Genomic DNA, 57,163 nt, shown 5'->3' with positions numbered 1-57,163 from the left:
ACGCCGTTCAGATACTTGTCACTCAACATGCCCTGGGCCAACGGCGAGAAGATGATCGAGCCAATACCTTCTTCGTCCAGTGTATCGAGCAGACCGTCTTCCTCGATCCACCGGTTGATCATGGAATAGCTCGGTTGATGGATCAGACAGGGCGTGCCCAGTTCGCGGAGGATTTTTGCTGCCTCGCGGGTGCGTTGGGCGTTGTAGGAGGAGATGCCGACGTAAAGTGCCTTACCCTGGCGCACAGCCGTATCCAGTGCACCCATGGTTTCTTCCAAGGGCGTGTTGGGATCGAAACGGTGGGAGTAGAAGATATCAACGTAGTCGAGGCCCATCCGCTGGAGGCTCTGGTCCAGGCTGGCCAACACGTACTTGCGGCTACCCCATTCGCCGTAGGGGCCGGGCCACATGAGATAACCTGCCTTGGATGAGATTACCATTTCGTCCCGGTGACCCGCGAAGTCGGTCTGCAGCATATCGCCAAAATTGGATTCAGCCGAACCGGGGGGCGGGCCGTAGTTGTTGGCGAGATCGAAATGGGTGATGCCCAGATCAAAGGCCGTACGGCAGATCTCTAGAGCATTGTCGCGTGGTGCGTTGTCACCGAAGTTGTGCCACAAGCCGAGCGAGATCGCTGGAAGCTGAAGGCCGCTTCTGCCGCAACGATTGTAGATCATCTTTTCGTAGCGGTTTTCGGCAGGAAGATAGCTCATGGTTGTTTTCTCCTATGAGCGTCTCAGGGAAAGACGCGCGTTTCTGTCGTACCTGTTTCGACCCGAAGGGTTCGACCCGGCTGTTTCGAACCGACGGCTTTGCTCGGTGTCCTGTAGCGCTTGGCCTCGAGTTTTTTCTCAGTGGCTGCGAAACCCGCGAATGAGCCCGTTGTTCCAAAAGTTAGGTGGCGATTCACGTTCTTGATCATCTCGTTCAATAACGATCACATTCTTGAGCAGAAGCCAATCACGGCCGCATGCCGAATTTGCGCCGGTTCCGGCGTCGTACCTATCGATGCGCTGTTCGAGATTGTTCATACGGCCGACGTTTGTGCGCCAGCATATCTGACTGCTTTTTCGCTCAATTTCTTGAACGGCTGTTCCAATAACATAATCGAAGCGGGACATCCCTTCAGAAATCCGTGAAGGCTCACTACACTAGTGATCGGAAGGGGTCATGAAGTGGTGGCCAAGACCGGTGTCGTATTTCAGTCCATCGGCGGTCAGCGTTGCGACCGCCATAGGGTCGTTGTTGTGTATCAGGCCCTTGCGGGCCAGTGCCGCCCATACTGCAGCGTTTGTCAGACCACTTGCGTCCCGCGTCGAAATGGTAAACTCGCCCACATGTAAATGATTGCCGTGCGCGTGGGGCAGCTGCAACAGCGCCGCTTCACCCGTCGCCTCGTCTAGCCGGGCCATGCCTGGATCCCGCGCCAGAATTTGTGCCAGCGCCAGCGTACGCAGCTGAAGCTTGTTGAGTTTGAGAGGGTTCTTTTTCGGTGGCATTGCAGATCTGTCCAGGCAGGGAGGGTATTCAGGATAGAGCAAGCGTGATTTGACAAAGCTCCCGGGCGTGGGAGCCAATATAGCGTCGGCGGTAGTTTGAAAACGCGATCTTTTATGCGGACATTGTAACGGTTGCCGGCAGTAATGCAAAAGGGACTTAGGGCCTTTTCCGCCATCAGGAAACCGCCAGCACAAGGAACGAACATTGGACCAGATCATCTTTCATGCCTATCCCCAATCACCGGTTTCAGAAAAGGTCCGCGTCGGATTTGGGATCAAGAATCTGACATGGAGTTCAGTGGAAGTCCCTCGCATTCCCCCGAAACCACTGTTGATGCCGCTAACAGGCGGGTACCGGCGCGCCCCCGTGATGCAGATCGGCGCGGACGTCTACTGCGATAGTCAAGGCATTCTGCGAGAACTGGAACGCCGCTTTCCCGAACCGACCTTCTATCCCGGCGGCTCGGACGGTATGGTCTGGGGCGTCAGCCGCTGGACTGACGGCACGCTGTTCGATGAGACGGTGAAGCTTGTGCTGGGGGCGGCGGCCGACGAATTGCCGGAAGCCTTTGCCAAGGACCGGGGACGGCTTTACCTGGGGCCCAATGCGGACCTCAAAGCAGTTCAGGCCGATCTGGCCCATGTCATTTCACAGATCCGGCCACAGATTGGCTGGATGGATCAGCGCTTGAGCGGTGGACGCAAGTTTATGCTCGGCGACCATCCTGGTCTCCCTGACGCCGTCGCATACTACCTCATCTGGTTCATTCGTGGCCGCTGGGCCAAGGGACCTGAATTCCTGAGCCAGTTTCCCTCCGTCGAAGCCTGGGAGCAGCGCGTTTCGGCGTTGGGTCATGGCACGCAAAGCGATATGACAGGAGAAGAGGCCCTTGAAATTGCCGCTGCCGCTGAAACTTCGACCCCCGAGGAAATCGATCCCCTTGATCCGCTCGGCTTGAAAGCCGGTGACCGAGTGAGTGTAGTGCCTGATGTTGATGGCGGTGAGACCGGTGTCGAGGGGCCGGTGCATCTTTTGGATCGGGAGCGGATCGCGATCCTGCACGAAGATCCTGAGGTTGGCCGGATCTGTATCCACTTTCCGCGCGTCGGATATCGTGTGACGGCGATTTGATTCCCGGCACGATGTTTGGCAAAGCTTGTTGTGTAGAGGCCGAAAACCACTATTTGATTAAGTCTCCAAACAGCTTTGAACATGGTCGGACATGAAACCCTTTATTCCTCAGCGCTTTGAATTTCTTGTCTTCGGTTTTCTGCTTTCGGGATTCATGTCCTGCCTGGTCACCTGCATCGCCAGTCTGCTGACGATTGGCGTCGTTCCCGGTCTTTTTACCATCTGGATGGAAAGCTGGGCGTCGTCCTGGATCGTGGCCTTTCCGGCTGTGCTGGTGGTTGCGCCCCTGGTCAGACGCATCGTGCATCGTTTGGTCGTGACCGGATGACATCGCCGAGCCTGATCAAAAACCTCCTTGTCTGCGGCTTTGCGACGCTGAGCTGGTTTCCTCTGGCTCACGCGGATCCTGCGGACCTGCTGCGCGATCACCCTCTGGCAGGGACGCTTTGGCATGTGGGCGAGGGGCGTTTGGCTGAACCTATGGAGTTCTTTGATGCGGCATCGAAAGCCAAATGGGTCCTGCTTGGAGAGAAGCACGACAATGCGGAGCATCACCGGATTCAAGCCGAAGTGGTCGCGGCGCTGGGCCGGCGGGGGCGCCGGACAGCGGTCGTTTGGGAAATGACCGAGCCTGAGCATGACCCGGCCCTGAAAGCAGCAACGCTGGAAAACCTGGGCGATCTGGGCACTGCCGTTCAATGGGAGCAAAGGGGCTGGCCAAGCTGGCTGGAATATCAGCCGATTGCCGAGCAGGCCTTGACCTTCAAGATGACGATGGCCGCCGGCGATGCGCCGCGGGCTATCCGGAAAAAGCTCGGGAAGGGCGGTCCGCTGGACCTCGCAACCGCTGCTGATATCGGCTGGTCGAGGGATTATGACGCTGACCAGCGCCGGCGCCTTACCGATCTTTTGGCCGACTCCCATTGTGGTCTGCTGCCGGAGAAAATCCTGCCGGCGATGGTGAATATTCAACGCCTCCGCGATGCCTGGATCGCCCGTGTCATGCGGAATGAAGGCGCAGATGATGGCGCAATTCTGATTGCCGGCGCGCAGCATGTGCGTGAAGACCGCGGTGTACCCTGGCATTTAGCGCCGCTGGGTGATGACGCTATCACTCTTGCGGCGGTGGAAGTGAGGCGGGATGTTGAGGATCCAACCGCGTATCCTTCGTTCGACGCGTTGCGTTTTGATTATGTCTGGTTCACACCGCGGGTCGACGAAAAGGATCCCTGTGAGGCTTTTTCGGGCACTAAGAATTAGCGGCCTGGCAAGATATCCAGTCGCTTGTTTTCTTGATTAAGTTAGACTGAGAAGCCGTGAATCAGGTGGCATGGCTGTCAAATCGTCGAATTATTCTATGCAACCAAGAGTATCTGTCCCAAGTTACGGATCACAAAGATTTTACCTGTTCAAACAATAACTAAGGCATTTTTGAGGCAACGAACGTTTAACTGGGATCATAACTTAAAGCTAGCGCCTCTGGTTGGTATGATCTTTAAACTCTAGAAAGGAATTCACAAATATGTAGAGTGCATTCCTTGAACCGTTCCTTCTCGCTATGGGAGTTTTCCACTCGATGCAAAAATTCGACACCGCAATTCAATCCGCTGAAGCAGAAGTCCGCGAAGCCCAGGCAAAGGTTGCTGCATTGTCGAGTCAGATCGAGGGCGCAGGATCACGCCTCAAGGATGGCCAGGATATCGACATCGATATTGAGAACGCGACTCTTGACGATGTCCATGCCCACAATGAATCGATGAACGCGAACATCGCGGATCTGATTATGGGGCTGGACGAAGTGACGGCCGGCTTTTCCAGAGACTTCGACGAGATGCGCGAGCGCTCGGGCATGGAGACCTTTATTGGAATTTTCTCCAGCGCCAAGTCGGATTCCATGCGCGAGGAACGGATCCGCAACTCCTCGGTCGACGACAAGCTGCAGGACCTGATTTCCAAGTCGGATGTGATCATCAAGATGCTGAGCGACCAGCTCGGTGTGCTGAACGAGCACAAAGACAAGGTCAACGCCAACTTGAGCGAGACCCTGAACGATCGGGAAGCGGTGGTCGCCGAGCTGGAAGCGGAGCGGGCCGAGATCCTGGCCATGGACCCCCAGATCATCGATCTGGAAAACCGCATCTCGATGGAACAGGACGCAGCCGCTCGCACCGCCCTGGAAACCGAGCTCGCCGAACTCAACACCCGCTACAACGAGCTGGTGCAGGGCGAACAGGTCAAATTGGCACGCTCCCAGACGCTGGAGCGATACATCGAAAAAGGCAAGTCCTGGGTCGATTCCCTGCAGAACCAGGCGGCCACTCAAATGGTGCTGATCAATAAGCTGCAGACAGATACCAAACAGCGGGTCGTGCTTTACGACGCCCTGACCAAATCGTTGAAGACGGCCCAGCAACAGGACGTTGCTCACCGCATCAACGAAATTGGCGTGGCGACCGACGAAAAGGCTCAGGCAGCCATGGCGGCCATTGGCTCCGCGACCCAGAGCCGCATGACCGAGATGATGGAAAAACACGAAGATCATATGGTCTTCGCGCGCAAGGTTCTCGAGGAGAAGGCCAAGTCCGACGAGCGCTTCGTCCGCCGTTTCGCCAAAATTGTCGAGAAGCACGATAAGAATCTCTATGGCGAGGAGAGCATCTGAAGCGGCAGACTGGGGACTTAGACGCTGTGACGGACTCCGGACAGGAAACCATTGAGATTCGCGACAACGCAGCTTGCCGGCGGTATTTTGCCAAGTTCGCGCGGATCGTCGGGCATCTGCGGGCAGTGGCCACCCTGGACCGCCCAAATGACAAGTCCAGTTTTACCGCGCTGCAGATCGATGTCTTCGAAGGCTATCTGAAAGCTCTCGCGAATACCTTTGATGCCCTCTCGACCAAGTACCTGCTGACCGGGACAGAGAGCCGGGGTATGGCGCCTGCGTTGGAGATCGACCGCACCGATTCCGGCTTTCCGGTGTTCCGCGAATTGCTTCAAATGGCTAACGATCTGTCTCAGGCAAGCCGGCAACTTGACTCCTTGCCGATGAAGCAGGACCTGAAGCAGGAAATGGTGGACCATATTCTGCAAAAGCGCGAGAAGCCGCGCAGCCTGCAGTTCGCCATGAGCCAGCGTGTCTACTTCGAAACCCTGCGCCACAAAACCCTCTTCCTCGCACAGAACGAGCCGCAGGTGGTCTGGCTCGGGTCAGGCGACAAGACGCCGGCCGCAGGACTCAAGCGGCGGCGGTACTTTGTGCACTGGGCGGTCTATGACAGTTCGCGCAATCTGCCGGCGCTCTATCAAATGCTGATCGAAGACAGCAGCGACCAGGCTCTGACGACAGACGAACCGCGCTTGCAGCGTCTGAAGAAACATCTATTGGCCCAGTCTCTGTCTGACTTGAAGCTGCTGACAATCGCGCGTGGGTTCGACAAGGATTTTCCAGAGTTTCATCCTAAATTCGTCCGGCGCGTCCATGTCGGTCCCATGTATTCCAACGCCTTTACCGAGCAAAGCGGCCCTCTGCGTGAGATTTTGGCTGAGGCGGCTGGCGAACCGGGGTTGGATTGGACCATGTCCTGGACCGTGGAAACGTTGCTGTCGAAACAGAGCGAACGCAAATCGTCGGGCCTTTTCGGCGAGGTCGAGACCGAGGTTTATCACCTGGATCCCTATGACGCGGAATCCCATGACGCCGGCGTGACTCATCTTGAACGCTCGATGATTCTCCCGCATCGCCCCTATCAGGTTTTGGTCGACCGGAACTTTTCCAGTCTCCGGAACATCCGAAAATACGTGGTCGCGCCCGATGGCGTCGTCATGACGGGCGCCTGAACGAAGGGCGCGCACAAAACACAGGAAAGAAAATGTCCGTCGCTAAAAATCTGATGGAGATCCGCGAACAGGATATTCGCAGCCACTACGAGCCGGCGTTTCATCTGCTCGAAGGCTTTGAACATCATCCGCGGATTGCGACGGCTCGGGTGGATTCGAGCTCTGCCGAAACGGCGCCGTCGCGTGGCGGTATTCCACAGCGCCGCGCCTTCCGCTCGACAACGCCCGGCTTGTCCACGCGCCGGACCATCCGCAAGGAAACCGTCGGTCTGATTGCCCGCATAGAAGCCGCCGACGAGGGTGACCCTCTGATGAGCACCACGCAGGCGAGCGTACTGTCGGCGCTGCGGCGGGCGCTTGCAACTTCCAATGCCGTGGCCGATCTCTATGACGAGCAGACGGCGCTTGGCGCGCTGAAGCGCGATAATCTGGAAGGCGGGCTTGAAGCCGCGAAGAAAACGGAGTTCGGTGAATTCCTGGCAGCCTCTTCGCTGATCGTCCTGCATGTCTTTGCCAATATGAGTGCGTTCCTGTTGGCGGCCCATAGCGGTGAAGCCGGGGATCACGAGATTCAGGTTGAGGATCTGAAGGAAATTCTATCTGACAATCCGGCACTGGCGCTGAAGGGCGCGCTTTGGGAGTTGGATCAGGTTGTTGCTGAAAAGGCGTCGGATGAAGCGACCCTGATCCCAACCGTGACCGCCTTCATGGAGCGATTGATGGAGGAAGTATCGATCCGGGCTCAGGCGGCTCCGCGGCTGGAGGCTTTCCTGGCCGCCAGCTTCCGGGTTGAGGCCGATGACTTCCAGATTGACGGCTTCACACCCGCCACCCGGGCGCGTTCCACCAGCCTGACCATGACCTTCAAAAAACCGCACGAGGTCGTCGGCAACCATATCGCCAAGTATCAGTCGTTGAAGCTGGCCAAGATGCTGATGGCCTATGACTTCGACCGGCGGCTGAATCCCTTCGCGGAACTGGGCGGGTTTATCTTCACCTTTATGGGTGACGGCAAGCCCGGTACCGGAAAGACAACCCTGATCCAGATGATTGCCGGGCTGTTGAACGACTATTGTCAGACGGCCGGTTATCCGTTCCGCTACGAAAACCTCTCATCGGACTCTATCGACAGCTATCAGGGTAAGTCGGGTCAAAACGCCAAGGCCTTTATCCGCGCGGTTTTGGATCCGCATGTCATCGGATTTGGCACCATCGACGATATCGATCAGATCGCGGGCAAGCGCGGGGACCGTCAGTCTTCGTCGGGCCAGCAGGAGGTGACGGCGGTGCTGATGGAGAGCTTTGCCGGTGCCAGTACGGTCGTGCGCGGCAACTGCACCTTTGGCATGTTTTCCAATTATCCAGAAAACGTCGACGACGCACTGCGTCAGCGCGCCGGCGCACGGTTCCTGGTCGACGGCCCGCAGACACGAGAAGACTATATCGACATCCTGCATCTGCTACTGGGGTCCAACCACGACATTCCTGTCGGGTCACACGACCTCTTCTCGGCTCAGGAGATTAAGTCCGCGGTCGCAGCTTCCTACGAGCAACATGGCCGGCCGCAGGAAGAACAGCTGGCGCGGGTCTTCGACAAAGCGCGTGACGCAGTCGGCGAGCTCGATACGATTGAAAAGATGGGCGCCTATCTGAAAGCCATTCAGGAGGCCGATGAACGCTTTACCGGCAGAGCGGTCAAGAATATCACCGACGCGGTCAAGGTGCGCGCGATGGATTTCGAGCTGCCGGACGAGTGGATGGAAAACCCCGAACTGTTCCTGCAGAAAGACTACGACAGCAAGCTGGCCATGATCAGGGAGCTGACCCGGCCCATCACGCCGGAGATGGTGATCCAGGAGATCAACCGCTATGCCGACAGCGAGTTCCGCTATGGCAATGCTTCCGACGAGGCGGCAGTCGATGCGCAGGTCAAGGAGATGACACGCATGGCCGAGGCGCGCCGGCGCTTCGCCGGGAAGGAGTCCTGATCTCATGCTGAGGCTGATCGAGCGTGGATTGATGTACGGCAACCTGGTGGAGGTCTCCTCGCCGACCCAGGTGAAACGTTACAATGCCGCGCTGGAAAAGCTCATTGGACGCCGGAGTGAGCTTGAGTCGTTTCACATTGATCTTTCCGGCTTTTCGCCGGAAGTTGGCGATGAGTTCGGCGACAACAATTATCTCAATCCTAATGGCTGCAATCGCCAGTTTATCCTCCTGACGCTGGCTCAGGCCACCTGCCCGCTGGTCGGTGCGAAGTTCTCGTCGAGCCGGTCAATCTTGAAGCAGTTTATCGAGGACAATCGTCCGGTGCTCTTTGCGCTGACGGCGCGCGATGCGGTGATGGGCGAACTGGTCAATTCCGTGTATCGGATCGATACCGCCGCCGACCTCCTGACGATCCGGACCATCCGCGTCGAAGCCAATACACCGCGCGCGCTGGTTTCAGATGCGGAAGCGCTCAAGAAGCGTGTGGAGGAGTTCCTGGAAAGCGACACTGACTGGTGGGACGAGGATGTTTTGGACGAGATGGTGGCGCTTGCCGGGCGGGTCGGGGATGTCACGCGGCATCCGGTCACGCCAACCGAGACCCTTTACCGCAAGGGCAATTTCTTCACGTCGCACCTGGGCGGACTCTATGTTTTCCGGGATGCGGCGCAACCGGCGCTAATCCACTGCGATCCTGCATTCGATTCTTCCTCGACGGATTTGCCGGCGATCTCGATTGATGATTCCACGGCCGTTGCAGAATTCCTGCTGGCCAACCGCCTGGTGGAATCGGTCTTTGAAGCGAGAGGTCTCGATGAGCGCGGCCTTCTGCGTCAGCGTCTTGATTTTATTCTGGTTGATCATCTGGCTTCGACTGATCAGCCCGGTGATCTCGAAAAACTGACGCGGGATGATCTGCGCTCGGCCGTGCATCGGCACCTGGACGCTCTGCCGGAGGAATTCCATCAGATCGCCGCAACCCTGCGCACGATCGATCAAGGCAGTGGGCGGTCCGAGCTGGCACCCGAGGAGCCATCTTACTTCTATCATTTGCGCTCGAAGTCTCATATCGACCGGGATTTGGTCAATCATTTGCTGGCGCATCTTACGCCCTTGGATGTCCGTCAGCTCTTTATCTGCAACAAAGACCGTTTCTATCTGAGTTACCGGCAGTGGGGCGATGCCAAACGGACCTATGTGGCCGAGTTCCTGGCCAAGGAATATGCGATCGACAAGCGCGGCGTCCGCGAATCTCTTTATGGCCCCGAGCCGGGGATGGATGCGGTCGAACAACCCGCGGAGATCCCGGAGGAAGGTGACAGCGAAACCGGCGAAGAGAACTCTTTTGCCGCGGCGGAAGGTGGATCCGTTCCTAGTTCCGGGAACGTACCGGATTCACCTGCCAAACCGGTCGCCATCCCCATGAGGAATCCCCGCCCACAATCTGGGTCCAAACCGCAGCGGCGCCCTGCCGTAAAATCCGGACCCTGGGGACCTAGAAACGGGAGCTAGAGCCAATGTGTGACGAGAGATTATTAGAGGGCAGGATTTAGTGAAGGGCAGGAATCAGTGAAGGAACGGGTTTCATGAGAGGTTGGGCCTGATGCTCGGGTTGGTCATCCGATTGGTTGTTTTATTCGCCATCCTCACGGTGATTTATCTGGCGCTCTCGCGCTACTACCGCTGGTGCAAGACACGCGAGTTGGAAACTCGCTTCGACAGCGGCGAGGTGCGATCGCGCGATAGAACCGGTTATGTCGCGCGCGGCATGGCGGAGTATGACCGCTCCCTGTCCAGGAAACTTCTGTGGGGCGTTTATCTGGTGCCGCTCGGGATCGTTGCCTTACTGATATACATTGCCGATTTTACCTGAGGAGGACCGACGACGATGCGCATAGTGAAATACGTGGCGCTGGCCCTGCTGGTTCTGCTCGTGGCGATATTCTTGAACTTTTACCTGCCGTCCAAGGACGTGGTGCGGGTTGTCGGAACCGACGTAAAGCGTATGGACGTGGTCAACCGCGAGTTCGTGGTTGAAGGCGACGGCAATACCGGGCGCAATACGCGGGATGTGCGTTTCGTCAATGCGGTCTGGGAGGACGGCTCGCCGCGCGTTTACCGGAACGAGGAAACGGATTGGGGATTCCCCTGGTACTTCAAGTTCGACAGCGGCAACGTACAGGCCAAGGCGCAGAACCTGTCGTCAACGCAGGAGAATCCCAAGTGGGTCGTGGTGACGCACTATGGTTGGCGTATTCAGATTTTCTCGATGTTCCCAAATGCCGTCGATATCGAACAGGTCGACGGACCTGACTATACACCGGTCCCCTGGTTCAACATCGTCTTTCTCCTGAGCCTCGCTCTGCTGGCGTGGGTGATCCTTGCCTTCCTGGCCAGACTGCGCGAACGCCACGTTGACCCTTTGGTCGACCAGTTCGAAGAAGAAACCGCGGCCTACCGGGACGCGGCTGAAAGCGGTGCCGAAGAAATCAAGCAGCAGGCCACAGGCGCTTATACGCGCTGGCAGCGCTGGCTGGATACCTGGCGGCCGAAGGACAAGAAACGCCATCCGCCGCGTTAAGTTCGGCAACTACTTGCCGGTCCGCCATCGCACTTTACAGTACCGGCTATAAGCGTAAACCGTTTACTGAATCCACTTAGCGCAAACAGCTTTAGTTGATGGCTGACCGCACTCTTGATCCCTCCTATCAGGAGCGATTGCGCTCCGTAACCTATCGCCCATCAGCATCCCACTTGTCGAAAACGGCGGCCTCCAACACACATCTCAGGAAATAGGGTTTGAACGCCCTGTGATCTGCTCATAAGGATTCTTCGCTTTAGGTAAATTCATGCAAACGATTGCATATAAATTTCTATCTAATTGTTAAATATGACAAAATTATTATATTTTTAGATATCATTAAGAAATCGTTTGCATGATTCAAAGATTGGGAGTTCACTTCAATCCAAAGGAAGCAGGAACTAGGGAGATCCATGAGTGCTTCGGTTACCCTAAAAGACGTGGCTCAACGCGCTGGCGTTTCGTCGGCGACTGTGTCGCGCGTCATCAATAGCCGTGGCCTGATCAGTGCTCCGACTGCGGAGAAAGTGCAGGCGGCGATCGCGGAGCTTGGCTTCCGCCCCAATGCCATCGGCCGTAACCTGAAAACCTCGCGGACCCGTACCTTCGGGGTTCTGCTTCCCTCACTCTCCAATCCGATTTTCGGTGAAGTGCTTGAAGGGGTACAGACTGCCGCGTTGGCGGCTGGTTACTCCATTGCCATCACCTGCAGCAACTACCGTGAACAGGAAGAAAAGCACGCCATCGACACGCTGCTCGCAAACCGTGTGGACGGTTTGATCCTGACTGTTGCCGATGCCGACAATTCTGCTCAGTTGGACGTCCTCGACGCGCACGGCATTCCCTACGTGCTGTTGTTCAATCAGCCGGTCAAAACCTCCCGCAGTGCGGTGAACGTGGACAATCGTGCTGCGGGCCGATTGGTGGCCGAAGAATTCATTCAATTTGGCCATACGCGCGTCGGCATGATCGCGGGACGTTTTGAAGCCTCCGACCGTTCTCGCCTGCGTTTTCAGGGCCTCTGCGATGGTATCGCCGATGCCGGCTTGGAAGCGCCTGCGCTGGTCGAAGTGGACTTCGTCGAAGGCCGCGTTGCCCGTGCTGTTCGCAACCTCTTAAACCGGACTGACGCGCCGACGGCGCTGTTCTGTTCAACAGATATGCTCGCACTTTCGGTGATCGACGTATTGCGCAGCCTCGGCGTCGGTGTGCCGGAGCAGATTTCGATTGCCGGCTTTGACGGCATTTCCTTTGGACAGCTGTCGCATCCGAGACTTGCGACTGTCGTCCAACCTTCGCACGCCATGGGACAGGCGGCTGTACAACACCTGCTCGGTCGAATGGCGGGTAGTACGGCACCTAAATTACAAGTCCTGCCGGCTGGCTATCGACCAGGTAGTTCGATTGGGCCGGCGAGAGTCTGATTGCTAAGTGGTTTGGAGGACGAAAACGGTCCTCTGTAGAAGAACCTCGTCAAACTGTTCTTTCTTACGAAAACCAACGAAACACGGGAGAGTTAAGATGAAACTGGAAACTGGATCACGCAGATTGATGATCGCAGGTGCGACAGCGGCGTTCGCCTTTACCGCACAAATCTCCACCGCCTTTGCCGCCGATGCCATCTGCTACAACTGTCCGCCGCAGTGGGCGGACTGGGCATCGCAGCTGGTATCGATCAAGGAAACCCTCGGCTACGATATTCCTCACGACAATAAAAACTCAGGACAAACTCTGTCGCAGCTGCTGGCTGAAAAAGACAGCCCGGTGGCGGACGTCGCCTACTACGGCGTGTCCTTCGGGATTGCAAGCAAGGATAAAGGGGTCGCAGCGGCCTACAAGCCGGCCAATTTCGATGAGATTCCCGATGGCTTGAAAGATCCGGACGGTCACTGGTTCACCATTCACTCCGGTACCCTGGGTCTTTTCGTGAACAAAGATGCGCTTGGCGGTGCCCCGGTGCCAACCTCGTGGGCAGACCTGCTGAAGCCTGAGTACGACGGCATGGTCGGTTACCTGGACCCCTCCAGCGCCTTTGTCGGTTACGCCGGTGCGGTGGCGATCAACCGGGCCATGGGCGGAACGCTCGATAACTTCGATCCCGGAATCGACTTCTTCAAACGGCTTCAGAAGAACAACCCGATCGTGCCCAAGCAGACGTCTTATGCACGGGTATTGTCTGGTGAAATTCCTATTCTCTTCGACTACGACTTCAATGCCTATCGCGGTAAATATAAGGACAAGGCCAACGTCGAATTCGTCATCCCGGCGGAAGGCACCGTGGTCGTACCTTACGTCATGAGCTTGGTGAAGAACGGCCCTAATCCGGAGAAGGGCAAGAAGATCCTGGACCACATCATGTCCGACAAGGGTCAGGCTGTCTGGGCGAATGCCTTCCTGCGGCCGGTGCGCGCCAGTGCGATGTCGCCGGAGGCCGAAGCCAAGTTCCTGCCTGCTGCCGACTATGCGCGTTCCAAGCCGGTCGACTACAAAAAGATGGCCGACGTACAAGACGGTTTCAAGAAGCGTTATCTGGACGAAGTGCGCTGACAACCCAATCGCTTTGCAGGGTGGCGGTGATCGGCCGCCACCCGCGAACGCAACAGACCCTTTGAAAAATGAAACATTCGGAATACCCACGGCTGATTCTGCTGATGCTGCCGGTCGCAATCGTCTTCCTGGCATTCTTTCTGCTGCCGATGGCACGATTGATTTTGATCGGGGGTAGTGGCGAAAACGGCTTCTCCGAGTATCTGAGCATCTTTCACACGCCGAGACACTTCGAGAGTCTGGTAAGCACCGTGCTGCTGTCCGCCGCGGTTACCATCGCGGCTGTAATCATATCCGCCGTCACCGGCGTATTTCTGGAGAGAAACCGCTTTCCGGGACGCGAAGTCCTCATATCTATGCTGACTTTCCCCTTGGCCTTTCCCGGCGTTGTCATCGGTTTCCTGGTGATCATGCTCGCAGGCAGGCAGGGGCTTGCCAACGAAATCTCCCAGGCGCTGACCGGCTCGCGCCTGGTCTTCGCCTATTCGATGGCCGGGCTCTTCACGGGCTATCTGTATTTTTCGATCCCACGAGTCATTCTGACCATCATGGCGGCGGCGGAAAAACTGGATCCGGCGCTGGAAGAGGCAGCCCGTTCGCTTGGTGCGTCGCGTTGGCAAGTGATCCGCGACGTCATCCTGCCGGCTCTCAAACCCGCGCTGATCGCGTCTGGCGCCATTGCCTTCGCAACGGCGATGGGCGCCTTTGGCACCGCCTTCACGCTAGCAACCAACATCGATGTGCTGCCCATGACGATCTATACGGAGTTCACGCTGAACGCCAATTTCGCGACTGCGGCTGCCTTGAGCATTGTGCTGGGAACCATCACCTGGTTGGCGCTCTACATCTCGCGCTCGATCGCGGGATCGACCGTCGCGGCGGCGGCCTAGTTTATGAAACGCAGCAGAATCTTTTATGTCAATCTCGCCTTCACGCTGTTGGTCTGCGCGTTCCTGATCGTGCCGATATTCCTCTCCATGCTGGCGGGGGTCACGGTCAATTTCTTTCAGGGCATAAAGAGCGGGCTGACACTGAGTTGGGTGATCGAAGTCTGGTCGCTCTATGCCGACACTATCTTTCTTTCGCTCTTGATCGCCGTTGCCTGTCTGATCTGCAATCTGCTGATTGGTGTGCCGGCGGCCTATGTGCTGGCCCGCAAGTCGGGCCGGGTGGCGCGCATGATCGAAGAAACACTCGTCTTGCCGATCGCGATTCCTGGGCTGGCGATTGCATTGGCACTGATCGTCACCTACGGCGGCATCCGGGAGTTTCGCTTGAGCTGGCTCTTCATTCTGGTCGGTCATGTGCTCTATACCCTGCCGTTTATGATCCGTTCTGTGCTTGCCGTGCTTTCGAGTTTCGATTTTCGCACACTGGAAGAAGGCGCGGCCAGCTTGGGCGCGGGATTCTGGAAGCGATTCCGGACTATCATCATTCCCAATTGCCGCGCAGGTATCCTTGCCGGTTCTTTGATGGTGGTGACCCTGTCAGTGGGCGAATTCAATCTGACCTGGATGCTGCATACGCCGCTGACCAAGACACTGCCGGTTGGTCTTGCGGACAGTTACGCTTCCATGCGCCTCGAGATCGGCAGCGCCTACACCCTTGTATTTCTGATTATGATCCTGCCTCTGCTGATCGCGCTTCAGCTTTACGGCAGACCCCGCGCAGCTAAGACAACCATAAGCGATCCCGAATGACCTCAGACCAAGAAGTTTCGACCTCCATTCGTCTGGAAGCCTGCGCCAAAACTTTCGACGACGGTACGCGGGCGCTGGAGCCCATCGATCTGGAAATCGCCGGCGGCGAGACTGTGGTTCTGTTGGGGCCATCAGGGTGCGGGAAGACCACGACTCTACGCATTATTGCAGGCCTGGAGGCGCCCGATCCCGGCGGACGGGTGCTCTTTGGTTCGGATGACGTGACACCGCTTCCGATCGAATCGCGCAATGTCGGTATGGTGTTCCAATCCTATGCCCTTTTTCCCAACATGACCGTGCGGGAAAACGTCGCCTATGGTCTGATGGTTCGCAATGTGCCGAAGCCCGAACGGGCGGTTCGTGTGGGTGAGATGCTCGCCATGATGCATATCGAAGAGCTTGCCGACCGACGTATCGATCAGCTGTCTGGCGGGCAACGCCAACGGGTCGCGCTTGCCCGGGCCATCGCCGTCAGGCCGCGCGTTCTGCTGCTTGACGAGCCCTTGACCGCGCTCGACGCCTCCCTGCGCGAACGCCTGCGGATCGAAATCAACGACCTGCTGCGCAGCCTTGGAATTACCGCGGTCTATGTGACTCATGATCAAGGTGAAGCGATGGCGATCGGCGACCGCATCGTGGTCATGCGCAAGGGCGTGGTGGCGCAGATCGGCAGTCCCAAGGATATCTATTACCGCCCCGCCAATGCTTTCGTCGCAGATTTCATCGGTACCTCCAACCGCTTGACCGGCCATCTTTCAAACGGAGCTCTGTCCTTTCAGGGTGGCAGTATTCCTTGGCAGAGGAGCGAAGCGGCCGAGTTGACCGTCATGTTCCGGCCGCAGGATGCGGAGATCGTCGCGCCGACGGAGGCACAGATAGCTGGCCGGATTGCCAACGTCTATTTCCTGGGCGACCGGACAAAGATCATCCTGGAGGCCATAGGCCAGGGGCCCATAGTCGTAGAGACCACCGCGCAAGCCGATTTCGTCATCGGCAGCAATGTGGGTCTGAAGATCAACCCCGACCGAATCTTTGAAATCGACGGAGAGACATGAGGACAGATTCGCAGTGATCATTGCCCAGATCACAGATACCCATATCAAGTCAGACGGTCGTCTGGCTTACCGGAAAGTTGACACGATGGCGTGCCTGAAGGCTTGCGTCGATCACTTGAACGCCCTCGCGCCAGCCCCCGATGTTGTCGTGATGAGCGGGGACATGACCGACTTCGGGACTGCCGATGAATACACGATCGCGCGTTCCCTGCTGGACCGTCTGGCCATGCCGTACTTCGTCGTGCCGGGAAATCACGATGCGCGAGACGCAATGCGCACGGCCTTTTCCGATCATAGCTATTTGCCCGCCGACGGCTTTCTCCACTATGCGGTCGAAGACTATCCTGTCCGCCTAATCGGTCTGGACAGCACCCTGCCAGGCCAGCCGTACGGCGAGATGTGCGATGCGCGGCTTACCTGGCTGGGCGAGACCCTAGACGAGGAGACGCGAAAACCGACCTTACTCTTCATGCACCACCCACCGTTCCTGACCGGCGTGGCGCATATGGATCGGCAAAACTGCCGAAACGCGAAAGCCATGGGCGCCTTGATTGAAAGACACACTCAGGTGCAGATGATCCTCTGCGGCCATGTGCATCGTCCGGCACAAACTCTCTGGCACGGTACGCTGGCCTGCATCGGTCCCAGCCCGTCCCACGCCGTTGCTCTGGATCTCAGTCCGGATGGTCCGCCGGCCTTTATTCAGGAACCACCGGCCTGCCGCATCGTGCATCTGACCGAAGACAAGCGGCTGGTTGCCGATTTGACCTACATCGGCAGCTTCGACGGACCGCATCCCTTCTTTAATGCCGATGGTTCGCTGATCGACTAACCTAAGTCGTCATGGCTGCGACGTTCCTTGGCGTAGCGCACCAGGGCGAGGAAGCGGTAGATCCCGTGCATGAACTTGCTGTAGGGCAGCGTGATAAAGAGGCCGAACACCACACCGAGGTGCACGGCCAGAAGCAAACCCATGGCCGGCGTGGCGCGCAGGATGAGGAGCAGCAGGCCGGTCAAACCAGTGAGGAACAGCATAGCAAGGAAGGCGATATCCATACCCTTGCGCGCTTCGTCCTGAAGGGCTGGATCTCTCGTCTGTTTCGAGACGAACAGGCCGATAGGACCGATGACGAGCCCGACGCCGCCGAGCGTGCCCAGGACCACCGGCAGATCGTACCAGGGATAAGGGGCTTCGAGCCCGAGCAGGTAATGATAGAGCGTGGCAAGGGACGTCGAGGCGAAGCAGAGCAGGAAGCCATAGAAGGTAAAGTGGTGATAGAGCCTGCGATTGTCGGTCGGTTTCTCGTCTTTGCCGTAGCAACCGACCCCGCCGCCATCGAGATATCTTAAACTTGAGGCATCCTTGATCGCCTGCCACAGGCTCTGCCCGCGGACGAGTGTCGACGCGGGCTCGTCAATGTCGGTCCAGAAGTTTCGCACCGCCATGAGCGAAGCGACGATCGCATAGAGAAATGCGGCGCCGAATACCGCCACCATCACGTTGTGCGGCATCAGCCGGTAGAACGCGCCTGGCCCACTATGACTGTTCCAAAGCACGCTTGGGTCGTGCCAGCCGACAAATCCGGCCAGGAAGATCGTGACGCTCAAGGCGACAAGCAGGCTGACCGCCAATCCGTTGCGTTCAAACAACGGTGCAAAGGCCCGCGGCCAGGCGTAGGCCTGATAGGACTCCGCGCGTACCACAGCCAGGGTCATTGGCACATTGACCGAAAATTCATGCGGTGGAGAAAACTGACAGTCGACGTAGCAGGCACCACAGGAATGGCAGAGATTGCCCAGGTAATTGAGATCCCCGTCAGAAAAGCTGCGGCGCATCTCCATCGCCGGAAACACGGCGCAAAGGCCTTCGCAGTAGCGGCAGGAATTGCAGACGGTCATCAGGCGTTCGGCTTCCTCCAGACTGGCGCTTGCGTGTGCAATCCGGGCGAGTGTTTGCGGTTCACTCATGCGCAAGCCTCTGCTGCCTGCGTGCCGGCGATCCGCCCGAAGACGCTGCCGATGGTCATCCCGATGCCGGCTGCATACCCGCTGCCCAGAATGTTGCCGGCCATAATTTCACCTGCGGCAAACATGTTTTCCGCAGGCTTGCCGTCCCGCATGATCATGCGCGCCTCCCGGTCCACCTTTGTGCCGAGATAGGTAAAGGTGATGCCAGGGCGCACGGGGTAGGCGTAAAAAGGTGCCGTTTCGATCCGCTGTGCCCAATGGGACTTTGGTGGGCTCAAGCCTTCAGTGCGGCAATCGTCCAGGAGCGAGGAATCGAAAGTTCCCGGCTGAACCAACGCATTGAACTCCGTGACGGTCGCTTCGAGCGCGGCTGGTTCGAGCCCAAGCTCCGTTGCGAGTGCACCAATGGTCGATGCCGAAATCGGCGGATAAAGCGACGGCATGAAGCGCTCCAGGGAAGGCGCATCGAAGACGATGTAGGCAATCTGGTCTGGTTGCTGGGCGACGAGGCGCCCCCAGATGGCGTAACGCTTAGGCCAGATCTCCTCGCCTTCATCATAAAAGCGCTGGCAGTGCCGGTTGACGACGATACCGAAAACCACGCAATCGAGCCGTGTGATGATGCCGCCGTCGAACTTTGGCGCACGGGCATCTATTGCGACCGCGTGGCACTGCGTCGGGTCGCCGACCGTTTCCACCCCGTGATCTATCAGCATTTTCAGGATCGTGCCCTTGTTGTAGGGAGTTCCGCGAATCAGGAAGTTCTCCGCGATCTCGCCCCAGCCTTCCTTCAGCCAGTCGATGTTGGCCTCGAAGCCACCGGCTGCCGTGACCAGCGACCCGGCGCACACGTTATAAATCTGCCCGGCTTTCTCGAAGGTTGCTGCAGTGAAGATGTTGCCGTTGATCTCCAGGGCGATGACCTCGGCATCGTACTCCACCTCCACGCCCAGCTCTTCCGCCGTAAGGTACAGGGCGTTCAACATGGCCCGGCCGCCTCCGAGAAAGAACGAATTCGTGCGTCCGAGACTAAGCGTGCCGCCGAGCGATGGCTGGAACCTCACGCCCTGTTCCCCGATCCAGGGCAGGACCGATTTTGACTGAGCGATCATGTGCCGGGCCAGATCGCTGTCGGTATTGCCTTCGGTAACGCGCAGCAGGTCTTCGAAGAACTCGTCCTCGCTGTAGGGCCCGGTCAGAGTGTCGGTTGCTGCGTCATGGGCGCAGCGCATGTTGCGTGTGTGCCGTGTATTGCCGCCGCGGTAGAATTTCGGCGCGGCTTCCAGAACCAGTACAGAGGCGCCGGTGCGGCGCGCAGATATGGCCGCGCAGAGGCCGGCATTGCCGCCGCCGATGATCAGCACGTCGTATCGCTTGGTATGCTTCGCCATAGAGCCCCATTTTCTCATGTCGGTTCAGGATGCCTCATGGAAATAAATTAGTTAAACGCAAAATTTTACTTTATAAATGCGCTATGCGCATAAATTTTGATTTTGGCGACCTTGAGGCCTTTCTTGCCGTGTCGGAGCTGAACTCGTTCCAGCGCGCGGCGGACCAGCTCAACATCTCACAGTCGGCGCTGTCGCGGCGTATCCAAAAGCTCGAAGAGGTGCTGGGTGTCACATTGATTGAGCGGACGACGCGCACGATGAAATTGACACTTGCGGCCAGGGGCTTCCGGATCCGGGCACAGGCGATGCTGGATGAGGCAGCCGAGGCGCTGCGGGCGCTCGGTGATGAAACCGCAGTCTACGACCGGCAAAGGAACGCGATCGTTACCGTCGCTGCGATACCGACCGCCACTCACAATATTCTGCCCAGCATCATCAAGGATTTCTCGGCGCGGGGGCACGGTGCGCGCATCAGGGTGCTCGATCTCTTCGCCAACGACGTGGCGGAGGCGGTAGCGCAGGGCGAGGCGGACTTCGGGATCAGTTTTATCGGTGCACAGGAACCGGAACTCACCTTCCGCACCCTCATGGACGACGATTTCGTTCTGGTCATGACGCGTGACGACCCTTTGTGCAGATACAGCCGAATCCGCTGGGCAGATGTCGACGAGCGACGTTTCATCGCCCCCTGGAAAGGCAGTGGCAACCGGATGTTGATTGATAACGCGTTGGCTCACAGTCGTAAGACTCTGAACTGGACCTACGAGGTCCGCCATTCATCGACCGCTCTGGGTCTTGTTGCGGCGGGTGTCGGTGTGACCGCTCTGCCGGCCTCCGCGATTCCCCAGGGTGAGCATCACCCGGTCATGTCACGGCCTCTGATAGAACCTGGAATTTCGCGCGCAATCGGGACCCTTCGCCGGACCCGTAGCCGGCTAAGTCCGGCAGCGGAACTCTTCTACGGGATACTGGTGGAACGCTGGTCAAACGACGCGGGAAACGGGGAGGCATAGCACTACAGCTGGCTATCAATTTGCTTAGCAGGATCGATTGCGCGACTAATTTCCTCTAAACTATTTTGATTGGATAATAACCTGGGTGAGATTTTTCAAGCAGATTGAAGCAGCGTTCCATCTTGGTACGAGGGGGAGTTCATAGGAATGTCGAGAACCACAATGTCAGGGAAAGCGATGCAGACCAGCGGCGGGCAGGACATCAGAGGTGTTCCGGTTTCTTATTCTGATACTGATGCGATTGAAGGCTTGGAGCGGGCTACCGAAATGGCGCTTGCTTTCCGCGGCGATGCTATTGCCGAAATCGATAGGCTGCTGGAGCGCCATCCGGACTTTGCCATGGCTTGGATCTTCAAGGCGGCCTGGCTGACGCAGGCGATGGAAACCCGTATTTACGACCAGATGGTTGCGGCTGTTCAAGAGGCGGAAAAGCATTCCGCTCACGCCAATGAGCGGGAGCGCGGGCACTTAGCGGCATTGCAGGCCTGGATTCATGGTGATTTCTTCGGCGCCGTCCAGCGATGGGAAGAGGTCCTGACGAGCTATCCCATGGATCTTTTAGCGCTCATGCTCGTGCATTACACCGATGTCTTACTAGGCGATGTGGTGGGACAACGTGATGTTGTCGCGCGGATCTTCAACATTTGGGACGAAGGCGTGCCGGGCTATGAGTTCGTGCTCGGTTTCTATGCTTTTGGACTTGAAGAAAACCGCGATTTCGGCAGAGCCGAGGAGATGGGGCGTCGGGCCCTCGCCATCCGCCCGGACAATCCTTACGCAGTTCATGCTGTTGCCCATGTCATGGAAATGCGCGGCCGACAGGTTGGCGGCATCCGGTTCATGGCCGACTATGTCGATCGCTGGGGGACCTCTAACTTCGCCAATCATCTCTGGTGGCACACGGCGCTGTTTCACCTGGACATCGAAGAGACGGACCGGGTTTTCGAGATCTACGACGCGCATCTCAGCTCCGATGATGAGCATGGCGACAAGTATGAGGAACTGGATGCTGTCGCTCTGCTGTGGCGCTTGGACCTTCTCGGTGCCGATGCTGGTGATCGCTGGTCTCATCTGGCAGACAAATGGGAGCCTGCGGCACAGAACACGCTCTATGCTTTTAATGATGTGCACGCCATGATGGCCTTCGCTGCGGATGATCGTGTGGACGCACAAAAGGCGCTTCTGATGGCGAACGAGCGCTATGTGGAAGAGGCGTCCGACGCCAATGCCGCGATGAGCCGCGAGATCGGGATTCCCTTCTGCCTCGCCATCCAGGATTACAAAAAAGAACGTTACCGGGAGTGCGTCGACCGGCTATTGCCCATTCGTTACAGGACCCATCGTCTGGGCGGGAGCTTCGCGCAACGCGATATCATCGGTTGGACCCTCCTTGAGGCAGCTCTGCGGGCGCAGCGCTTCGATCTGGCGCTCGGGCTTGCGAACGAACGGGTCGAGATGAAGCCGACCTCGGCACAGAACTGGCGCGCCGTGGCGCGGGCCTTCGAGGGTCTGGGGAACAGCGGCAAAGCCGGACGCGCTGAGGCACGTGCACAATTCCTGACCGCGGCGTAGAGGTCGATCTTACTGTCGAAATTCTCGTTCCTTTCGGTGAAGCTGGCGGGGTGGGGCTCTTTGCGATGAAGAAGAACAAAAAGGACGGGGGAGGCGGTCAAATCGGAGAGCGGTTTTTCGACAACAGGCAAAAGTACCTGATGTTCGTGAATACCTGTTCCGAGAAGCGGGAGATCGGCAGACGGATTGCGCGAGAACTGCCGCACATCCATCCGCGTCCGCCGGCGGTCAGGGTCTTTGATGCCGGCGTAGGTGATGGCACTGTTCTAGCGGCATTGATGCGCTCCATGCACCGGCGTTTCCTCACCATGCCCTTCTACGTGGTCGCTAAAGAGATTTCCATCGAAGACGTTCGTTTGGCGCTCGATGAAATGCCGGACCGGCTTTTCGAACATCCCGCGACCGTCCTGGTATTCACCAATCTCACCTATGCGGAAAGTCCCTGGCTAACGGCCAGATCTTCCGCGGCAGCCGCGAAACTTGTGTGGAAGAACGTTGCTTTGCGTGGGTCTTCCGCGGACGAGTTTCATGAGCAGATCGCCGGTCTGCAGTCCTTCCTTTCCGACAACTGGCAGGTCGAATCCGGCAAGCACGGTAACCCCGTGTACCAGCGCCCGGCCGTCCTTGTACTCTATCGGGAGGATCACCGGTTTCTGCTCGACCCGATCATTCCCAGGCCCGGTGCCGCTCGCGCCGACTTCGACCTGATCGTTGCCGCTCAACCTTACCGAGCGCGCGCTTCCGCGACATTTAAGGCGGAGAAGGTGATCGGGCCGCTGGCGCGTGCGCTCAGGCCCGGCGGCCGCCTCGTCGGCATCCACTCCTGCGGTGGCGATCCGGGTCTTGAACTCGTCAGAAAGGTCTGGCCACGGGAGAATCCCTTTCCGGTGAACCGCCGCGATCTCTTAAAGGCCGTGAGGAAGTTTTTTGGCACAGAGGCCCGGCAATACAACATGCCTGTCGGCGCCGACGGACGGGCCAAGTTTCGTTACGACCTCCATACCTTGCCAACCGACAGGCACAGCATGATCGGAACTTCCACGGTTCTTGCTGCCTGGAACGCCGCAACCTATGTGGCCCAAATCGAAGAAAAACGGCTCGAACAGGCTATCCTCGAGAATGCCTACGTCAGTGCGACTCGCGAAGTCCTGCAGAAACACGGCGGGCTCTGGTTCAATGATGAGAGCTATGTCATTGCACGAAAAGAGCTTTGAAAAATGCTAACGCGATGGGTTGGCGGGCGGCATCGCACAAATCAACTGTTCTTTCACCATCTGCACGGCTACTCAATGCAGTATTCGCGTCGGTCAATCTTCATGTGCGGAAGCTCTGCGCGCCGGTTCAATGCTCTCTCCACGTCATTGCCGAGTGGCTCGTCACTGCCTTTTCGCCATCGTGTAACAAGCTTCATCTTTAGCACGGCGTCACTGGCTTCTTGACCTTCTTGCCACAAACATTGATTGGCAGCGCGCCGGACTGCTCGGTTGGCCCTGGCTTTGTTCGCTGGAATGGTTTTACGGGCTGCATGCACACTGTTGCCGTACGTGTTTCTGCAATCTCGCTGCAACGAGAGCGTTTTCTTCTGTTGCTGGGTTAGTTTGCGTCTCATCGTTCTGTCAAATAACTGTTCTGCGTAAAAGTCCCAAAATTCGCGAGGTATACTGTGTGACCTCGATAAATGGGTCAATGTCAGAGCTTGACCTGAAGCAGCATGGTCATGCCGCGATCGCAATGGCCCTCAATGGCGCTGATGCCCTTTTACGAGCAGGTGACGCCGACGGCCACGCAACATGGAAGCGGGTCGCTACAGCAATCAATGACCTACTCAGGCAGGCGCCGCTTGAGGGCGAACAGCTGCAGCAGAACGCCTAGATAGATGTCGTAATCGGGTTTTGGAATTTGGAAATGTAGTGTCAGGGCATTAGCGACGCGTGCAGGCGCACGGTCGGCCACAAAATCACCCGTATCGACGGGCTTCTGCCCTGGTACTACACTCAAGCTATGCTGAATGTAATCAGGCTCTAACCTACAGTGCTAGATCGGCATCAAGGGACAGTCGCAATGAAAGGCAATTACGATGCAAATTATTACGGGCGACCCTGCTGTCGACCAAGCAGTTCGTGAGGCTCTAAAGGTAGTAGCGCGTGCAAAGGGCGTCAGTGAGAGCGACGCTCTTGCAATTCTTATTTCTGATGGTTTGAATGTTGCGCAGCAAACACAGATGAGCATTCAGTCGAAAGCAGAAATGCAGGCGACAAGCCGTCGGTTCCAAGCATTGTCAAACGTAATGAAGAACCGACAACAGTCAGCGATGAGTCCTGTTCGAAACATCAACTAGCGTATCCGCCAAGGCCTTTTCGAACCATCAACGTTCCCAAATCCCGTACCTCATCAAACTACGCCGTCTCGCCCCTATGCTACCCTGTGGCGAGGATGTTGAGTCTTTTTGCACACGCGTTCCTTCGAAGCGGCGCTTCTAATCTGCTGTGCACCTGGAGCGTTTTTACCGAGATGACAAGTTGCGTTACGCTCAATTGCGTGTGTGGCAGGGGGGAGGAAGGGATCGGTTCCTGTAGGAGCAGGATGAACTCTTGGTCATCGTATAGCCCTCTACCGGGTTCCAGCCCTAGAACTGACTCTCGTACTGGGCGCATCCCAGCATCATGTCGACTGTCTTACCGTCGCTCGCCAACGGCAAATAGATTCGTTCCACACGGTCGATACGCTTCTCGGTCTCCACAAACGGCGGTCCGGTCCGACGATCGGGCTCGCCTGTTGCTGCGATGCGATCCATCGTCTCGAGTACCACTGCGAGCGTATCTCCCTCCATCAACTCCTGGAGCGTCTTCCCGGTGCAGTCGCCGCGCATCGCCGCGACGATGGCGGTACCGACCAACCGATAGCGGTACTGGCGCGGCGGTCCTTCGACATCGATCAGCCAGATGTTCGCCAGTAGGCGGGGGATCTCCACCGGGTCGATGTGCTGACGGCCGGGCAAAAGGTCAGGTGCCGGCCTGCATAACAGCCAATAGTCGTAGGCTCCTTTGACAGTCGCGCCGAGTTTAGCCTCGATGGACGATGGAAAACGTCGCTCAGTCATAGGGCGAGTCCGCGCCGCGTCATATCAGTCGGGATTCCCAAGGCGCCCTCCATCTGGGGCAAAAAGTTTGCCCGATGCCCGATCCGGGCGCAATCGGCGATTCCACGGCGTATCGGAAAATACGCGATTGCGTGGGTGTTGCGGAAGTACCCTGCTCAAACAGGTGCCGGAAGGGGGCGATGTGTTGTCAACAGAACGTCAGGCTCCGATTGTGGAACGGATCGTCAATGGTGTCGTCACAACCGCTTCCGCAATTCCGAAGATCGTCATTCCAATTGGAAGAACGGTGATCGTGCCGCAATGACGTTGTTGGGGTTTTGGTCGGATCTCTTGATGGTATTCACACGCCAAGCGCTATCCCGTCATGACCAGGATCGGCAGCGCCGGTAAGTCTGTTTTCGTCAATGCGAATCCCGTGAACGGCACCGATACCGAACGTAAGCGCCGAGCGAATAACTTCGTATCCATCGTTGCGCAGAGGATCGACGAGATAGTCTGGGATCCGGTTGGTGATATCGATGGCATTCGAGGTCGAGGAAAATCTTGGCGCCGACACCGCATGCAGCATGGGCATGTCGAAATCCATCACATTGAGAAGGGCCTGCAAGACACCCATGGCGATCTGGGTGCCGCCGGGCGCTCCGAGCACGATCGCGGGTTTGCCATTGCGAAATGCGATGGATGGACAGACCGAACTGAACCGGCTTTTGCCCGGAGCGATCGAGCCGGCAGAACCGGGACGGGGATCAAAGACCGCCATGCAACCATTGTACATGAATCCCAAACCGTCGCTGATCACACCTGACGGCATGCCCAGTGAATGGGTCATGGTCACGCACGTCCCATCTTCATCGACAACCGCCACATGGGTCGTGTCCTTTGGTTCCGGCTGCCCGAGCCGGTCAACACGAAGGTGCTCGCCGGATTTGATCCGCTCGGCGATGGTCGCCGCATAATCCTTGGCAGTCAGGTGTGCGGGGATTGACACAAAGGCTGGATCTCCGACATAGGCGTCCTTATCGGCCGTCGCGGCCTTCATGGCTTCACACACGGTTCGAATATAGTCCGTTGAATTATGGCCCACTGCGGCAAGGTCGAAATGCTCAAGAATATTGAGCATCTCGATCAGCATGATGCCCCCGCCCGGCGGGTGATTGGTGGCGATATCAAAGTTCCGATAGGTTCCCCGCAGAGGATCAATGCGCGTTGTCTTGTAGTCGGCAAGGTCAGCGCGGGTGACCAATCCGCCATGACGCTTCATGTCGTCTTCGATCTGTTCGGCGATATCACCCTTGTAAAACAATTCCGCTCCGTCGCGGGCAATGCGCGACAGAGTACGCGCCAGATCGGGGTTGTGAATGTGATCCCCAATCTTCTTCACCGATCCGTCGGGTCGGAAATAGATGTCCTGTCCGGTATTGCTGAATCGCAGTCGGTCGAGAACGTCGACACGGCCGAGATCTGCCCCATGGGTGTGCCAGAAATGCACATGGGGCCGGATTGCGAATCCGCTTTCGGCCTGACGTACAGCCGGTGCACAGATATCGGCCCAGTCCCAGGTGCCGAACTCGGAGGCCATTTCGGAATAGGCCAGCAGCGACCCTGGGGTTGTGACGGCCTGATATCCGAGGTCGTTGACATTGTCCCGAAGCACAAAGCCGAAGCCGTCCCGGGTTTCTGCTTCCAGGCGGTTGAGCCACATGTCTGGAGTTGCCGCGAGCGGCGTTTTTCCGTGGAAATCGACGCAAGTGTGGACACCCAGTTTCGGACTGTAGATCTGACAGGATCCAAAGCCCGCTATTCCGCACATTTGCGGATCCACGACACCCTGAACCAAAGCGGCCGCCATAGCCGCGTCAACGGCATTGCCGCCGCGCATCAGGACCCGTGCTCCAGCTTCCGAGGCTTCTGGTTGCGCGGTGACGATCATCGCCTTTGGAGTGTCGTTCATAAATTGCTCCCTTTGCCTTACGCGTCCGGAGAGTGAGTTGCGGTCGAACCTACCAATCTTACAAAAAACGAAGGGAGGGGGAAGAGAACGGACACAATTAACCAGCGAGTGCTGCAAATTGCACGAATTCGCTACCTTCTAACTCGAGTTGTCTCTTTCGGATCATCTGAGCAACTTTGATGCCTTCAAGCGTTGCCGTAGCGGAATTGAACGATTTGATCCCGAGCATCGGGTGTGTTCGCCGTTTGATAAACCGATGGTCTTGCTCGATCATAATCCGCAAGGGAATGCCGTTGCTGGACAGCGCTTTTGCGAAGAATTGCGCTGCGGCAATTGTGGGCGCGAATTTCACGAGCCACCGGTTTAATGTCGCATGATCTACAACGACACCTCGCTCGGCCATGATCTCTTCGAGATCGCGGAAGGGCACCGTGTAGCGAACATAGAAATACACGGCAAATAGGATAACATCTCTTGAGAAATGGAGATGTTTGAACGAGATCGTGATCAGGGCTTATTGTGATGAAACCTTCGCCTTAAGGCTGACACTTGCCATCTCGTACCGTCAATGGGTCAACGTTTGCGACAGAATATTTTGCGGTCGGTCAGACGATTGATTTCGCGCGCCATTGAATTCAGCCCCACAAACGTACCCACAAAATGTAAGCGGAATTACATGAAAATCAGTGGATGCCAGTGGAGTATCAAGAGGCAATAAGCTCTTAAATCATGAAGTTCTTGTGGATTTAGGTGGAATTGGCTGTAGGGGAGATTGGCGGAGGGAGAGGGATTCGAACCCTCGATACGCTATTAACGTATACACACTTTCCAGGCGTGCGCCTTCAGCCACTCGGCCACCCCTCCGTCATACGCTGTTCCCGTCATCTTAATCAGGAATGCGCCTGCGCATCTCTGCGCGGCGGGAAATTAGCCGAGCAGTTCGGAAGATGCAATGCCGGAAAGCATCCAAACCGGCAGGATGTCTTTTTCATGAGGGAACACCGTTCGATCGCAGCCCGATTTGGCACGACCGCAGTTTAGCTGATATGGTCGCGATTCCTGGAAAACGATCAATCTTGATTCAAAGGAACAAGGCAGTAGATCGTCGTTCAGTCTTTTGAAGTCGTGGCTGATTTACGTTTCTATTCAGTCCTAATTTGGTGATCAAACTCTAGTCGGTGCCGCGCCGCACGCGCCTTCGCACAAAAATTTGGGGAGCAATGTGAGAGTTTTCTGCCGTTTCTTAGGCTGGTTCCTGGTGGCGATTGGTTTTATCGCGTTGGGCAGGGATCTGGTTGCCATTGCTGCGGGTGAATCCTTTCGTCTCGCACCGCTGGGCGAAGTCTGGTTCAAGCTTCATTCCGCCAGCCTGAATATGTTGCAGGCGGGCATCGAGCGCCGAATCGCCCCAGAAGTCTGGGACTCCGTGGTGGCGCCGGCACTGCAATGGCCGACGGTGCTGTTCTTCGCAGTTCCCGGTGTTTTGCTTCTGTTGCTCAGCCGTGATTGGCGCGGGCATAAGCGTCGTTTCAGGTAATCGGCGAGGTATAAATCGAGTGATTTATACCGGAGCTTAGTCGCTCCTGAATTGCTGCAGGCGATCCAGCCGCAATCTGTGTCGGGCATCGGTCAGGCGCCGCCCACCCGCCCAAACCACTCCTGTGGCGCCGATGGACGTTCCGCCGGCGATCAGGAACATCACCAGCAACTGATATTTCACAGCTTCCGCAGGGTCCGCCCCCGCCAGAATTTGCCCGGTCATCATTCCCGGTAGAGCCACCAGGCCGGTTGCCGCCATCGAGTTGATGATCGGCATCATGGCGGCTTTCATGGCAATCCGTGTGACCGGCAACAAGGCTTCCTGGCGATTGGCACCCAGCATCAGACGGGCTTCCACTGCGGCGCGTTCACGAGTCAGCGTGGAGGTCAGAGTGTGCAGGCCCAGACTGACACCGGTCATGGTGTTCCCAAGGACCATGCCCAGCAGTGGAATCGCATAACGCGGATGGTACCAGGGGTCGGGACTTACCTGGGTGGCGAGCGCGAAGATCGTCACCAGGCCTGCCGCGAACAGCATACAGCCCGTGCCGAGCCCATAGCTCCAGCCGCCACTCAGCCGGCGTTCCTGGCGGGCCGTGACCTCGCGGCCGGCAAAGGCGATCATGGCCAGAGCGACCAGACTGGTCCAGAGGGGCGAGACCAGCGAAAAGAGGGTGGTCAACACCAGACCAACCAGGATGAGCTGGACCACCATCCTTACTGTTGCGATCAGAAGCTGCCGCTCTAGCCTTAACGAGAGAAGAACCGACAGCGCGCCATTAATCAGGATCAGCAGAGCCGCCAAAGCGAGATCCCAATTGGACAGTAGAATCGCGTTCACTGCAGGATCCTGCCGTGGGCCTCGGCGTCACCCTCGATCAAGCGCTCTTCCGACGCGTCAGATCCATTGGCCCCTTTAAAGGGCAGCGCATTTCTGAGCCGGCCATTTTCCAGATAGAGCCAGCGGTTGGCCACGCGCTCGGCCTGCGTGGGATCGTGGGTGACCCAGATCACGCCGACCCCTGCTTCACGGATCTCCGAAATCAATTCCTCGACGGCCGCGATGGAGTCTTGGTCAAGGCCCGACGTTGGTTCGTCGAGCAAAAGAACCTTTGGATCGATCGCCAGAGCCCTACTGAGGGCCAGACGCTGCCGTTCACCGGTGGACAAGCGGGCGATGGGCCAGTCTTTTTTTGCCTCGGCCAAACCCAGGCGTTCAAAAAAGGGTACTGCGCGATTCCAATCGGCGAAGTGAGGCCCCAGGTCCTCTGCCCACCAACCTGCCTCCGCCGGCAGATAACAGACCTGCCGCCGCCAGTCGGGCGCAGCCATGGCTTCCCGAGAGACACCATCGAGGGAGACATCGCCTTCATTTGGGTCAAGGTCTGCGATCGCGCGGAGCAAGAGGCTTTTGCCCGACCCGGATGCGCCCCGGATTGCGACACATTCCCCGGCTGCAAGCTCCAGGCTGGCTTCCAGCAGATCCGGACGCGTAAGCCCTTTGACTTTGAGCATGACTCTCCAGTTTCGGCAGATCGTGGCAGGCGCGATCCTATCCTATGGCTGACGTCATAACACTTAAGTAAATGAGCACCTAAAAAAGTGGGGCCGCGAAAACCTGTTTATCCGTCACCCATCTTCAGGGCCGCAAGGAATGCCGTCTGCGGGATTTCCACATTGCCGACCTGGCGCATACGCTTTTTACCCGCCTTCTGCTTGTCCAACAGTTTGCGTTTACGCGAAACGTCACCGCCGTAGCATTTGGCCGTCACATCCTTGCGCAGGGCAGAGATAGTTTCGCGGGCCACGACCTTACCGCCGATTGCCGCCTGGATAGCGATCTTGAAAAGCTGCCTCGGAATCAGATCCTTGAGGCGTTCGCAGAGCATGCGGCCCCTGGGTTCAGCCTGACTGCGGTGGACAATGATCGCCAGTGAATCCACTGGCTCGGCGTTCACCAGGATGGCCACCTTGACCAGATCGTTTTCGCGGTATCCGTCCAGGTGATAGTCGAAGCTGGCATAGCCCCGCGACACCGATTTCAGGCGATCGTAAAAGTCGAAGACGACTTCATTAAGAGGCAGACGGTAGACGACCATCGCCCGGGTACCTGCATAGGTCAGGTCGACCTGTTCGCCACGCCGGTCTTCGCAGAGCTTAAGGATCGCGCCGAGAAATTCGTCGGGAACCAGGATCGTCGCCTTGATCCAGGGTTCTTCGATCGAAGCGATCTTAACCACGTCGGGGAAGTCGGCAGGATTATGCAGGTCGATAACCTGTCCAGAGTTCATTTTGATCTTATAAACCACGCTGGGGGCGGTTGTGATGAGATCGAGATTGAATTCACGCTCCAGCCGCTCCTGAACGATCTCCAGGTGCAGCAGGCCCAGGCAGCCACAACGGAACCCGAAGCCCAGGGCCGCCGAAGATTCCGGCTCATAGAGAAAGCTCGAATCATTCAGTGCCAGTTTAGCCAGGCTGTCGCGCAGATCCTCGTAGTCGGCGGCGTCGATCGGGAAGAGCCCGCAGAACACGACCGGCACGCTGGGCTTGAAGCCGGGCAGGGGTTCGCTGGCGAGGCGCCGTTCCTCTGTCAGAGTGTCGCCGACGTTGGTATCCGCAACCGACTTGATGCCGGCGGTTATGAATCCGATCTCGCCTGGCCCCAAGTGCGGCAGGTTCTGCATTTTCGGGGTGAACGCGCCAACCTTGTCGATCGTATGGGTCGCGCCACTGCCCATCATGCGGACCTTCAGGCCTGGTTTCAGGATGCCGTCGACCACCCGGACCAGGGTAATCACGCCGAGGTAGGCGTCGTACCAGCTGTCGACCAGCAGCGCCTTCAGCGGGGCCGAGCTGTCGCCCTCGGGCGGCGGGACATGCTTGACTAGAGCTTCCAGGACCTCCGGTACGCCCTTGCCGGTCTTGGCCGAGATCTCCAGGGCCTCGGAGGCGTCGATGCCGATGACTTCTTCGATCTGTTCCTTGATCCGCTCGGGCTCGGCCGCCGGCAGGTCGACTTTGTTGAGAACCGGCAGCACTTCGTGGTCGTTGTCGATCGCCAGATAGACGTTGGCCAGGGTCTGTGCCTCGACCCCCTGGCTGGCGTCGACCAGTAGGAGCGAGCCCTCGCAGGCCGCCAGTGATCGGCTGACTTCGTATGAGAAATCGACGTGTCCCGGCGTGTCGATCAGGTTCAGCGCATAGGTCTCGCCATCCTGCGCCTTGTAGGTCAGGCGTACGGTCTGAGCCTTAATGGTAATCCCGCGCTCGCGCTCCAGATCCATGGAGTCGAGGACCTGTTCCTTCATCTCCCGGTCCGCCAGGGCGCCGCAGTGTTGAATCATGCGGTCGGCCAGCGTCGACTTGCCGTGATCGATGTGGGCGATGATCGCGAAGTTACGTATGTTTTTGAGCTCTGTCATGGTCTGCTGGCTATAGCATCGGCGCACCCCGGCGCCAAGAGGTGATGCACTGACTTGTTGATTCGTTCGTTGCTTCTCTGGGATCAGCCGGGACCTCGGAAGAGGCTCGTTCCTCACGACTGATAGGAATAATGTAAAGAGAGCACTTTTTCCTAGTTTGTGTTAAAATTGTTTACGATCCTATGATTGAAATATGAGAATTTACAGCATCTTATGGTTTATCAATTGATGTACTACAGTACGGCATGCAATGAACCGTCGGATGGTGAACTTCTCAAGATTCTCGAAACTTCTCGCATCAACAATAAGCGCAGCGATATCACCGGACTTTTGCTCTACGGCGGAGGCGTTTTCTTTCAGGTTTTGGAGGGCGCGAAGAGCGAGGTGCAAGACTGTTACGCGAGGATTGAACACGACAATCGACATCACAGTCTCTTGCTTTTGGTGGAGCGAGACGTTGCAGCGCGAAATTTTGACCAATGGGCTATGGCGTATACACCCATAAACCGAGAAGTGAATCAGGGCATCGAGTCCCTAGTTCGACTTGATCGGCAAGGGGTTAACGCTGGCACGACGAAGGATTGCGATCCCTTTGTGAGTATGCTGACCCAAAGTTTTCTCAGCAACCAACGCTTGGTTTAATTGTATTTCGACCGGACTATCTTTGAGCTCCATCTGATGCAAAAGAAAGGCGTTCCGGCGATATGAGCTAGCTGTATGCCGATGCGCTTCAACCTGCGGGCGTCTCATCAACTGCATTTCAATTAAAGTTTATCTAACGTGACACACCCCCGAGCTTGAAAAGAGTCAAACTGCGCCTCGAGTGCTATCCAATGAGTTTTTACTAGGGGGCGAAATTATCATGTTTAGAGGCATCAAAGCCGCCACGGCTGCGGTCGCATTGTCGATTGCGGCGTTCGCGTCGGCAGGTGCGGGAGATGCGGAAGCCACAAAGCTGCGCGTCACTTTCGAAAACCTGGCGCAGAATGGTGGGTTCTTTTTCACGCCGGTCTATGGCGCCTTCCACGACAACAGCGGCTTCGACATTTTCAATGTCGGCGAGGCCGCCAGCCCCGTTTTCGAACGCCTGGCCGAAGACGGCAACTTCGCACCTCTACGGGATGACCGTGTCGCGAATTTCCCGAATTCACAGGGTGTTGCGCTAACAGGCATCGGACCCATCGGACCGCAGTCGAGCGTTTCCTTCGACATCCATGTCGACGGCAGCATCAACACCCATTTCGTCTTTGCCAGCATGCTGATCCCGTCACAGGACGCTTTCATTGGCCTGGATGAATCCGTGGAGTTGTTCGATTCCAACGGCAACTTCATTTCACCTTTCTCACTGACCTTCGATCGTAGCGACATCTATGATGCCGGGACCGAGGACAACAGCGATAACTCCGCCGTTGCCTTCCTCAATCAGGGGGCAGAGGATACCGGGGCGTCCGAAAACGGCGTCATCGGTCTGCATGAGGGGCTGAGTGACGAGATTCTGAACGCCGGACTGATCGGCCCGAATGGTGACATTCCCTTCAGCCGGGATGCCGCCGACTTCACCCAGGATGATTTTGGCATCTTTGCCCGGATCACGGTCACCGCGATCGACGTGCCGGAGCCGTCGTCCATCGCGATGCTGGGCTTCGGCCTGCTGGGCTTCGCGGCTTTCCGCCATCGCCGGAAGCGCAGCATCGCTTAAAGCCTTCAGTTTCAGGTAAAGAAAAACGGCAGTCTCTGGTGAGGCTGCCGTTTTTTATTTTGGGAAAGCAGGGCCTTGCAGCGTGGCTTGCCGATTTTGGTATGGCAAAGTGTAACTTCAGCGATTGTAAACTGGCAGGTAATACAATCCGATTGGGAGATCGAAACTGAAAAGCAAACCTATGGATTTATCGTCTTGGAATGATTTCGGCCGAAGTGTGGCAGCTCACAACTCGATAGAACTAGAAGCAGTTCATGAAGGCCAAAAGGACGCGCCGTCCTTTATTCGAGATGCGCGCGATCCCAACTTGGCAGAAGCGGTACTTCAAGAAATTGTTCGCCTGAACGCAAAGGGCCGAGCTCGAGAGGCACGGGGTTTTTTCGACCCGGCGCACGCACCGTTCATACCCGAGTTGGAGAAGGGTGTTCGCGGTTTGTCGTGCTGTGCAATCTTGGGTCCAGACCAGTTCCTTACACTTCAAGGCACGGCGTTTTCTACGAGAACAACTTGGCACATAAACGGCAACCAGATCACAGAAGCCGATCCCCTTGCGGGCTTTGTCTGGTCACGCAATCGACAGTATTTTTTAACACTCCAAACCGACGGCTCGCTCATTGTAAGCAAAACATACGGGAGTGCACCGCTCGATCGTATTCCAGCACTGCCTAGTTCAGCGTTCATTCCGACGGATCTGCCAAAAGAATTCAAGCCGAAATTCGCGGATCCCGGCGACATCGCAACCTACACGCATCTCGCTATCTCGGATGATGGCACGAAGATCCTTTTGTCCGACCACGGGAGGGGAGTTCTCCTTCTAGCTAAAACGGCGCTAGGTTGGACCTCTCAACTTCTTTTCCCCTCTCTGGCGCTTGGCTTGGAAGAGGATATGAAAGCGACTTCGGAAGATAAGAGAGTTTTCCGACCCTTTTTCGACATGATACACGCGGCACTCTCGCCGGACGGGCGTTTTGCGGCATTTAGCACTCAGATGGACAATCACCATATCATTCGTCTGGGAAGTGACGGTAGCCCATCTGTTTATGCTGAACTGGAAGGCCTGAGTGAGTATCCCCATGACGCTTGTTTTAGCGACGATAGCACATTGGTCGCGCTGAATTCGTGCCACTTCTTCCGAGGTGCAACATTTGCCTGTAGCCTGCCGGCGATCCAAGACCTGAACGGGCAGCGCGATAAACAGCAGGAACTTCAGACAGTCCTGAATGACTATCTGCGTGTCTATGCCTCGGGTTATCTTCCAGCCTCAATGACGGGAGAAGAATCTGGAGCATTCCTCTTAGCTGGCGTAGGTTTTGTGGCCTGTATTACTCCGGGCGGCAAAACTTTGTGGGAACTAGAGTTTGGATCAAGTGCAGGCGGTGTCGATGTTTGCCCTGATACGGGGCGCGTTCTGATCGCAAGTCATTCTGGGATGTTACATCTATTCGACCCATCTCAAAAACAAGATCTGCCGATCTTTGCGGGCTATAAAGCTCCCCGTGAAGATCGTCGTTGGCTTTTCTGGGACAGGTTGAGCCAGCCGTTGCTTTGGTGAAACCTTAAGCTCCCGTCTTTCATCGTTCTCAGAACGGCGGACTTGTTCCGTGGCGCGCAATACAAGATGCGGCCGCCAACGCTTGAGCGCTGGCGGCCGCTTTGATTCCTTTGAGACCCCAATCTCGCCGCAGCTTTAGCCGCGCAGCGTACCGCCCGTCGCCTTTGCCACCTGTGCGACGACTTTCGCCGCCACCGCTTCGATCTCTTCGTCGGTCATGGTTTTGTCGGTCGGCTGCAGGGTCACTGAGATGGCCAGGGACTTCTTGCCTTCTTCGATCCCTTTGCCGCTGTAGACGTCGAAGAGTTCCACGCTGGTGATCAACTGCTTGTCGGCTCCCTTGGCAGCGCGCAGCAGCTTCTCAGCCGGAGTATCGGCGGCGACCACAAAGGCGAAGTCTCTCTCGACCGGCTGGTAGGGCGAGAGTGCCAATGCAGGCTTGATCTTGCCCGAACCTTTGGCTTTGGGTTGCGGAACCGCATCTACAAAGACCTCGAAGGCCACGGCCGGTCCACGCAGATCCATTGCGGCCAGCACGCGCGGATGCAGCTCGCCGAATGCAGCCATGACCTTCGGACCAAGCCGGAGCACGCCTGAGCGGCCAGGATGGTACCAGGCAGGAGCGTCGGCGGTGACCTGCAGGTTGGCCACCGGCGCGCCGATCACTTCCAGCGCAGCCAATGCATCACCCTTGGCGTCGAAGGCATCGAGGGCTCGGTTCTTGGTTTCCCAGTGACGCCCCTGCGAAGCTCCGCTGCGCAATCCGGCGGCGACAAAGGTCTGTCCCGTGGGGCTGTCGTCCTGGTACTGCGGACCGATCTCGAAGAGAGCGTTGTCGGCGAAACCCCGGTCACTGTTGCGCGCTGCAGCCGCAACCAGCGTCGGAAGGACAGAAGGCCGCATCACGTCCAGATCGCTGGAGATCGGATTGACCAGCGTGAGTTCATCCTTGGTTCCACCGAAGAGTGCGGCCTGTTTTCGCGAGATGAAGGAGAAGGTCACGCATTCTTCCAGCCCGCGCCAGGCCAGGGCATTGCGCACGAAGCTGCGCCGCTTCTGGCTGGTAGTCAGGACACCGTGAGGCAGGACCTTGTCCCGATCCAGCGGAACCACCGGGATTTCATCGAACCCATGGATCCGCATGACCTCCTCGACCAGACAGGCCTCGCATTCGACGTCATTGCGCCAAAGCGGGACGACCGCATTCAGGCCGTCCGCTGTTTCGGTCACCTCAAATTCGAGATCCTTAAGGATTCGCACCTGCTCTTCGAAGGGAATCTCGATGCCACCGAGTGTCTTCACGCGATCCCGGCGCAATGAGATCTCGCGTTTTCTGGCGGGATGTTCGCCGGCGGAAGTGGTTTCGCTGGCCTCACCGCCACAGAGCTCAAGAATCAGTTTGCTGGCGACTTCGACTCCCCAGAGCGCAGAGTCCGCATCGAGACCACGCTCGAACCGGTAGCGGGCGTCGGAGAGGATACCCAGCTTGCGCCCGGTAATGGCGACACGGGCCGGATCGAACAGCGCGACCTCCAGGAAAACGTCGGTGGTGTTCTCTGAACAGCCCGACAACTCACCGCCCATTACACCACCGATTCCCTCGGGTCCATTGTTGTCGGCGATGATGACCATTGTGGGGTCGAGGGAATATTTCTCCCCGTCGAGTGCAAGAATCTCCTCGTCTTCGCGGGCTAGGCGCATGATTACGTCGCCTTTGACCTTTGCTGCGTCGAAAACGTGCAGCGGGCGGTTCAAATCGTAGGTCACATAATTGGTAATATCGACCAAAGCGGAGATCGGACGCAGGCCGATGGCGCGCAGGCGGTCTTGCAGCCAGCGCGGGCTGGGGCCGTTCTTCACGCCGCGGAAATAGCGCCCGGCCACGTAGGGACAGAGGTCCTGCTGGTCCGCCGGGAGATCCCGCCGCCACTTAATCGGCGATTCGAAACTGCCCGTGGTCGTGGGAATGTCCAGGGGTTTCAGCGTCCCCAGACCGGCGGCCGCGAGATCCCGCGCCACGCCGCGCACGCCCAGGCAGTCGCCCCGGTTCGGCGTGATGGCGATCTCGATCACCGGATCGTCGAAACCCATCAGTTCGGCAAAGGGCACGCCGACGGCGGTACCTTCGGGCAGCTCGATGATGCCGTCATGCTCGTCGGAAAGGCCCATCTCGCGCTCGGAGACCAGCATGCCGTTGGAGTCCTCGCCGCGGATGTTGCCGGGCTTCAGGGTCATGTCGGTGCCGGGAATATAGCTCCCGGAGGGTGCGAAGACGCCGATCATGCCGGTGCGGGCGTTTGGGGCGCCGCAGACGACCTGAACCTCGCCGTCGGCGGTTTCGACCTTGCAGACCCGCAGGCGGTCGGCGTTGGGATGCTGAACCGCTTCCCGGACGTAGGCAGATTTGAAGGGCGCGAGGGCCGCCGCGCGGTCCTCGATCTCCTCGACCTCCAAGCCGATCATGGAAAGGGCCGCGGAGATCTCGTCCAGGGTGGCCTCGGTCTCGAGGTGGTCCTTGAGCCAGCTGAGGGTGAACTTCATGAGCTTAGAGTCCTCTCACCATGCTGGGGGTCTCGAGCGGCAGGAAGCCGAAGTGCCGCAGCCACCGCAGGTCCGAATCATAGAAGGGGCGCAGGTCGGGCATGCCATACTTCAGCATGGCGATACGCTCGATCCCCATACCGAAGGCGAAGCCCTGGTATTTGGTGGCATCGATGCCGCAGTGCTCCAGCACCTTGGGGTGGACCATGCCGCAGCCCAGGATCTCCAGCCAGTCGGCGCCGCCGATCTTCAGCTGCCCGCCGTCGCGGGTACAGCCGATGTCGACCTCCGCCGAGGGCTCGGTGAAGGGGAAGTAGCTGGAGCGGAAGCGCACCGGCAGGTCGTCAATGCCGAAGAAGGCCCGGCAGAATTCGATCAGCGTGCCCTTGAGGTGGCCCATATGGGTCTTCTCGTCGATCACCAGGCCTTCGACCTGATGGAACATGGGCGAATGGGTGGCGTCGTGATCGGCGCGGTAGGTGCGGCCCGGCACGATGATGCGGATCGGCGGCGTCGTGCTCTGCATGGTGCGGATCTGGACCGGGGAGGTATGGGTCCGCAGCACCTGTCGGCTGCCGTCTTCACGCTCGGGCAGATAAAAGGTGTCGAACTCCTGCCGCGCGGGATGCTCCGGCGGAATGTTCAGGGCGGTGAAGTTGTGGAAGTCGTCCTCGACATCGGGGCCTTCGGCGACGGAAAAGCCCATCTCGCCGAAAATCGCGGTCAGCTCCTCGACCGTCTGGCTGATCGGATGCAGGTGACCAAGATTGGAGGGGCGCGCGGGCAGGGAGACATCGATGGTCTCTTGGGTCAGGCGGGCTTCCAGCTCGGCTTCCTTCAGAGTGCCGCGGCGCGCTTCGATCGCATCCGCCAGAGCGGTCTTGACGACATTGAGGGCCTGGCCCGCTTCCCGGCGCTCGTCCGGCGACAAACCGCCCAGCGTCTTCATGAGCTGGGTGACCTGGCCTTTTTTGCCCAGGGCCTGGACACGGATCGTCTCCAGCGCATCGACGTCGCCGGCGCCTTCGATCTGTGCGGTCAGGCTGTCGCGAAGTTGTTCGAGGTTCTCCATCTGCATCCCGGTGGAGGTTATCGGATGCCTGGAGTTTGACCGGCTTAAGATGATCTGCCGGCTGTGCTCCAGCCCCGATCTCCGCCGGTCCCTATTCGCTTTGTTGAGGCGAGCGGTGCTTCAAAAGAGAAGCCAAGACCGTGAACGGCCTTGGCTCTGCTGCCTTCGAAAATCTCGCCTGGGTGGCCGGCGGCTGCATGACGTTTCTTGTCCTGCAGCCGTCTGAGCCGATTGCCTTAAGCGGTCTTGAGAGCGGCCTGAGCCTGATCGACGAGGCTCTTAAAAGCGGCGGGCTCGTGGATCGCGAGGTCGGAAAGAACCTTGCGGTCCAGCTCAATGCCGGCCTGCTTCATACCGTTCATAAACTGCGAATAGGACAAACCATGCTCGCGGGCACCGGCGTTGATCCGCTGGATCCAAAGACCGCGGAAATTGCGCTTTTTGACCCGGCGGTCACGGTAGGCGTACTGGAGACCCTTCTCCACCCGCTCGACGGCAACCCGGAAAACGTTTTTACCGCGTCCCCGATAGCCTTTGGCCATCTTGACGACTTTTTTGTGGCGCGCACGTGCCGTGACGCCCCGACTTACTCTTGCCATGTGTCAGGTTTCCTTAAGCGTAGGGGAGGAAGTTGCGCTTGATGATCCGGCTGTCGGCAGCGCCCATAATCGTCGTGCCGCGCGCCTTGCGCTTCATCGACTTGCTGCGGCGACGCAGCATGTGACGCATACCTGCCTGGTTCATGACAACTTTTCCGGTTCCGGTGAGCCGGAAGCGCTTTTTGGCGCCTGACTTAGACTTCAGCTTGGGCATTTTGCATTCCTTTCGTTTGAAACGAATCTTTCGTGAGCCGCTGGGCATGCCCTTTTCGCCCGACCGCTCGATTGAAGCCGCAGGTTATAGCGGCCGAATTCAGCGATTGCAAGAGATCCCGGCGCTTCGCACAGAGATCTCCCTGACTTATTCTATCTTATTGATAAGTAAGTCGAATTTAAGCCGCTCTGGGCTTGTCGCCAGCCGCCGGGCGCGGACACCCGGCCGGTTGGCTGATGGTCGCAGCGAGATGTTACATCAACGTGGCGCCAGGACCATGATCATCTGCCGGCCCTCCAGCTTGGGAAACTGCTCGACCTTGGCAACTTCCTCGAGCTCGCCACGGACCTTGTGCAGGACCTTCAGGCCCAGATCCTGATGGACCATCTCCCGGCCGCGGAAGCGCATGGTCACCTTGACCTTGTCGCCTTCGCCGATGAAGCGGTTGGCAGCGCGCATCTTCACGTCATAATCATGCGAATCGATATTCGGCCGCATCTTGATTTCTTTGACATCGATGATCTTCTGCTTCTTGCGGGCTTCGTTCTTTTTCTTCTGAGCCTCGTAGCGGAAACGCCCGTAATCCAGGATTTTGCAGACCGGCGGGTCGGCATTGGGCGAAATCTCCACGAGATCCAAACCGGCGGCGAACGCACGCTGCAGCGCATCGCTCTTAGAGACGACCCCGACCTGCTCGCCGTTTTCATCGACGAGACGGACCGACATAACGCCAATTTGTTCGTTCACACGTGGTCCATCTCGGGACGGCGTGAGATCTACGGGTGGACGTGCTATTGCTAAACTCCTCCGTTAGCCTGAAAAAAATAGAGCCTGATCGTTTTAATTTGGATCAAAGTAAAACGTGAATCAGCCTCTTCTCCTATAAATTAGAGGGCGATTCACGTTTTCGATTGATCGATTCAATCTCAAACGATCGCACTCTAGTCCATATCACCAGCCGCCCGCGACTGCCTGCGCAGCCGGGCCGGAGTGCCGATATGGTGCTTCCCCTCTTCACCGGACTAAAATTTGCCCAGTGCTACAATGTGTTAGCCGGCGAGGCCGACTCTTCCCCCAAAACAGCGACCGCTTCTTCCAGGCTCAGGATCTGCTGTTCCTTACTGCCCAGACGCCGCAGCGCCACCTTGCCTTCTTCCGCCTCTCGGCGGCCGACGACCGCGATCACAGGGACCTTGGCCAGACTGTGTTCACGTATCTTATAGTTAATCTTCTCGTTGCGCAGGTCAATTTCCGTTCGTAGGCCAGCGGATTTTAACGCAGCCTGCACCTCGCGGCCATAGTCATCCGCATCGGAGGTGATCGTGGCCACCGCAACCTGGACCGGCGACAGCCACAGCGGGAAGCGCCCGCCGAAGTGTTCGATCAGGATTGCCAGGAATCGTTCGAAGGAGCCGATGATCGCGCGGTGCAGCATAACCGGGCGGTGACGCTTGTCGTCCTCGCCGATATAGCTGGCATCCAGGCGCTCCGGCAGGACGAAATCCACCTGCAGAGTACCGCACTGCCAGTCGCGCCCGATGGCGTCGCGCAGCACGAACTCCAGCTTCGGCCCATAGAAGGCGCCTTCGCCGGGATTGAGCGAATATTCGATGCCCGTCTGCTCGACCGCCTCTTTCAGGGCCTTTTCGGCCTTGTCCCAGGTCTCGTCGTCGCCCGAACGTACTTCTGGCCGGTCCGAGAACTTCACCACGAAGTCCTCGAAACCCAGATCCTTATAGATGCTCGACAGCAGCTCGCAGAAGATCACCGTCTCGCTGTTGATCTGGTCTTCCGTGCAGAAGATATGGGCGTCGTCCTGGGTAAAGGCGCGCACCCGCATCAGCCCGTGCAGCGCGCCCGAAGGCTCGTTACGGTGGCAGTTGCCGAATTCGGCCATGCGCAGGGGCAGATCGCGGTAGCTGGTCTGGCCTTGGCGGAAGATCTGAACGTGGGCCGGACAGTTCATGGGCTTGACCGCCAGCACCCGGTCGTCGTCGCTGACCGCCGTGAACATATGCTCGCGGAATTTTTCCCAGTGGCCCGAGGCCTCCCAGAGCGAACGGTCGATCAACTGCGGCGTCTTGACTTCGACGTAATCGGCGGCTTCGAGCCGTTTGCGCAGATAGCGCTCGACCGCGCGGTAGAGCTCCCAGCCTTTGGGGTGCCAGAAGACCGAACCGACCGCTTCTTCCTGCAGATGGAAGAGGTTCATGTCCTTGCCCAGGCGCCGGTGGTCGCGCTTTTCGGCTTCCTCCAGCATGTGGAGGTAGGCCTTGAGCTGCTTTTCCGTCGCCCAGCAGGTGCCGTAGATGCGCTGCAGCTGCTCGTTCTTCGAATCGCCGCGCCAGTAGGCGCCGGAAACCCGCAGCAGCTTAAAGGCATGGCCCAGCTTACCGGTCGAGGGCAGGTGCGGCCCCGTGCAGAGGTCGAGCCATTCGCCCTGCCGGTAGATCGAGATCTCGGCTTCCCTGGGCAGGGTCTCGATATGCTCGGCCTTGTACTTCTCGCCCATCTCCATGAAGAGGCGGATCGCGTCGTCCCGGTCCCAGACCTCGCGCGTGATGGCTTCGTCGCGATCGACGATCTCATGCATGCGCTTTTCGATGACCTCCAGGTCGTCGGTGGTAAAGGGTTCCTTGCGCGCGAAGTCGTAGAAAAAGCCGTTCTCGGTTGCCGGACCGAAAGTCACCTGTGTCTCGGGAAAAAGCTCCTGCACCGCCTCGGCCAGCACATGCGCGCAGTCGTGGCGCAGCAGTTCCAGGCTGTCGTTGTGGTTGGCGGTGACGATTTCGACGGTGGTGTCCTGCTCGACAAGATAGGCAAGGTCCTTGACCATACCGTCGGCCTTCAGCGCCAGGGCGTCTTTCGCCAGGCGCGGGCCGATGGCGGCGGCGATCTGAGCGCCGGAAACCGCCGCCTCAAAATCGCGCCGACTCCCGTCGGGCAGATGAATTGCAACCATGAAACTTTGCTTTTTAACCTTCTGTCATACGTCGTCAAAAAAACCACCGCGGCTATGCCGCAGTGCGAAACGCGCAATGTAGAAGGATTCCAGGGGCTGTCAAGAATATGGGGCGTAGATCTTAAGTACTCCGAGATCGCGTTGTCCGGGCAGGCAGAGCCCTGGCGCGATTTTTGGCTCGATCACGGTAGCAGGTTGGTCTGAACCGACGGCGTCGACTAGCCTGATCCAATGACCCTAGTCAGCTATTGGTGGCATCGGTTTGCGGCGCCGGTTTCCTGCGGAGATCATCTAGTACTGAGTTTGTCTCCGTTGTCGGCAAGCGTATGTACCTCCGGCATAGTGTCAATACTGTCAGGTTACCGTGAGAGCGAGTTCGAGGTCGCGTGATTGCTCGACCGATTGCGTGTTATCGCCTGAGTCCAAAGCAACTAAAAGATCGCGAGGTGCCGCAGCCAAAGGGACTAGGTTGCCGTCAATATAGACAACGACTTTGTTATCAAGAGCCCAGAACCGGTCGTGTTCTTCACTTTCTTTACCAAGTAGTGCGACGAGAGCTTTACCCCGATCTATAAACTGCACGGACTTCAAGCCGGGGAGGCCGCGCGTATCCACAAGCAGGAAAGTCTCCTCCGTGAGTCGCGTAATGAATAAACTGGGGGTTGCCGTTCCCTCCCATGCTGCCCGCCATTCATCCACGAGATTAGCGACGGACTCGATAATTTCACTGCCTTGCGATGCGAGCGAACGATAATCGCCGACGAAATGATACGCGATCTTTTCAAGATCGGCTTCTCCTGGAAACACCTCGCCATAAGCATTCAAAGGCTGCAGGCCGTCGATGCCGAAGGCGGTGGGTGCCGTGAAATAGGGGCTGAAGCGGTCGATTGAGATGTGGCCGAAGCCGCCGGGTGGCTGGAGGTGACGCAAGAGGGGTATCAGCGAAATCAAAGGCGCATAGTCCGCTTCATCGTCCCCTGGGAAGCCGAACAGCAGGTTCCAGTTGACCGAGATGCCGAGAGACCGTGCGAGCTGAAGCGTTTCGATGTTCTGTGCCGCCGAAACGCCCTTGCGCATACGCCGAAGCAGCGATGTCGTCAGCGCTTCGATTCCGGGTTGGATCTCCATAACTCCTGCGTCACGCAGCAGGAGCATGCGCCGAAGACCCAGATTGGCCTTTTGTTCATAGAAGAGTTCAAGATCCAGGTCACTGTCGATGAGGAGCGGGAGCAACGTCTCAAAGTATTTGTGCGGCATGATATTATCGACCATGAAGATCTTATTGATGTCATGGGCCTCAAGAAGCGTTTCAATCTCGCTTACGGCACGTCTGGGGGACTTCTCGCGAAAACTCATCCCGTGCCCGTTCAAGCCGCAAAAGGTGCAGTGATGTTTCTGACCCCACCAGCAGCCGCGGCTCGTTTCCATCGGTAATCTGACGAGGCCGGCCGTGGCGATCTCACTGTCGGGCAGGGCCATGGAAAACTGATCAAAAAACTCGGAGTAATCACCGACCGGCAACGCGTCCATGGCCTTACAGGGCGAACCTTCGATGACGCCCTTTGGGGGCAGGCGGTGACCACGAAACTGTTCGACGAATTCAACGAAACTTTCCTCGCTTTCGCCGGAAAACACATAATCCGGGCCAGCGCTCAAGGCATGGAGCCCAATGCCCATTTCGCTTTCGCAATTCGCGCCGCCAAGGATCGTGATTACGTCCGGTCTCCGTGCCTTGAGCCGGCGCAGGAGGGCAAGGCTGAATGCTGTTTGTTCGAACGTGGTCGAGCAGCCAACGATGCCGACGTCGACCTTTGCGAGACAATCGGCCAGGCCGTCGAGCCAGGCACCGGCAAGTTCCTGGATTTCAATCGCCTTTTCATGTGTCAGGTTGTTGGCATCCTCGAGAGCGCCGCTTGGTATGTTTCGGGGAGCACCATCAAAGGCAAGGTGTGCAAATATCCGCTCGCCGACCAGAGGCCCTGTCGGTAGATAACACAAGTCCTGATAAACGGCCTCCCCGATCTCTGCCGCGAAGAGCAGGTTGGCATATAGAACGGATGCAGAGGCGCCGTTCCTGCGGGCCAGCGCCTGTAAAAGATGCAGACCGATTGACGGCCGGTTGATTGCCGCAAATGGAGGATCGATTAGGAGCACATCACATCGATCGTTCAGGCTGTCAGGAAGGAAAAGCGCCATATCGATCCTCTTTATTGCTTGGCTGAAGTCAGCCGGGTTAACCAACTCTAGAACTTGATCTTGATACCGAGCAGCACCTGTGCCCCCGGTTTTTCGAGGGCTCCTTGCTGGACGGCCGCCGTGAGTTCTTCTTCCGCTTCCGGCGGAAGCTTGATGCCTTTTTCGCGTAGCGCGGCTACCGGGTTTTTGGCAAAGGACCGCCTAAGCGCCTGATCGGAATCCAGCCGTTTCTGAAATTGTTCAATGTCCATGACGAAATCTCTTTCCACCGTTTAAACAAAGAATAGAAGTTGGCTGTTAAGGTGTTTTTTTGTCTCCGCCGGACACTTTGAAGTCCACACTTCCTCCGACCTCGTATTTTGCCGTGGGATCCTTTGCCGACCCGGTCAACTGGTCTGCAAAGGCACGTGTAACCTCGGCCTCCTCACTGCGCGAGAGGCTCATGCCTTCCGATTTCATCACGGCTATGGGGTCTTTTAGAAATTTGGCCCGTAGGTCCTGGCTTGCATCGAGACGGCGTTGAAGCTTGCTCATGTCTTTCATTTCTGTCTCCTGGGTTCTTGTCCTAAAAAAGGAATGCCCGATCTCGATCATTCCGAAATTTCGGGCTGTTTGGCACCAATGTCGGTGGTCATGAATAAATAATGTTATTCATTCGTGAACATATGATAATTCTACTCTGAAGAGAACCCGAAAAACTGCAAGAAGCTCATGCATTTTTGCAGGATGTTAGGGGTGTAAATTGCAAATATGCTGTAATATATACGTTGAGGCGTTTCGGCGACTGTGGGAAAATTCGAATGCCAACAGTCTAAAAAAATACACTTCTCTCTAATTCAGGCCTCATGCTTCCGAAGATTTTGGTCCATGAGAGATAGCCGAGCGACTTTGGTGCAGGGATGCGTCTGACGGTTTACGAAGTGGTCAAATTTCTATTGTCGGATGTTTCATGCTTTCAAGTATCACGATGCTGACTGTCATAATGAGCGGCGTCAGACCTTGTTTTGTGGGTAATGCGCTGATCGTATCCACGTCATACGCGTAGCCCGTATTCAACGGCCGATCCGAAACACCAACTCCGCCGGAGCAGTCCCCACGCCATTGACGCTGGTCATATCCTGCGGGCAGGCGGACATGACCGCGATGCAGTCCTCCAGCGCTTGCAACACCACATAATCGTCCGGCTTTGAGACCGGTGCTGCCCAGTCAAAAGCGCCGCCCTGGACGACCGGCACATTCATCCAGATGTTGAAGGGGCAGGGCACGTGCAGCGGCGTGACGCCGATTGCGGCGAGGCTCATGCGGAAGTTGTCGGCGCAGTTGTCGTGGTAATCCCTGCAGCCGAGTTGCTGGTAGCGGGTGTGGTCGCAGGCGGCGATCAGGATGTCGTGGACGCCGGGGGAGCTGTCTTCCGTAATCTCGATCAGGGCGCGGCGGCGGTTGGTGACCAGCCGGTCGCCTGTCTTGACGGTGATGCGGCCGAGGGCGGTGCGGCAGTGCTCCATGGAGAGGAATTCCGCGGGCGAGTCTTCCGTGATCGCGAAGAAGTCACAGACCTGATGGCCCTGGGGATTGATGATGGTCAGGCTCTGCCCGCGCTTCAGGCGCATCGCGCGGCCCTGTCTTGCGGGGATGAGGTAGTCTTGGCCGGGTTGCGGCACGCCGTCCGGGGAGATGGGATTGCCCGCCGTCGGGTTGGACCCATCGGGTTGCGCTGTCCGGTAGGGGGCGGGTTTATCTCTAGTCATGGTTCCTCCGTGAGGTGCTCTGCGCGCACAATGCTTTCGAATTTTAGCCTGGGGTCTTCGGCCAGAAGGGCGTCGAAGCGGGCGGCTTCGGCCTTCAGCCAGTCGCGGAAGATCCCAACCTTGCGGCGGCGCAGGCTGTGGGACTGGCAGACGAAGTAGTAGGCGCGATTCTCCAGGGCGATCGGGAAGGGCCGGACCAGCTTGCCCTGCAGGATCGGCTCGGCGGCGGCCACAATCCCCAGCAGCCCGATGCCGCGGCCGGCGAGGGTCTGGCCCAGGGCCATGTGTTCGTCACTGAAGGAGGGCACCGTTTCCGGGCCGGGAGTCTCGACGCCGGCGGCGTGAAACCACTTTTCCCAGCTCGGGTCGCGCGGGCCGAAGCCGGACCAGCGGTAGTCGATCCGTGGCAGCTTTGCGATATCGGCGGGCTGCGGGATTTTCGCCGCCAGCTCCGGCGTGCAGACCGGCGTGATCAGATCGGGAAAGAGCATCTCCGAATGGAGATCCTCGTAACCGCCCTCGCCGTAGCGGATCGCGATATCGATGTTGCTGCGGTTGAGGTCGGCAGGCTGGTCCGAACCCTCGATCCGGACGGTGAAGTTCTCGTGCCTACCCTGGTTCTGAGCATCCTGCAGTCCGGGGAGTCTCGTATTGAGCCAGTTCGACGCAAAGGACATGGTGGCCGAGATCACCAGTTCACCGGCGTCGCTGGAGCGCCGCAGTTCGTCCGATGCCCGGGTCAGGATGGCAAAGCCCTCCTGCACCAGGGCCGCGTAGGCCTCGCCTTCCTTGGTCAGCTCCAGGGAGCGGGTGAGGCGGTTGAAGAGCTTGACCCCGAGCCAGTCTTCGAGTGCGCGGATCCGGTGGCTGACGGCGGCGGGCGTGATGAAGAGTTCGTCGGCGGCCTGCTTGAAACTCAGGTGCCGGGCCGCGACCTCGAAAGCCTTTAAGCCGTTCAATGCGGGTAGCCGGGAGTCACGCATCGCCAGACTTTCTGCAAAGGGTCTTTCCGTTATGAGCCCGGTAAAGGCTCCAGGCTGCGCGCGAGGGTTTCCGCCAGGGCCACCGCATTCTGGCGCGCGGCGGCACGGGAGCGCTCATGGCGTTCGTCGCCGAATTCCTGATATTCGACCGAGATGAAATGACATTCCTCCACACCGAGATAAGGGGCGAAGGTTTCGATATGGGGATCGAGATGGTTCTTGTCCTCCCGAATGCCGCCCTGCGCGAAGCCGAACTCGCCTTTCGATGCCAGGCAGACGAGGGTCTTGCCGGACAGGATCGGTGCCAACGGATAGTCGCCCCGGGCCAGATCGAAGCTGAAGGTCCTGTTGACCCGGACGACCTGATCGACCCAGGCCTTAAGCGCCGCCGGCAGACCATAATTGTACATCGGCGTGCCCAGGACAATAAGCGTGGCCTGCTCCAACTCGGCGATGAGGTCGTCGGATTCCTTCAGGGCTGCGTGATGGGCGTCGGTCCGCGCGCTTTCCGGGGTAAAGCAGGCGGCGATCCAGTCCTGGGTGACGAAGCCGGGCGGGTCGGTGGCTAGATCGCGCCGGATGACCGCGTCCTGCGGGCGGTGTTTCCGCCAGGTTTCGATGAAACTTGCCGAGAGATCGCGGCTGATCGAACGCTCGGTCCGCGCGCTGGCGTCGAGATGTAGAAGGCTGGCCAAGGGACTGTCTCCAGGAGCAATAAGAGGGCGTTGCTCTTATAGGAGCGCCAAGTGCTCAGCGAGACGAGCGCAGTCTTTTCATGCGTCGGACGAGCAGAATTCAGCCGTGTCGGTTTGGAGTCGGGAGATCAGTCCAACAAGTTCAATCAGTCCAACCGATGCGCGTCCCGCCGTATCAGCTCGTTGTAGAGCCCCAGCGTGGCCGCGCACATGCGGTCCTTGGAGAAGAGGGTCTGGACTCGGTTGATCGCGATCTTCGAGAGCTTGGCGCGGGCCTCGGCGTCCAGCGTCAGGGCCTGGCGCAGAGCCTTGGCGAGGGAGCTGGGGTCGTTGTTCTCGAAGAGGAAGCCGGTCGTGCCGGGGATCACCTGTTCGCGGGCGCCGCCGTGGTCGCTGGCCACCACCGGGCGGCCCATGGCCTGACCCTCGCTGACCACGCGGCCGAAGCCCTCGGGATCGGTCGAGGCCGAAACCACCACGTCGGACAGCATATAGGCGGCTGCCATGTCGCTGCAGTTGTCGAAGATGAAGGCCTTGCCGGCGAGGTCGTTGGCCATGATCTGGCGCTCGAGCTCCTGCCGGTAGCTGGTCCGGCCCTGGTCGGAACCCACCAGCACGCAACAGAAATCCAGGTCGCGCAGTTCCTTTAAGGCATCGAGCAGGATCGACTGGCCCTTCCAGCGGGTCAGGCGGCCGGGCAGCAGAACCAGGGGCACGCCGTCGGGCAGGCGCCAGTCGGTGGCCAGCTTGACCACCCGTTCCGCGCTGACCTGGTCGGGGTCGAAGTGCAGCAGGTCGACGCCGCGCTGGACCACCCGGACCTTGGTGCGCTCGACCTTGTAGTTCTGGTCGATGTGCCCGGCGATGAACTGAGAGATGGCGATGACCCGCTCGCCCTTGGTCATGATGGCGTTGTAGCGCCGCTTCAGGCCGTTGCCGATGTTATAGGGCGCGTGAAAGGTGGTGATGAAATGGCGCCCGGTGCCCTTGGCGGCGAAGTAGGCCGACCAGGCCGGCGCGCGGGAGCGGGCATGCACGATGTCCACGTCGTTGGCCAGGATGACTTTTTTCAGGCGCGTGATGTTGCGGGCCATGACGAGGGGATTCTTGGAGGCCATGGGCAGGCGGATATGGGCTGCGCCGATGCGCTGCAGCTCATACTCCAGAGGGCCGCCTTCGGACGCGATGATGGCCGTACCGCCGGCATGGGTCAGGGCGGCGGCCATATCGACGGCGCCGCGCTCCACACCCCCCGTGACCAGGTTCGGGACGACCTGCAACACCACCGGTCCACCGGCTTTTGTCCGCGGTCCCGGAGTGATAACCTGCGTGACAGTCGTCATTGCCAGGCCATAGGTGATTGATCTTTCATGTCTTCCGAAGAATTCCCCCAGGAGTCTTTGTCCGCCCAGCATCCGACCTCCGGTGCGGGACTCCCGAATCCTAAAAGTTTAGCACGCAAAGACGGTGCGAGCATCGCGTATCATAAGTTATCGGGCGATAAAAGCGGATCCGCGCAACCCGGTGTCGTATTTCTGGGTGGCTTTATGTCGGACATGACCGGCACCAAGGCGATTGCGCTGGAAGACCACTGCCGGGAACGGGGCCTGGGTTTCGTGCGTTTCGACTATCTGGGCCATGGCCAGTCCTCCGGCAGCTTCGCCGAGGGGACCATCGGCCGCTGGGCCGAGGATGCGGTCGCGGTACTGGACGAAGTGACCGAAGGGCCGCAGATCCTGGTGGGTTCCTCCATGGGCGGCTGGATCATGCTGCTGGCCGCGCTGGCACGGATTGAGCGGATCGCGGGTCTGATCGGGATCGCGGCGGCACCGGATTTCACCGAAGACCTGATGTGGGCGGAATTCTCACCGGAGATGCGCGAGGAGGTCATGAGCAAGGGCCGGTTCGAGCGGCCTTCCGACTACGGCGACGAGCCCTACATCATCACCCGCGAACTGATCGAGGAGGGCCGGAAGAACCTGCTGCTGCGCGAAGCCATCCCGATTCGCTGTCCCGTGCGCCTGCTGCAGGGCATGCGCGACGAGGACGTGCCCTGGAAGGCCGCGCTCAGACTGGCCGATGCGCTGGAGAGCGAGGAGGTCGAGGTGACGCTGGTCAAGAAGGGCGACCACCGGCTGTCGGAACCGGAAGATCTGGCGCGGCTGACGCGGAGCCTGGATGAGATGTTGGGTAAGGTTGGTTAGAGGAGCCGCTCTTTAATCGGCGCCAGCCCGCACCCCCTCCCGACCGCCCGTAGGATACTATCGTGGGGCGGTCGGGAGGGGGTGCGGGCTGGCGCCGCCTTACGCTAAACGAGACTCGCGAGCCCGGCCTTGTAGTCCGGGTAGCGCAGTTCGACCCCAAGTTCCTCATGCAGGCGCCGGTTCGAGACTCGCTTGTTGTCGAGCCAGAAGGTCTTTCCCATGGGCGAGAGTCCGGCTTCCTCGAAAGGCACCAGCGGCGGCGGCGCGACGCCCAGCAGTTCGCAGGCGTGGGCGGTGACTTCCGCCGGCGAGGCGGCCATGTCGTCGCAGACGTTGTAGATCCTGCCCGGATTGGGCGCGGCGATCGAGGCTTCCAGCACCCTTGCGATGTCTTCGACGTGAATGCGGCTGAAGACCTGGCCCGGCCGGTCGATGCGCTTGGCTTTGCCTGCCTTGACCGTGTCCAGCAGGCTGCGGCCAGGGCCGTAGATACCGGCGAGGCGGAAAATGTGGGCGGGCACCGCGTCCTTTGCCTGCAGGTCCAGCCAGCCGCGTTCGGCGGCGGCACGGTATTCGCTGCGCGGACTGCTGGGGGTCAGCGCCGCATCTTCGTCCACCCAGGCGCCATCGTGATTGCCGTAGACGCCGGTGGTCGAGAGATAGCCCAGCCAGCGCAGGTCCGGCAGTTTCGCAATGTCTTCGGCGTGCTGATTGAGGACTGCGTCGCCCGCTTCGTCGGGTCCGGCGGAAACCAGGATGTGGGTAACGCCCCGCAGGCTCTCCGCCGGATTTTCGAGGGGCCGGTCCCGGTCGAACAGCGCGACGGCATGGAAGCCCTGATCCAGCAGGGCCTGGCGCTTATCTTCCGAACGGGTCGTGCCCGTGACCTTCCAGCTTTCGGCCAGACGTGGCTCGGCCAGACGTGGCTCGGCCGGACGTGGCTCGGCCGGACGTGGCTCGGCCAGACGTGGCCCGGCCATAAGCCGCTTGGACAGGACTTGGGCGGAAAAGCCCAGCCCGAAGCAGAAAAGATGATTGGCCGCTTCGCTCATACCCTGCTCTCTCTTGCTTTCTGTCAGTGCTCATGGGCCGCGCCATGAACTTCGCCCTTGATCAACCCGCCTTCGATGTCGATCTTAGAGCAATTCGCGTTTAACCTGGCTCAATCTTCGCTGCCTCTCAATCGGCTCAGCGTTGATTTCGAACGCGAACTATGGGGCTGTCTGTTCCGGGTAAAACGCGAATCGCTATGGAATACGAGATATGGCATCGGACCAGCCAGAGTGCGATCAATTTTGATTGAAACAATACAAAATGATCAGACTCCGCGTTTGAAGGCTGTTTGGGGTATTGGTTTGGCATTTCCCAGAATAACTGTCGCGATCAGCATCGCTTTGGCGGCATTGTCGCCTGCCTTGCCGGCTGCAGGTCAGGAAATCGACCACGCAGAGCAGTACTCCGCCTGCATGCAGCTGACGCAGATCCAGCCGGAGGAAGCCTTCGAGGCCGCACTGGCCTGGGAATCCAAGGGCGGCGGCAATGCGGCCCGGCACTGCGGGAATGTCGCACTGGTCGGGCTCGGGCAATACAAGGAAGCGGCCGAACGCCTCGAAGCCCTGGCCCAGAACATGACCGATTCACGCAACGATCTGCGGGCCGATGTTCTGGCGCAGGCGGCGCAGGCCTGGCTGCTGGACGGTGACGTGGACCGCTCCTACAAGGTTCTTACCGCGGCACTGAAGCTGGATCCGGACAATGTTGAACTGCTGATTGACCGCTCTGTGTCCCTGGCGGCGGCTTCCAGCTATTGGGATGCCATCGACGATCTTAACCGGGCCGAGGATCTGGCGCCGGAGCGCGGGGATATCCTGGTTTTCCGTGCGACTGCCTATCGCTATCTCGACGCCAATGAACTGGCATTGGAAGATGTCAACCGGGCTCTCTCGCTGCGGCCCGAATATGCCGAGGCATTGTTGGAGCGCGGTATCCTGCGCCGGTTGAGCGGCGACGAACAGGGTGCCCGCACCGACTGGGTGACGGCCGCCAACATCGCAGAGGGAACGCCGACCGGCGATGCGGCGCAAAAGAACCTGGAAAAGCTCGACGTCAAGGTCGAGTAGCGATGCCGCTCCGGGTAAGGACCCAATAGATGACAGATCTGGACAGGCTTTTTGCGGCGCTCGACGAGCGTTACGGTGATGCCGGCGAAACCATTGACCGGGCAGCTCTTCCCGATGGCGATTCCTTGCCGTCTTTCTGGTCCAGGCTGGCCGCGCGCGGTTCCGTGCGCCGTTTCACTCCGGAGCCACCGCCTTTGGCGCAGCTTCAATTGCTTGCCGCCCTCGCCCTGGCCGCGCCGACCAAGAGCGATCTGCAGCAGCGCGATATCGTCATTATCACCGAAGAGCGGCAGTTGCGCGCCCTCAAGGACCTGTTAACGGATCAGGATTGGGTCAAAGGCGCACCGGCACTCGTGGTCTTTTGCGGCAATCACCGGCGCCAGCGCGGTCTGCACGAACTCCGTGACCATGTCTTCGTGAACGACCATCTCGATGCTTTCTTCAATGCCAGCGTCGATGCGGCGATCGCGCTGACAACCTTTGTTCTGGCCGCCGAATCGGCTGGTTTGGGCACCTGCCCCATCAGCGCGATTCGCAACCGCGCCGAAGAGGCGAGTGAAATCCTGGCTCTGCCGGATCTCGTGTTTCCGATTGCTGCTCTTGCTGTCGGCCATCCCCTGGAGTCTTCCCGCGCAAGCTTCCGGCTGCCGCTTGCCGCGACGCTTCATCATGATCGTTATGGCGAACGCGACAGAGAAGAGACAATTGTCGACTATGACCGGCGGCGGGCGGCGGCGCAGCCCTACGGCGCGCAACGACTGTCGTCCGAACTTGGGACAAATGACGATTACGGCTGGTCCGAAGATAAAGCGCGGCAGTACAGCCGCCCGGAACGCGCAGACTTCGGCGCCTTCATTCGGCGTAAGGGATTCCGGTTGGATTGACGCCCATCGGCAGCAGCGCTGATACGCGATTCCCTCAGAAGCGAGAGTTATCTGGGAAACTTCAGATGCATATTCCAATTTTGGGCGGTTTGGCCGGATTGGCCGACGATTACGACCTTTTCATCCTCGACCTCTGGGGTGTTGTCCATGACGGCGTAACGGTCTACCCAGACGCGGCGAACTGCCTTCGGCATCTGCGCCAACGGGGGGCGAGGGTGGTATTGCTGTCCAACGCGGCCAGGCTCGGCCCATCGGTGGCCCTGCATTTGGCGGCACTTGGCGTCGAGGCGGAGTTGTACGATCGGTTGCTGACGTCGGGCGATGCTACGGCGAGCGCCATCGCGTCGGGAGCCAAGGGTACCGGGACGAATGCGCGCCCGGCGTTTTTCCATCTGGGCCCGGAACGCTGCCGCCCGACTTTGGATGCCTGCGGTGGCCGGGAAGTCGCCGTTGAGGCGGCGGAGATGATCATCTGTACCGGCCTGATCAATGAAGAAACGGAACAAGCGGAAGATTATCGCGGCCTCTTGACCGGGGCTGCGGCCCGCGGCCTGCCGATGACTTGCGTCAACCCCGACGTCGTGATCAACCGCGGCGGGCGGAGGATCCCCTGCGCAGGCGCGTTGGCGGCGCTGTATGAAGAACTGGGTGGGACGGTGCAGCGCTTTGGCAAACCCTTTCCAGATATTTTCGATCGTTTGTTTGACGAGATCCCTGAAACTCCACGCGCCCGCGCCGTGATGATTGGAGATAGCCTTGCCACGGACATCCGAGGTGCGCGGCGGGCAGGAATTGATGCCGTTTGGATCGGCGGCGGAATTCATGCCGAGGCCTTGGGCTTGCGCCCGGACGGTCACCTGGACCAGGACAAGGTGAATGGCGTCGTCGAACAGTCAGGTGAACGGCCCAGGGCAGTTTTGCCCTGGCTGCAATGGTGAGGCTTTCCGAAGCAGTGGCCTAAAGCGCACTACTCCTGATCTTTGATACAAGAGCAGTTTGCCTTTAAACGGACTCACAATGTGCTGCCTCTCAATCAGCAAGCTGCTGATCTCGAACGCAAATTTTGAGATCCTGTGGTTCCGGAATAACGCAATCCGCTATAGGCACATCAACAGGGTCAAAACGTGAAAATATGCTGCTCTGCGTCCCTAATGCTAAAAGTCGGGGTCTGCGTAGTGCTTAGGCGGTTTAGTTCCCAGGACCTGATCGGCCAGGATCGGGCGCACGCTGGGCCGTGACTTGATCCGGGCGTACCAGTCCTTGGCGTCGGGGTGCCTGTCCCAGGGCACATCGCCCATGAAGTCGAGGCAGGAGAGCTGCGCGGCGGCGGCGATATCGGCCAGCGAGAGCGAGTCGCCCGCCAGCCACCGGCGCCGGTCGCAGAGCCAGGAGATATATTCCAGATGATAGTGGATGTTGGCGTGTCCGGCGCGAATTGCAGCGGAGTCGGGCTGACCCGATCCCTTCAGCCGCTTCATCAGCTTTTGGCCGACCAGATTGGCGGTCACCTCCTGATGGAACTTGCCGTCAAACCAGAGAACCATGCGCCGGGTCTCGGCCCGTTCGGTCGGCGTAGACCCGAGTAAGGGCGTTTCGTCGTAGGCGTCTTCCAGATATTCCGCGATGACCTGACCGCCGACCACGGCGGTGCCGTCGGTCTCAGTCAGAACGGGGACTTCACAGGCTGGATTGAGCTGCAGAAAGCCTTCCCGACGCTCCCAGATCGGCTCGACCTTCAAATCGAAATCCAGTCGCTTTTCTGCCAGCAGGATGCGGATCTTGCGGCACTGCGGGTCCAGCGGCAGGTGAAAGAGGTAACGCATCACAAAAAAATAGAGTCTCTCGGAAATCTGACAGCGCCGAAGTGAATAACCCGACTGCGGGCGACAGGCACTCAAAATCTCAAAAAAAATCGGGCGCCTCCGTATTCGAGAGGCGCCCGTTGCAGTTTTACAGCAGTTACAGGGTATGCTGCCTTATGTGACCTCTCTGGCCATTAACCAGGGATCAGGCGCGCTGTTCACGCGCACCCGCACCTATCGGATGGGCCAGGCGGTCAATCATTTCTTTCGGTACGATCTGCCAGAATTTGCCGCGTTCGTGAGTCCAATCGATGATCAGTCGCTCTGCAAAGCGCGATTGGGTCTCGCGGATATGCTCTTCGATCAGGGTTTTCAGAACATCTTCCCAGTGGTCGGTCTCAACCCGTTGAAAAATAACGCTCTCGCTGTTGATCCGATCGGGCAGAGTACCTTCTTCGTCATAGATGAAGGCCATGCCGCCGGTCATGCCTGCGCCGAAGTTATGGCCGACCTGTCCGAGAATGACGACGGTTCCGCCGGTCATGTATTCGCAGCCATTGGAGCCGCAGCCTTCGACCACGGCGACAGCCGCCGAGTTCCGGACGCAGAAGCGTTCACCAGCCTGACCCGCCGCAAAGAGCCGGCCATCGGTGGCACCGTAAAGAACGGTGTTACCAATGATCGTGTTCTCGTTGGTATTCAGCGGACTGGCTGTGGTCGGCCGCACGACGATGGTGCCGCCGGAGAGACCTTTCCCCACATAGTCGTTGGCATCGCCGAAGACCTCCAACTTCAAGCCCTGGACCGCGAAAGCCCCGAGCGACTGCCCAGCCGAGCCCCGCAGGCGCACGGTGACGTGACCTGGGTTCAGGCCCTTCATACCGAAGCGCCTGGTAATCATGGACGACATCTTTGTACCGATCGCTCGGTGGGTATTGCGGATCGAATATTGCAGCTGCATCTTTTCGCCGTCATCGAACAGCGCACGGGCGTCCTCGATGATCTGTGCATCGAGAGTCTCAGGCACTTCGTTGCGGCCCTTGATGGTGCAGTGAACCGGATGACCATCGCTTTCGGCCCGCGCCAGCAGCGGGTTGAGATCGAGATCGTCGAGGTGAGCGGCACCGCGGCTGACCTGAACCAGCAGATCGGTGCGTCCGATGACTTCGTTCAGTGAGCGCACGCCGAGCGAGGCGAGGATTTCCCGCACTTCCTCGGCAATGAAGCTGAAAAGATTCACAACCTTTTCCGGCGTGCCGGTGAATTTCTCGCGTAGTTTTTCATCCTGTACGCAGACGCCAACGGGGCAGGTGTTGGAGTGGCATTGGCGCACCATGATGCAGCCCATGGCAACCAGGGAGGCGGTGCCGATGCCGTATTCCTCTGCACCCAGGATCGCGGCGATCACCACGTCCCGGCCGGTTTTGATGCCGCCGTCGGTGCGCAGAATCACATTGTGGCGCAGGCGGTTGAGTGTGAGGACCTGCTGCACTTCGCTCAAACCCATTTCCCAGGGCACGCCTGCGAACTTGATCGAGGTCTGGGGCGAGGCGCCGGTGCCGCCGTTGCCGCCGGCGATCAGAATTACGTCGG

55 protein-coding genes and 1 tRNA gene (2 of these 56 only partly in view) are annotated in these 57,163 nt (G+C 58.5%); 28 read left to right on the top strand and 28 right to left on the bottom strand.

The window, feature by feature from the left end:
* The 3 genes from mgrA to QMZ18_RS09075 all read right to left on the bottom strand — a co-directional run.
* A protein-coding gene (gene mgrA / locus QMZ18_RS09085) for an L-glyceraldehyde 3-phosphate reductase (RefSeq protein WP_282605961.1) crosses the window boundary here: on the bottom strand, positions 1-713 show its 5' portion. The gene continues 334 nt to the left of window position 1, outside the view; only the first 713 of its 1,047 coding nucleotides appear in the window; it begins with the start codon at positions 711-713; the stop codon falls past the left edge of the window.
* 138 nt (positions 714-851) lie between these two features.
* Positions 852-1,121, bottom strand: a complete 270-nt coding sequence (locus QMZ18_RS09080) for a hypothetical protein (RefSeq protein WP_282605960.1) — start codon at positions 1,119-1,121, stop codon at positions 852-854.
* A gap of 30 nt (positions 1,122-1,151) precedes the next feature.
* On the bottom strand, positions 1,152-1,499 hold the full coding sequence (locus QMZ18_RS09075) for a hypothetical protein (protein ID WP_282605959.1): 348 nt from the start codon (positions 1,497-1,499) through the stop codon (positions 1,152-1,154).
* 205 nt (positions 1,500-1,704) lie between these two features.
* Between QMZ18_RS09075 and QMZ18_RS09070 the strand changes: the two genes are divergently transcribed.
* The 15 genes from QMZ18_RS09070 to QMZ18_RS09000 all read left to right on the top strand — a co-directional run bounded on the left by QMZ18_RS09070 (position 1,705) and on the right by QMZ18_RS09000 (position 17,172).
* Positions 1,705-2,631, top strand: a complete 927-nt coding sequence (locus QMZ18_RS09070; RefSeq protein ID WP_282605958.1) for a glutathione S-transferase family protein — start codon at positions 1,705-1,707, stop codon at positions 2,629-2,631.
* 91 nt (positions 2,632-2,722) lie between these two features.
* Positions 2,723-2,959: a DUF2798 domain-containing protein gene (locus QMZ18_RS09065; protein WP_282605957.1), complete on the top strand. Its 237-nt coding sequence runs from the start codon at positions 2,723-2,725 to the stop codon at positions 2,957-2,959.
* On the top strand, positions 2,956-3,891 hold the full coding sequence (locus QMZ18_RS09060; protein WP_282605956.1) for a ChaN family lipoprotein: 936 nt from the start codon (positions 2,956-2,958) through the stop codon (positions 3,889-3,891). Before QMZ18_RS09065 ends, QMZ18_RS09060 begins: the two co-directional genes overlap by 4 nt.
* A 316-nt stretch (positions 3,892-4,207) precedes the next feature.
* Positions 4,208-5,293 (top strand): hypothetical protein, encoded by a 1,086-nt coding sequence (locus tag QMZ18_RS09055; protein ID WP_282605955.1) that lies wholly within the window; start codon positions 4,208-4,210, stop codon positions 5,291-5,293.
* A gap of 26 nt (positions 5,294-5,319) precedes the next feature.
* Positions 5,320-6,468 (top strand): hypothetical protein, encoded by a 1,149-nt coding sequence (locus tag QMZ18_RS09050; RefSeq protein WP_282605954.1) that lies wholly within the window; start codon positions 5,320-5,322, stop codon positions 6,466-6,468.
* Between the two features lie 32 nt (positions 6,469-6,500).
* The gene (locus QMZ18_RS09045; RefSeq protein ID WP_282605953.1) at positions 6,501-8,456 is read left to right on the top strand and encodes an ATP-binding protein; all 1,956 of its coding nucleotides are present in this window, start codon (positions 6,501-6,503) and stop codon (positions 8,454-8,456) included.
* 4 nt (positions 8,457-8,460) lie between these two features.
* Complete coding sequence (locus QMZ18_RS09040) at positions 8,461-9,969, top strand: DUF6638 family protein (RefSeq protein ID WP_282605952.1); 1,509 nt, start codon at positions 8,461-8,463, stop codon at positions 9,967-9,969.
* A gap of 91 nt (positions 9,970-10,060) precedes the next feature.
* The gene (locus QMZ18_RS09035) at positions 10,061-10,330 is read left to right on the top strand and encodes a hypothetical protein (protein ID WP_282605951.1); all 270 of its coding nucleotides are present in this window, start codon (positions 10,061-10,063) and stop codon (positions 10,328-10,330) included.
* 15 nt (positions 10,331-10,345) lie between these two features.
* Positions 10,346-11,038: a DUF1523 family protein gene (locus QMZ18_RS09030; RefSeq protein ID WP_282605950.1), complete on the top strand. Its 693-nt coding sequence runs from the start codon at positions 10,346-10,348 to the stop codon at positions 11,036-11,038.
* Positions 11,039-11,451: 413 nt separating this feature from the next.
* Positions 11,452-12,462, top strand: a complete 1,011-nt coding sequence (locus tag QMZ18_RS09025) for a LacI family DNA-binding transcriptional regulator (protein WP_282605949.1) — start codon at positions 11,452-11,454, stop codon at positions 12,460-12,462.
* A gap of 97 nt (positions 12,463-12,559) precedes the next feature.
* Positions 12,560-13,585, top strand: a complete 1,026-nt coding sequence (locus QMZ18_RS09020; protein WP_322097175.1) for an ABC transporter substrate-binding protein — start codon at positions 12,560-12,562, stop codon at positions 13,583-13,585.
* 68 nt (positions 13,586-13,653) lie between these two features.
* On the top strand, positions 13,654-14,475 hold the full coding sequence (locus tag QMZ18_RS09015; protein WP_282605948.1) for an iron ABC transporter permease: 822 nt from the start codon (positions 13,654-13,656) through the stop codon (positions 14,473-14,475).
* Positions 14,476-14,478: 3 nt separating this feature from the next.
* Positions 14,479-15,285 (top strand): ABC transporter permease, encoded by an 807-nt coding sequence (locus tag QMZ18_RS09010; protein WP_282605947.1) that lies wholly within the window; start codon positions 14,479-14,481, stop codon positions 15,283-15,285.
* A complete protein-coding gene (locus QMZ18_RS09005) occupies positions 15,282-16,340 on the top strand; it encodes an ABC transporter ATP-binding protein (RefSeq protein ID WP_282605946.1) in 1,059 nt (352 codons plus the stop codon). Before QMZ18_RS09010 ends, QMZ18_RS09005 begins: the two co-directional genes overlap by 4 nt.
* A 13-nt stretch (positions 16,341-16,353) precedes the next feature.
* The gene (locus QMZ18_RS09000) at positions 16,354-17,172 is read left to right on the top strand and encodes a phosphodiesterase (RefSeq protein ID WP_282605945.1); all 819 of its coding nucleotides are present in this window, start codon (positions 16,354-16,356) and stop codon (positions 17,170-17,172) included.
* Here the strand turns inward: QMZ18_RS09000 and tcuB are convergent.
* Complete coding sequence (gene tcuB / locus QMZ18_RS08995) at positions 17,169-18,308, bottom strand: tricarballylate utilization 4Fe-4S protein TcuB (RefSeq protein WP_282605944.1); 1,140 nt, start codon at positions 18,306-18,308, stop codon at positions 17,169-17,171. The two genes, QMZ18_RS09000 and tcuB, sit on opposite strands and share 4 nt — an antisense overlap.
* Positions 18,305-19,699 (bottom strand): FAD-dependent tricarballylate dehydrogenase TcuA, encoded by a 1,395-nt coding sequence (gene tcuA / locus QMZ18_RS08990; RefSeq protein WP_282605943.1) that lies wholly within the window; start codon positions 19,697-19,699, stop codon positions 18,305-18,307. The genes tcuB and tcuA overlap by 4 nt, the downstream gene beginning before the upstream one ends.
* An 83-nt stretch (positions 19,700-19,782) precedes the next feature.
* Here tcuA and QMZ18_RS08985 point away from each other — a divergent pair, with 83 nt between their 5' ends.
* The 5 genes from QMZ18_RS08985 (at position 19,783) to QMZ18_RS08965 (ending at position 24,622) form a co-directional block, all read left to right on the top strand.
* Positions 19,783-20,712 carry a LysR family transcriptional regulator gene (locus tag QMZ18_RS08985; RefSeq protein ID WP_282605942.1) on the top strand — a complete coding sequence of 310 codons (930 nt, stop codon included), beginning with the start codon at positions 19,783-19,785 and terminating at the stop codon, positions 20,710-20,712.
* A gap of 147 nt (positions 20,713-20,859) precedes the next feature.
* On the top strand, positions 20,860-22,284 hold the full coding sequence (locus tag QMZ18_RS08980) for a tetratricopeptide repeat protein (protein ID WP_282605941.1): 1,425 nt from the start codon (positions 20,860-20,862) through the stop codon (positions 22,282-22,284).
* 65 nt (positions 22,285-22,349) lie between these two features.
* Positions 22,350-23,498 carry a hypothetical protein gene (locus QMZ18_RS08975; protein ID WP_282605940.1) on the top strand — a complete coding sequence of 383 codons (1,149 nt, stop codon included), beginning with the start codon at positions 22,350-22,352 and terminating at the stop codon, positions 23,496-23,498.
* A 472-nt stretch (positions 23,499-23,970) separates the two neighbouring features.
* Positions 23,971-24,156 carry a hypothetical protein gene (locus QMZ18_RS08970; RefSeq protein ID WP_282605939.1) on the top strand — a complete coding sequence of 62 codons (186 nt, stop codon included), beginning with the start codon at positions 23,971-23,973 and terminating at the stop codon, positions 24,154-24,156.
* Positions 24,157-24,361: 205 nt separating this feature from the next.
* The gene (locus QMZ18_RS08965) at positions 24,362-24,622 is read left to right on the top strand and encodes a hypothetical protein (protein ID WP_282605938.1); all 261 of its coding nucleotides are present in this window, start codon (positions 24,362-24,364) and stop codon (positions 24,620-24,622) included.
* 288 nt (positions 24,623-24,910) lie between these two features.
* Here QMZ18_RS08965 and QMZ18_RS08960 read toward each other — a convergent pair whose 3' ends face one another.
* The 4 genes from QMZ18_RS08960 to QMZ18_RS08945 form a co-directional block, all read right to left on the bottom strand.
* Entirely contained in the window at positions 24,911-25,384 is a 474-nt protein-coding gene (locus tag QMZ18_RS08960) for a PAS domain-containing protein (RefSeq protein WP_282605937.1), read from the bottom strand.
* Positions 25,385-25,724: 340 nt separating this feature from the next.
* On the bottom strand, positions 25,725-27,335 hold the full coding sequence (ggt, locus tag QMZ18_RS08955) for a gamma-glutamyltransferase (RefSeq protein ID WP_282605936.1): 1,611 nt from the start codon (positions 27,333-27,335) through the stop codon (positions 25,725-25,727).
* 97 nt (positions 27,336-27,432) lie between these two features.
* The gene (locus QMZ18_RS08950) at positions 27,433-27,843 is read right to left on the bottom strand and encodes a DDE-type integrase/transposase/recombinase (protein WP_282606238.1); all 411 of its coding nucleotides are present in this window, start codon (positions 27,841-27,843) and stop codon (positions 27,433-27,435) included.
* Positions 27,844-28,108: 265 nt separating this feature from the next.
* Positions 28,109-28,199: transfer RNA gene (locus QMZ18_RS08945), tRNA-Ser, on the bottom strand.
* 394 nt (positions 28,200-28,593) lie between these two features.
* On the opposite strand from QMZ18_RS08945, the gene QMZ18_RS08940 reads away from it, so the two are divergent.
* Positions 28,594-28,872 (top strand): hypothetical protein, encoded by a 279-nt coding sequence (locus QMZ18_RS08940; RefSeq protein ID WP_282605935.1) that lies wholly within the window; start codon positions 28,594-28,596, stop codon positions 28,870-28,872.
* A gap of 36 nt (positions 28,873-28,908) precedes the next feature.
* Here the strand turns inward: QMZ18_RS08940 and fetB are convergent, their stop codons facing one another.
* The 3 genes from fetB to lepA all read right to left on the bottom strand — a co-directional run bounded on the left by fetB (position 28,909) and on the right by lepA (position 32,299).
* Entirely contained in the window at positions 28,909-29,715 is an 807-nt protein-coding gene (gene fetB / locus QMZ18_RS08935) for an iron export ABC transporter permease subunit FetB (protein ID WP_282605934.1), read from the bottom strand.
* Positions 29,712-30,389, bottom strand: coding sequence for an ATP-binding cassette domain-containing protein (locus tag QMZ18_RS08930; RefSeq protein ID WP_282605933.1), 678 nt, complete (start codon positions 30,387-30,389; stop codon positions 29,712-29,714). Before QMZ18_RS08930 ends, fetB begins: the two co-directional genes overlap by 4 nt.
* A 107-nt stretch (positions 30,390-30,496) precedes the next feature.
* On the bottom strand, positions 30,497-32,299 hold the full coding sequence (gene lepA / locus QMZ18_RS08925; protein WP_282605932.1) for a translation elongation factor 4: 1,803 nt from the start codon (positions 32,297-32,299) through the stop codon (positions 30,497-30,499).
* A gap of 186 nt (positions 32,300-32,485) precedes the next feature.
* On the opposite strand from lepA, the gene QMZ18_RS08920 reads away from it, so the two are divergent.
* The 3 genes from QMZ18_RS08920 to QMZ18_RS08910 all read left to right on the top strand — a co-directional run bounded on the left by QMZ18_RS08920 (position 32,486) and on the right by QMZ18_RS08910 (position 35,550).
* Complete coding sequence (locus QMZ18_RS08920) at positions 32,486-32,941, top strand: BLUF domain-containing protein (protein WP_282605931.1); 456 nt, start codon at positions 32,486-32,488, stop codon at positions 32,939-32,941.
* Between the two features lie 220 nt (positions 32,942-33,161).
* Positions 33,162-33,998 carry a spondin domain-containing protein gene (locus QMZ18_RS08915; protein WP_282605930.1) on the top strand — a complete coding sequence of 279 codons (837 nt, stop codon included), beginning with the start codon at positions 33,162-33,164 and terminating at the stop codon, positions 33,996-33,998.
* A 181-nt stretch (positions 33,999-34,179) separates the two neighbouring features.
* Positions 34,180-35,550: a hypothetical protein gene (locus QMZ18_RS08910; RefSeq protein ID WP_282605929.1), complete on the top strand. Its 1,371-nt coding sequence runs from the start codon at positions 34,180-34,182 to the stop codon at positions 35,548-35,550.
* Between the two features lie 135 nt (positions 35,551-35,685).
* Here QMZ18_RS08910 and pheT read toward each other — a convergent pair whose 3' ends face one another.
* The 13 genes from pheT to QMZ18_RS08845 form a co-directional block, all read right to left on the bottom strand.
* Complete coding sequence (pheT, locus tag QMZ18_RS08905) at positions 35,686-38,091, bottom strand: phenylalanine--tRNA ligase subunit beta (RefSeq protein ID WP_282605928.1); 2,406 nt, start codon at positions 38,089-38,091, stop codon at positions 35,686-35,688.
* Between the two features lie 4 nt (positions 38,092-38,095).
* Positions 38,096-39,163, bottom strand: a complete 1,068-nt coding sequence (pheS, locus tag QMZ18_RS08900) for a phenylalanine--tRNA ligase subunit alpha (protein WP_282605927.1) — start codon at positions 39,161-39,163, stop codon at positions 38,096-38,098.
* Positions 39,164-39,399: 236 nt separating this feature from the next.
* Entirely contained in the window at positions 39,400-39,762 is a 363-nt protein-coding gene (gene rplT / locus QMZ18_RS08895; RefSeq protein WP_282605926.1) for a 50S ribosomal protein L20, read from the bottom strand.
* Positions 39,763-39,775: 13 nt separating this feature from the next.
* Positions 39,776-39,976: a 50S ribosomal protein L35 gene (gene rpmI, locus QMZ18_RS08890; protein WP_282605925.1), complete on the bottom strand. Its 201-nt coding sequence runs from the start codon at positions 39,974-39,976 to the stop codon at positions 39,776-39,778.
* Positions 39,977-40,234: 258 nt separating this feature from the next.
* Positions 40,235-40,723 (bottom strand): translation initiation factor IF-3, encoded by a 489-nt coding sequence (infC, locus tag QMZ18_RS08885; RefSeq protein WP_282605924.1) that lies wholly within the window; start codon positions 40,721-40,723, stop codon positions 40,235-40,237.
* Between the two features lie 292 nt (positions 40,724-41,015).
* Positions 41,016-42,938, bottom strand: a complete 1,923-nt coding sequence (thrS, locus tag QMZ18_RS08880; protein WP_282605923.1) for a threonine--tRNA ligase — start codon at positions 42,936-42,938, stop codon at positions 41,016-41,018.
* A 354-nt stretch (positions 42,939-43,292) separates the two neighbouring features.
* A complete protein-coding gene (locus QMZ18_RS08875; RefSeq protein ID WP_282605922.1) occupies positions 43,293-45,134 on the bottom strand; it encodes a RiPP maturation radical SAM C-methyltransferase in 1,842 nt (613 codons plus the stop codon).
* A 47-nt stretch (positions 45,135-45,181) separates the two neighbouring features.
* Positions 45,182-45,385 carry a hypothetical protein gene (locus QMZ18_RS08870; protein WP_282605921.1) on the bottom strand — a complete coding sequence of 68 codons (204 nt, stop codon included), beginning with the start codon at positions 45,383-45,385 and terminating at the stop codon, positions 45,182-45,184.
* Between the two features lie 46 nt (positions 45,386-45,431).
* A complete protein-coding gene (locus tag QMZ18_RS08865; protein WP_282605920.1) occupies positions 45,432-45,677 on the bottom strand; it encodes a hypothetical protein in 246 nt (81 codons plus the stop codon).
* A 509-nt stretch (positions 45,678-46,186) separates the two neighbouring features.
* Complete coding sequence (locus QMZ18_RS08860; protein WP_282605919.1) at positions 46,187-46,882, bottom strand: urea carboxylase-associated family protein; 696 nt, start codon at positions 46,880-46,882, stop codon at positions 46,187-46,189.
* Positions 46,879-47,865, bottom strand: a complete 987-nt coding sequence (locus QMZ18_RS08855) for a LysR substrate-binding domain-containing protein (protein WP_282605918.1) — start codon at positions 47,863-47,865, stop codon at positions 46,879-46,881. Before QMZ18_RS08855 ends, QMZ18_RS08860 begins: the two co-directional genes overlap by 4 nt.
* A gap of 29 nt (positions 47,866-47,894) precedes the next feature.
* Positions 47,895-48,560, bottom strand: a complete 666-nt coding sequence (locus tag QMZ18_RS08850) for an FMN-dependent NADH-azoreductase (RefSeq protein WP_282605917.1) — start codon at positions 48,558-48,560, stop codon at positions 47,895-47,897.
* 146 nt (positions 48,561-48,706) lie between these two features.
* The gene (locus tag QMZ18_RS08845) at positions 48,707-49,903 is read right to left on the bottom strand and encodes a glycosyltransferase family 4 protein (RefSeq protein ID WP_282605916.1); all 1,197 of its coding nucleotides are present in this window, start codon (positions 49,901-49,903) and stop codon (positions 48,707-48,709) included.
* A 27-nt stretch (positions 49,904-49,930) separates the two neighbouring features.
* Between QMZ18_RS08845 and QMZ18_RS08840 the strand changes: the two genes are divergently transcribed.
* Complete coding sequence (locus tag QMZ18_RS08840) at positions 49,931-50,764, top strand: alpha/beta fold hydrolase (protein WP_282605915.1); 834 nt, start codon at positions 49,931-49,933, stop codon at positions 50,762-50,764.
* 104 nt (positions 50,765-50,868) lie between these two features.
* Here the strand turns inward: QMZ18_RS08840 and QMZ18_RS08835 are convergent, their stop codons facing one another.
* Complete coding sequence (locus QMZ18_RS08835) at positions 50,869-51,816, bottom strand: SDR family oxidoreductase (RefSeq protein ID WP_282605914.1); 948 nt, start codon at positions 51,814-51,816, stop codon at positions 50,869-50,871.
* A gap of 303 nt (positions 51,817-52,119) precedes the next feature.
* Here QMZ18_RS08835 and QMZ18_RS08830 point away from each other — a divergent pair, with 303 nt between their 5' ends.
* From QMZ18_RS08830 to QMZ18_RS08820, 3 genes are all read left to right on the top strand, one after another.
* The gene (locus QMZ18_RS08830; RefSeq protein ID WP_282605913.1) at positions 52,120-52,884 is read left to right on the top strand and encodes a tetratricopeptide repeat protein; all 765 of its coding nucleotides are present in this window, start codon (positions 52,120-52,122) and stop codon (positions 52,882-52,884) included.
* Between the two features lie 29 nt (positions 52,885-52,913).
* A complete protein-coding gene (locus QMZ18_RS08825; protein ID WP_282605912.1) occupies positions 52,914-53,768 on the top strand; it encodes a nitroreductase family protein in 855 nt (284 codons plus the stop codon).
* Positions 53,769-53,833: 65 nt separating this feature from the next.
* Positions 53,834-54,706: a TIGR01459 family HAD-type hydrolase gene (locus QMZ18_RS08820; protein ID WP_282605911.1), complete on the top strand. Its 873-nt coding sequence runs from the start codon at positions 53,834-53,836 to the stop codon at positions 54,704-54,706.
* 216 nt (positions 54,707-54,922) lie between these two features.
* On the opposite strand, the gene QMZ18_RS08815 is transcribed toward QMZ18_RS08820, so the two are convergent.
* Entirely contained in the window at positions 54,923-55,591 is a 669-nt protein-coding gene (locus QMZ18_RS08815) for a glutathione S-transferase family protein (protein ID WP_282606237.1), read from the bottom strand.
* A gap of 184 nt (positions 55,592-55,775) precedes the next feature.
* Positions 55,776-57,163, bottom strand: partial view of a glutamate synthase large subunit gene (gene gltB / locus QMZ18_RS08810; protein WP_282605910.1) — the 3' end only. Its footprint extends 3,184 nt past the window's final position; 1,388 of the gene's 4,572 nt are visible here — the last part of the coding sequence; its start codon lies beyond the right edge, outside the window; its stop codon occupies positions 55,776-55,778.

The organism is Pelagibius sp. Alg239-R121 (genome assembly GCF_947331435.1).
In the GTDB taxonomy this organism is placed as follows: domain Bacteria; phylum Pseudomonadota; class Alphaproteobacteria; order Kiloniellales; family Kiloniellaceae; genus Denitrobaculum.
This window is presented reverse-complemented; position numbering and strand designations above follow the sequence as displayed.

Bases quoted from the DNA above. Each gene is read 5' to 3' on its own strand.
- QMZ18_RS09015 (WP_282605948.1), top strand. From the start codon at position 13,654: ATGAAACATTCGGAATACCCACGGCTGATTCTGCTGATGCTGCCGGTC.
- QMZ18_RS09065 (WP_282605957.1), top strand. From the start codon at position 2,723: ATGAAACCCTTTATTCCTCAGCGCTTTGAATTTCTTGTCTTCGGTTTT.
- QMZ18_RS08825 (WP_282605912.1), top strand. From the start codon at position 52,914: ATGACAGATCTGGACAGGCTTTTTGCGGCGCTCGACGAGCGTTACGGT.
- QMZ18_RS08910 (WP_282605929.1), top strand. From the start codon at position 34,180: ATGGATTTATCGTCTTGGAATGATTTCGGCCGAAGTGTGGCAGCTCAC.
- QMZ18_RS08980 (WP_282605941.1), top strand. From the start codon at position 20,860: ATGTCGAGAACCACAATGTCAGGGAAAGCGATGCAGACCAGCGGCGGG.
- QMZ18_RS09020 (WP_322097175.1), top strand. From the start codon at position 12,560: ATGAAACTGGAAACTGGATCACGCAGATTGATGATCGCAGGTGCGACA.
- QMZ18_RS09075 (WP_282605959.1), bottom strand. From the start codon at position 1,499: ATGCCACCGAAAAAGAACCCTCTCAAACTCAACAAGCTTCAGCTGCGT.
- QMZ18_RS09005 (WP_282605946.1), top strand. From the start codon at position 15,282: ATGACCTCAGACCAAGAAGTTTCGACCTCCATTCGTCTGGAAGCCTGC.
- QMZ18_RS09080 (WP_282605960.1), bottom strand. From the start codon at position 1,121: ATGTCCCGCTTCGATTATGTTATTGGAACAGCCGTTCAAGAAATTGAG.
- ggt (WP_282605936.1), bottom strand. From the start codon at position 27,335: ATGAACGACACTCCAAAGGCGATGATCGTCACCGCGCAACCAGAAGCC.
- QMZ18_RS08870 (WP_282605921.1), bottom strand. From the start codon at position 45,385: ATGGACATTGAACAATTTCAGAAACGGCTGGATTCCGATCAGGCGCTT.
- QMZ18_RS08820 (WP_282605911.1), top strand. From the start codon at position 53,834: ATGCATATTCCAATTTTGGGCGGTTTGGCCGGATTGGCCGACGATTAC.
- lepA (WP_282605932.1), bottom strand. From the start codon at position 32,299: ATGACAGAGCTCAAAAACATACGTAACTTCGCGATCATCGCCCACATC.
- QMZ18_RS09030 (WP_282605950.1), top strand. From the start codon at position 10,346: ATGCGCATAGTGAAATACGTGGCGCTGGCCCTGCTGGTTCTGCTCGTG.
- rpmI (WP_282605925.1), bottom strand. From the start codon at position 39,976: ATGCCCAAGCTGAAGTCTAAGTCAGGCGCCAAAAAGCGCTTCCGGCTC.
- QMZ18_RS08975 (WP_282605940.1), top strand. From the start codon at position 22,350: ATGAAGAAGAACAAAAAGGACGGGGGAGGCGGTCAAATCGGAGAGCGG.
- QMZ18_RS09010 (WP_282605947.1), top strand. From the start codon at position 14,479: ATGAAACGCAGCAGAATCTTTTATGTCAATCTCGCCTTCACGCTGTTG.
- pheS (WP_282605927.1), bottom strand. From the start codon at position 39,163: ATGGAGAACCTCGAACAACTTCGCGACAGCCTGACCGCACAGATCGAA.
- QMZ18_RS09035 (WP_282605951.1), top strand. From the start codon at position 10,061: ATGCTCGGGTTGGTCATCCGATTGGTTGTTTTATTCGCCATCCTCACG.
- QMZ18_RS08835 (WP_282605914.1), bottom strand. From the start codon at position 51,816: ATGAGCGAAGCGGCCAATCATCTTTTCTGCTTCGGGCTGGGCTTTTCC.
- QMZ18_RS08985 (WP_282605942.1), top strand. From the start codon at position 19,783: ATGCGCATAAATTTTGATTTTGGCGACCTTGAGGCCTTTCTTGCCGTG.
- QMZ18_RS08865 (WP_282605920.1), bottom strand. From the start codon at position 45,677: ATGAAAGACATGAGCAAGCTTCAACGCCGTCTCGATGCAAGCCAGGAC.
- tcuA (WP_282605943.1), bottom strand. From the start codon at position 19,699: ATGGCGAAGCATACCAAGCGATACGACGTGCTGATCATCGGCGGCGGC.
- QMZ18_RS09045 (WP_282605953.1), top strand. From the start codon at position 6,501: ATGTCCGTCGCTAAAAATCTGATGGAGATCCGCGAACAGGATATTCGC.
- QMZ18_RS08860 (WP_282605919.1), bottom strand. From the start codon at position 46,882: ATGACTAGAGATAAACCCGCCCCCTACCGGACAGCGCAACCCGATGGG.
- QMZ18_RS09025 (WP_282605949.1), top strand. From the start codon at position 11,452: ATGAGTGCTTCGGTTACCCTAAAAGACGTGGCTCAACGCGCTGGCGTT.
- QMZ18_RS08970 (WP_282605939.1), top strand. From the start codon at position 23,971: ATGTCAGAGCTTGACCTGAAGCAGCATGGTCATGCCGCGATCGCAATG.
- pheT (WP_282605928.1), bottom strand. From the start codon at position 38,091: ATGAAGTTCACCCTCAGCTGGCTCAAGGACCACCTCGAGACCGAGGCC.
- QMZ18_RS08845 (WP_282605916.1), bottom strand. From the start codon at position 49,903: ATGACGACTGTCACGCAGGTTATCACTCCGGGACCGCGGACAAAAGCC.
- QMZ18_RS08840 (WP_282605915.1), top strand. From the start codon at position 49,931: ATGTCTTCCGAAGAATTCCCCCAGGAGTCTTTGTCCGCCCAGCATCCG.
- rplT (WP_282605926.1), bottom strand. From the start codon at position 39,762: ATGGCAAGAGTAAGTCGGGGCGTCACGGCACGTGCGCGCCACAAAAAA.
- QMZ18_RS08930 (WP_282605933.1), bottom strand. From the start codon at position 30,389: ATGCTCAAAGTCAAAGGGCTTACGCGTCCGGATCTGCTGGAAGCCAGC.
- QMZ18_RS08915 (WP_282605930.1), top strand. From the start codon at position 33,162: ATGTTTAGAGGCATCAAAGCCGCCACGGCTGCGGTCGCATTGTCGATT.
- tcuB (WP_282605944.1), bottom strand. From the start codon at position 18,308: ATGAGTGAACCGCAAACACTCGCCCGGATTGCACACGCAAGCGCCAGT.
- QMZ18_RS09055 (WP_282605955.1), top strand. From the start codon at position 4,208: ATGCAAAAATTCGACACCGCAATTCAATCCGCTGAAGCAGAAGTCCGC.
- thrS (WP_282605923.1), bottom strand. From the start codon at position 42,938: ATGGTTGCAATTCATCTGCCCGACGGGAGTCGGCGCGATTTTGAGGCG.
- QMZ18_RS08875 (WP_282605922.1), bottom strand. From the start codon at position 45,134: ATGGCGCTTTTCCTTCCTGACAGCCTGAACGATCGATGTGATGTGCTC.
- QMZ18_RS08960 (WP_282605937.1), bottom strand. From the start codon at position 25,384: ATGACTGAGCGACGTTTTCCATCGTCCATCGAGGCTAAACTCGGCGCG.
- QMZ18_RS08815 (WP_282606237.1), bottom strand. From the start codon at position 55,591: ATGCGTTACCTCTTTCACCTGCCGCTGGACCCGCAGTGCCGCAAGATC.
- QMZ18_RS09060 (WP_282605956.1), top strand. From the start codon at position 2,956: ATGACATCGCCGAGCCTGATCAAAAACCTCCTTGTCTGCGGCTTTGCG.
- QMZ18_RS08855 (WP_282605918.1), bottom strand. From the start codon at position 47,865: ATGCGTGACTCCCGGCTACCCGCATTGAACGGCTTAAAGGCTTTCGAG.
- QMZ18_RS09040 (WP_282605952.1), top strand. From the start codon at position 8,461: ATGCTGAGGCTGATCGAGCGTGGATTGATGTACGGCAACCTGGTGGAG.
- QMZ18_RS08965 (WP_282605938.1), top strand. From the start codon at position 24,362: ATGCAAATTATTACGGGCGACCCTGCTGTCGACCAAGCAGTTCGTGAG.